Origin of the sequence: Arcicella gelida (assembly GCF_034931025.1) — a bacterium.
Taxonomy (GTDB): Bacteria; Bacteroidota; Bacteroidia; order Cytophagales; family Spirosomataceae; genus Arcicella; species Arcicella gelida.
The window spans coordinates 1-57,671 of the sequence record NZ_JAYGIL010000025.1 but is presented as its reverse complement, the minus strand read 5'-3'; the positions used below and the strand labels follow the sequence as shown (position 1 = coordinate 57,671).

Sequence of the window (57,671 nt, the reverse complement as noted above, 5' to 3'; positions counted from 1 at the left end):
ATAATAGTAACATTTTAACTTTTTAAAGTTTAATGCTAAATTATCGTAATTGGTTCTATATAACAAGCAATAATTTTAATTTCAGTTTTTCTGTAATATTTATTGAGTATATACTACTAATTCCAACTATAAAAAATGCTTTCTACATACGCTGGTGCTAAGTTGTAAGAAGCTTTTTTTCTAATTTATACTGAAAATTGCTATAATGACTAGCTAAATTGAAACTATAATTTAATTCTTTGAATGCTTGTAGTCACAAATTTAAGGATGATAAAAATTATCTTTTTCGGCTTAGCATTTCGGAAATAAGTATGACGCTACAATTTTATTTATCTTTGAAGGCTTATATCCTTAAAATAATTCAATATAAATTTATGAATATCAATTGTAGTGGTCAACTTGTTGATTTGTCTGTGCCCAAAATTATGGGTATTTTAAATATTACTCCCGACTCATTTTATGCGAATAGTCGTTATGATGATTTGTCGAAAGTATTGATTCAGGTTGAAAAAATGATTTCTGCGGGAGCTACTTTTTTGGATATTGGTGGACATTCAACCAGACCAGGCGCTAGACCAGTAGATGGAGATGAAGAATTATCAAGAGTAATTCCTGTAGTTGAAAGTATTCTAAAACGTTTTCCAGAAGCTTTAATTTCAATTGATACTTTTCGTTCGGAAGTGGCTTCAAAATGTGTTGAAGCTGGTGCTGTTATGGTGAATGACGTTTCAGGAGGATTATTAGACGATAAAATGTTTGAAACTGTAGCAAGTTTAAACGTACCTTATGTATTGATGCACAGTAGAGGAACACCTGAAACCATGCAGCAAATGACGGATTATGATGATTTAGTGATTGATGTTTTGGACGATTTGCAACAGAAAGTAGCTCAATTACGACAATTCGGTCAAAAAGATATTATTGTTGATTTAGGTTTTGGTTTTGCAAAAACAGCCGACCAAAATTATATTCTATTAAATCATTTAAGAGATTTTGAAGTAATGAATTGCCCAATGTTGGTGGGAGTATCCAGAAAATCTATGATTTGGAGAAAACTTAACATTACAGCCAATGAAGCACTTAATGCAACCACTGTTTTGAACACAATTGCTTTGATGAAAGGAGCGAACATTTTACGTGTTCATGATGTGGCAGAAGCGATTGAAGTGGTAAAATTGGTAGATTTTTTGACGGTAGGAGAGAAGTAGAAATAAAATTTATCTTGAGAGAATGATAAAATTGTTCACTCAAGATAAATTGAAAAATTAAGCGGTTACTAGCAATTGTGCTAATAAATAATCTGCAATTAAAACGGCTATGCAACTATTCGTAACAGCAGCTGTACTTGCTTGACCAACCTCTAAGGCACCACCACCAGTGAAATAACCTTTGAAAGCGGAAATAGAGACAATCAAAAAGGCAAAAACCACAGATTTGATTAAGGCAAAAGGAACGTTGAACGCATTAAATTCAAACTGAATACCTTGAATATATTCTTGTGGAGAAATTGCACCTGTCAACCAACCCGCTAAATAACCGCCATAAATAGAAAGAAATGCGGCTAAAGTAACTAACATTGGGAAAACTATGATTGAAGCAACAACTTTTGGGAGTACCAAATAAGAAGTAGAGTTGATTCCCATTACTTCTAATGCGTCAATTTGCTCTGTTATTCTCATTGTTCCTAGTTCACCAGCGATATTTGAACCTACTTTTCCTGCTAAAACAATTCCAGTAATGGTTGGTGCAAATTCAAGTATGGTTGAATCTCGAACGATTAAACTGATGATATAATGTGGAACAAATGGATTATCTAAATTGGCAGCAGTTTGTACACAAGTAACTGCACCCAAAAAGAACGAAACAATTGAAACAATTAATAATGAGCCAATCCCAATTTGTACGGCTTCATCAATGGTTAACCTTGTATATACTTTGAATTTTTCTCTGTTTGTGAAGAGTTTTCCTAAGAAAATAAAATATTTACCTATTATAGACATTCTTTGTTGAGGTTTTTCACGATTGAAATTACTTGGCTAAGAAAAATGTTTAAACCTTTTAACGATTAAATCATTTTTAAATTCAGACATAATAGACAAAGATAATGAACAAAACGATAGTAGTAACAGGTGGAACAAAAGGTATTGGCAGAGCCATCGTCAATAAGTTTGCCAAAGAAGGCTTTACAGTCATCACTTGTGCCAGAACCAACGAAGAACAATTTCCTGAAAATGTACTTTTTTTCAAAGCCGATTTATCTAAGAAAGCAGAAGTATTAGCTTTTGCTGATTTTGTAAAAGCTTCTGTTTCACAAGTAGATATACTTGTCAATAATACTGGTTTCTTTTTGCCCGGACAAATTCATAACGAAGCAGAAGGTACTTTAGAAGCCATGATTGAAACCAATTTATACAGTGCTTATCATCTTACAAGGGCTTTGGTCAATGAAATGATTGCTAGAAAAGCGGGCTATATTTTCAATATTTGTTCGGTAGCAAGTATCGTAGCTTATACAAATGGGGGTTCGTATTGTATCTCTAAATTTGCAATGTTGGGAATGAGCAAAGTATTAAGAGAAGAGTTGAAACCTCACGGTGTGCGTGTAACAAGTATCCTTCCGGGGGCAACTTTCACCAACTCTTGGGCTGGTGTAGAATTACCCACAGAAAGATTTATCGCTTCTGATGATATTGCAGAAGTAATCTGGACAGCTAATGCTTTGCCAGCTACTACTGTTTTAGAAGAAATTATAATGCGTCCGCAATTGGGGGATTTATAATTAATTTATGGTGCTGGAGTCATTTTTACCGTTGCATCAACATCAGAAATGCCTAATTGTGGAAAAGAAGCTTTGCTGTTGAAATCGAAGTTTTTGTCAGTAAGTTGAACCACAGTTAGGCTTCCAGCACTTAATCCCGCTACATTTACCCCTGTAATTTCAATCGTTGCTTCATTATTCGTGAATTTCCAAGTGCCATTGCTTGAAGTATTTCCATTGTTGTCAATCGCAGTAACTGTTCCATTCGCTTTAAAGCTTAATCTTACTTTTGATAAATCATAGCCATTATTAGCTTGGTCTCTTGAATAAACAACAACCAATCCTCCAGATGCCGAGGCTGATTGCACTTGCCAAACTGTATTTGTAAGATTTTCTGTTTTAGTTTTGGGCGTAACGGTAGCTTGGTCTTCTTTGCAGCTAAAGATTGAGAAAATAAGTAAGAATGATAATACTGTAAATTTTAAATGTGCCATTTGAAAATTGGTTTAATGAATAAATTGATAACCTATTAACGTAGGTTTGTCCGAAAAGATTTTATTTCCCCCCAAACCTCTTAAATAAAAAAAGCACTCCCGAAGAAGTGCTTTTTTATAATACTTTAATTTTGACTAGAAGAACTTAGCTCTGTTATCAACCACTTTCGCATTTTCTTTGATAGCTTCGTTGATATAGAATGATGTTCTTTGACCAGCCATCATTTTTGCTGTGTTTTTGTAAAGCGTTAAATCTGCAATAGCTGGTGCTGGAGTAGATTTAATAGTTTCCATGATGAAAACGCCACCTTCACCTTTGAAAGGCTTAGAGCGTTTTCCTACTTTCAAACCGAATGCTTTACCAATAGCTGTTGGGTCTGCACCTGCGCTAGTTAGTACACCTTGTGCTAAAGTAATATCAGTTGCTGTTTCAACCAAAGCTCCTGCTCCGTATTTCTGAGCGATTTGCTCTAAAGTACCTGAAATACCTGCTAATTTTTTCTCAATTTGTTCTGCTTTCAAATCTCCTTTAACTCTTGCAGTTAATTCTTCTCTGAAATCATCTACTTTCACTTTGTCTTTATCTGTACTTCCAGTTACTAAAGCTACGATATACTGGTTGTCATTTTGGAAAACATCTGAAACCGAACCTACTTTAGTATCTTCATTAAATGCCCAACGAACGATGTCACGTGCATTTTGTAAGTTATTGAAACTTGTTGCTCCTTCTGGAATTCTATCTCCACGAAGCATCAACAATGTTTTATCTTTTTTCAAACTTGCTTCAAAAGCTTCTTTCGTAGTATTTTCTGCTGCAAAAGCATCTGCTTTACGCAATACTTCATCCATTGTAGATTGACTTGGAGCAATCGTGCGGTTGATAGCGGCTAATTTATAACGAGTATTAGTTTTAGCTTCTGTTACTTTTACGATATGGTAACCAAAATCAGTTTCAACAATGCTTGGTAGTAAACCTGTTCCAGAGAAACCAAAGATAGCATTCTCAAAAGGTTTTACCATTGAACCATTATTTTTGAAATAGCCTAAATCTCCACCTTGTTGAGCCGTTCCGTCTGTACCAAATTGTTGAGCCATCGCTTCAAAGCTTGCTCCACCTTTGATTTGTGCTAAAATACCTTCTGCACGTTTACGAGCGGTTGCTTTTACTGAATCAGAAGCACCTTTTGGAGCATTGATTAAGATATGACTAGCACGAACTGTGAATAAAGAATCTTTTTGGATACCACCGTATTTATAGATTGAGTAAGTCAAACCATTTTTGAATGGGCCATAAATACCTCCAGGAGTCATGTTACCTAATTGACCTTTTACAGCTTCAGGAATTTCTGCTAAAGTTGAATAATAAGGAGTTTTAACATCCGAATTCATCATTGCAAAAGCTGAATCGTTTTTAGCAATCGCTAATTCTTTCGCCAAACGCTTTAAGTCGTTGTAGAAAGATGCTGTATCTAATTTCGAAGGAATCACTGGGAATGTTACGTACTGAATAGAACGTGTAGTTTGTCCTTGAAATAAATCTTTGTGCGAAGCTAAGTAATCTTCCAATTGCGAATCAGTTACTTTGATTGTAGAGTCAGCTACAGAATAGAATGGTACGTATAAATAACGTGCATCTACTTTTGAAGTTTGCGCAACATAGTCTTTTTGAGCTTCAACATTTGTTGTATATGTTGACATCTTCAAAAGGTTTTCATATTTCGTTCTCAAACGGTCTTGGCTCAATGATTTCTCAAAATTAACCCAAGCTTGTTGTTGTGCAGCAGGAAGTGTTTTGAAGTTTTTCAAAAACTGAATTACATAACCTTTGTCGAACTGTCCTGTTTGTGGATTTGTAAATTGCTGACGAACTGAAGGGTGAATATTTGTTCCTTGAACCATATCAACCAATTCAGCAGGAGATACCGTAAGTCCTAATGTTTCGTATTCTTTGCCATAAGCTAAATCCAAGATGTATTGATTCCAAACTTGATCACGAATCATGGCTACTTCTTGTTCTCCAGGACCACGACCAGACTGTTGTGTGTATTGTTGAGTAATCTCGTCAACTTTCTTTTGAAAATCTTGGTATTTAATCGTTTCTCCTCCGATTTCACCCACTGCGTCTTTTGCACCGCCGAAGAAACTCGAACGACCTTGAAAAATGTCTCCTCCGATAAGAAAGAGAATTAAACTGATGGCGATTGCCGCCGCCGCAATCCCCGACTTTTCTCTGATTTTGGTAATTAATGCCATTTTTAAATATTAAGTTATTGATTTTTCGCTATCTATCAGCTCCAAAGCATCAAAGACAAGGTTTTTGATAAAGAAATTACAATGTGATACTATCTTCTGATAGATTCTAGGGAACCCAAAAGAAACGCAAAATAATTACTTTATTGGCTAATATCAAAATATGAATGATGTTGTACTTTGTGCAATTATGTTTAATCGGCTGAGTGTTAGCCAAATATTAGACTATAATCTTTATGTTTTTTAATTTGAAGGCATACTTTTTTATGACCTAAGTGATTGATTTTCATTTGCTTTGTTGTTTATTACCTAATGGATTCTAGCAAAGAATTCCACGTCGATATTCCATTTTAGTTTATAATACTTTTAATAATTTTTGTTCAAATTTTGTTACTTATTTATCAACCTGTAGTCTATTGTTATAATATCTTCAAATTTTAACTTTGCTACCAGTCCTTTATTTTTCATTTTTTTATGAAAAAAATTGATTACATATTACTCTCTAGGCATTTTCATGGAGAAACTACCGATGCTGAAAATCAACAGATCTTTAGTTGGAGAGATAGTAGTTCCATCAATCGACGGACTTATGAAAGGCTATTCAAACTTTGCTTAAAAGAAAGTAAAATTGTTGTAAGCCAAGATAATTTAGAGGAAATGGGCAGTTGGGGTACAATTCTTTCTAAAATATTAGCTGAGAGCTAATGATAAAGTAGCGAGTTTTCTTTTCTGAGTAGCTCTATTTCTTTTTCAAGTAGCTCTATTTCCTTTTTGAGTAGTAACATTTCTTTTACAAGTAGCTATATTTTTTTTCTGAGTAGTATTATTTCTTTTTCAAGTATCTTTATTTCTTTTATGAGTAGTGATATTTCTTTTCCACGTAGCTACATTTCTTTTTTGAGTAATATTATTTCTTTTTCAAGTAGCTCTATTTCTTTTCTGAGTAGTGATATTTCTTTTTTACTCAGTCCTTAATCTTTTATTTCCTAATCACATTGAATGTTATCTTGCTCAATAGCTTATATTCAGGGCTGGTGCTACCAAAGATGGATTTTACATATTTTTTTACAAGAAGACTTCTTGCATGCAAGCCTATTTCTGCTTCATACAAAATGCTATCTCTTTTCAAGCGGGCATTACTTAATGCTACAAAACTGGAGGAAACCTTTTCATTCGCTGTCATTTGATTGGTCAATAATTCCTGAATAGTATTTACTTGTAGCGTTACTTCATTGGGGGCATAACTTGGTTCGTTGGCAAGGATACTAAGCAAGGCACGGAGATGTTCTACTTGATTCGTGTAGGAGAGTTGGATAGACGAAACTGTTTTTGTCTTTGGGTTTTGTGCATCCTCTTCAATGCCTTTCTTTTTTCCTTCACTTGCTTTTTTACCTTGTAATTTTCTGTTAAATCCTTTCACATCTTTTTTCGTTTCAGCAAGAGCATCGGAGTTATCAAAAGCATTAACGAGTCTAGTCGCTAAAGTTTTGTTGTTTTTGAAGAGGTCGAACCGTGCATTAATCGCAGCATTATAAGCAATATTATATTTGATGACGTCATCTAACGCCTTTTCAGCTTGTGCAAGCGTTTCTTCTAAAGTAGGAATTTGAATTGAGGTTTTGCTAGGCTGATATTGGGTACCAAAAGCTTTACAAACATTGATAAGGTCTAAAAAATTACGGACATTAATAGCATGTCCCGTTTCGGTTGTAGTTGACATGGTTTTTCTGTTGTTTTTAAGGGAGTTATGACTAGGTTTTTAACTTTTTAAAATTAAGATATTTTAGGCATTTTTCAATCACTAATAGCATGAATCAAAAAAGGCTGAAACAAAACACCATTAAGTATTTTGTTTCAGCCTCTTATTTTGAGTAAGTACTATGACTAAGCCGTTACCGAAATAACTTCTTCTAAAGCCTGTAAGAAAGTATCACATTCTTTTTGAGTAATAGCAAGGCTTGGTAATAAACGTAAAGTATGTTTGCCAGCATATCCACAGAAAATATGATGTTCAAAAAGTAAAGTATCTCTGATTTTATCAACGGGTTGTTCAAATTCAATACCAATCATTAAGCCACGTCCACGTAATTCTTTGATGCCTTCCAATTTGCTCAGTTTTTCAAATAAATACTCGCCCATTTTAGCGGCATTTTCTATCAAGGCTTCCTCTTTCATTACATCCAAAACCGCTACTGCCGCCGCACAAGCCAAGTGATTTCCACCGAAAGTTGTGCCTAACATTCCATGTTTAGCTTTGAATTTTGGAGCAATCAAGACAGCACCAATCGGGAAGCCATTGCCCATTCCTTTGGCTGTTGTAATCAAGTCTGGTTTGATGCCTGAGAATTGATGAGAGAAGAATTTTCCCGAACGACCATATCCGCATTGAACCGAATCCAAAATCAAGATTGCACCCGTTTTGTCACAAGCTTCACGAGCTGCTTTCAAAAATTCATCAGAAGCAACATTGATTCCACCTACTCCTTGAATACCTTCGATAATCACGGCACAAGTTTCTTCTGTTACATTAGCTGTAAGCGTTTCAACATCGTTGAATGGGAGGAAAGTAACGTGTTCATCGTAATTTACAGGGGCAACAATCGCTTTATTATCTGTAACAGCCACAGCACCAGCCGTTCTTCCATGGAATGCTTTAGAGAAAGCAATCACTTTTTTACGACCATTGAAAAAAGATGCTACTTTCAAGGCATTTTCGTTGGCTTCTGCTCCAGAATTACAAAGGAATAAATCGTACTCTTCGCAACCCGACAGTTTTCCTAATTTCTCTGCCAATTCACTTTGAATAGGAATATTAACAGAGTTTGAATAAAAGCCAATGTTTTGTAATTGCTCAGTCAATTGCTGAACATAATACGGATGTGAATGTCCGATTGAAATTACCGCATGACCACCATAAAAGTCAAGATATTCAACACCATTTTTATCCCATAAATAGCTACCTTTTGCTTTTACAGGCGTGATGTCGTAAAGAGGATATACATTAAAAAGATTCATTTCTTGTGTTATTAAGTCAATAGCTGTTAGTCATAAATTTCTTTTCGATGACCAATATTTAAGACAACTATTGTGATTATTTCATCATTTAATTTAAAATAAAGCGTGATATTTTATGAATTATGGTATATAAATAATTTTATTTCATTACTTATAATTAGGGCTTTACTAATGATTTAATCTTGTTCAAAACATTTCTTAAAATAACAATTTCTGTAGCGGCAAACCCTTGCGGTTGCCGTACTCAAAACGGCAACCGCAAGGGTTTGCCGCTACGTCATTTCCGTTTTAAAGACAAATCTAAACCTTCGTAAATTACTGACTCATAATTCATAACTATTACTTTTATAACTAATTCCTTCGCCTTTGTTGAATAGCTTCTCTTAAAGAGATTGTAGGTTCATTGTGATTAGCCTCAGCAGAAAGTCCATCAAGTAAGTCTTCAATACGCTCACGATGGATTTTCATGTCGATGAGGACGGCAGTTTTTACGCCTTTATCATTCGTTATATAATTTCCACCTTTCATTTGCTTTAAATTTATCTGTATAAAAATACTAAGAACTCATGATTATATAACTTATTTATTTACCCTTTTTCTACCAAACTTGTAGCCCAAAACACCATAAAATTCTCCGAACCAAATACTTTGCTGGGCATAATCACTGTCTCGTCCAGTGGTATGAACATGATTTAATCTTGTAAAACCACCTTTTAAATCTGTCTGTAAAAAGAACCTTCGTGAAAGGTCGAATCGTAAACCTGTTTTCAATGAAACGCCATAACCTGCAAAATTGAAATGATTATTCCGTCCAATGGTAAACAAATGTGAGTCTGTTCTTGGAATAATTGTTCCTGCACCTACACCTACTAGCCAATCAATACCTTGAATATTGTTTTTTGCTTTCCATAAACGGTCGTAACGGTCAAGTTCTAAATGCAAGTAATTGAAGCCGTCAGTATGTTCATAATGCAAAAAATCTTCTGGGCGAATCAATTTAGGAGTACGATTAAAATCACCAACATATTCTGGATTTACAGTAATTGCTGGGTCTGAAACCTGAGCTGAAATATGTCCAGATACTTCAAGCGTTTGGTTATCATCCATTACATATTTCATGTGGTCCGAACCAATTGAAATACTCCAATGGTCACTAAAAAAGTATCCATAACGAATATTATATTGAGGAACCGATAATCTGGTAATATCAAAATAAACGTCAGCACTAAAAGGAATTGGTAAATCTTTTGCCGTAGCATTATGGAGGGTAAAATCATAACCTTTACCTCTAAAAGTAATGTCCGAATTGGCATATTCCGAACGATTATATCCCCAAAAGAAATAATATTCTCCTTTTCTGCTGTATGGTTTTTTACTTAATGGTTTTATTTCTCGTGCAGTACTTGAAAAAGTAAATGAAATACTAATTAAAATAAAGGTTAGGATTTTATACATTGATGAATGAAGGATTATAAAAATGATGATAAAAAAATCGGTAGTTTAGAAGCCTACCGATTTTAAACCTAAACCAGTTTTTTCATCAAGACCAAACATCAAATTCATGTTTTGAACGGCTTGTCCAGAAGCTCCCTTTGTTAGGTTATCAATAATACTTGAAATCAATAAATTGCCATTGTGTACTTCTAATGAAACAAGGCATTTATTGGTGTTTACAACTTGTTTAACGTCCACAGGCTTATCGCTAACATGCGTAAAAGGATGTGCTTCGTAATATTTTTTATACAACTTTTTAGCATCTTCCAAAGTACCATCAAAGCTTGTATAAACATTCGCCATGATTCCACGAGTGAAATTTCCACGATATGGAATAAAATTAAAACTTTGGTCGAAATCACTTTGCAAAGTATTTACCACCATGCCAATTTCTTGTAAATGCTGATGCGTAAATGCTTTGTAAATAGAAATGTTATTATTTCTCCAAGAAAAATGACTGGTGGCTGATAAACTTTGTCCCGCTCCAGTTGAACCCGTAACTGCCGAAATATGAATATCGTCAGTTAAAATTCCAGCATTTGCCAATGGTAATAATGCTAATTCAATTGAAGTAGCAAAACATCCAGGGTTAGCAATGTGTTGAGCCGTTTTGATTTTCTCTCTTTGTAATTCTGCCAAACCATATACAAAACCTTCAGATTGGTCACGGTAATCAGTACTTAAATCAACGATTTTAATACTTTTAAAAGAAGGATTTGCTTCTAAGAATTTCTTTGATTCACCATGTCCCGAACAAAGGAAAGCAACATCAATATCTGTATGAAGGTCGTCTGAAAAGAGTAAATCAGTATCACCTAATAAATCAGTATGAGTACTGTAAACAGGTTTTCCTGCTTGCGATTTTGAATTAACAAAAACAATTTCTACTGCTGGGTGATGAATCAGGATTCTTAATAATTCTCCTCCTGTATATCCTGCACCGCCTATTATACCTACTTTTATCATATTATTTTTTATAGTAAGGAGTATTTTTAAAGTTTAACCACAGCATTTTTTCGATTACTTTTTCAGTAGATTTAAACATTGTTCCTACTAAAACTAGTGGAAACTCGCCAATCATTTCACCCGTATTTCCATCAGAAATTTTCATTTTAGAAAGTACTGAGTTATCTAATTTATTTTTATTTCCTACGCCAATAGCAATAGATAACAACTCTCTTCCTACTATTTCTTCATTATTTATGAATGTATTCAGTCTTATTTCCGCATCAATTATCCCATCAACTTTTAATGCTTTGCAAATAAAATCAGCAGGTAAATCTTTTAAATCTTGTAGCGTAATTTCGTTTTCAGCTAAAAGACTATTTGTTTCATCAAACGATTGTATTTCAACAGTAACTGACTCTTTTTTTAATTTTAAATAGTCATTAAATTTCTTTTGAAGTAAAAAGCCGTCTTCGTATTCTTTATTCCTAACATCACCGACTTTTAAACCCTCAGGTAATGTTTTGTAGATATAGTAAACTTTTAGAGGCAGCACAGCTATTTTTTTATGTTGCTTAACTAATGAATCAACATTAGTTTCTTGAGAGAAACTAGTTTTAGGAATCATTATAAGAAGGAAAATAAAAAGAAGGTGCTTGGGTAGATGGCTAGTCATACAGTATTATCTTTTTAGAGCTATTTCATTGGCAATCTATGCTTCAATAAGATGAATTATTGACGTGTAATTTTTAAATTTTTCATCTGCTGATATGATAGTTAAATCTTCATGAACAGCAATAGCGATTAACATTCTATCAAAAGGGTCTCTATGGTCTGGAAGCAGTGGAATGGTCTGATATTGAATTGAGTGATGTCGGTTCAAGTCAATTATTTTAATGTCTTTTTCAATCGTTTTCTCAATAGTGAATTCCAAAGAATCTGGAAGTATAAGTTTTCCAATTGAAATTTTGATACTCATTTCATAAAAACTAACAGCACTAACAAAGATGTCATTTGTTTCGTCTTCAATTAGTTGTTTGGATTTGGTTTTTAGAAGAGGGTTATCTTCTAAAAACCAAATCAATGTATGAGTGTCTAACAATAACTGCATTACATATAATCCTTTAAGTCTTCAAGTGATTCATTGAAATCATCAGACATCCACACTTTACCACTAAGCCCTCCTGCTTTACGTGTTTTTGGAGGAGTGCTTTTTGCAATCTCCTCCTCCAAAAATGTAACGATGACGTTCATCTTCTGTGTTGAAATGGGCTTTTCCGCTAAAGTGATTTGTCCATTTTCATACGTTCCTTTGATGGTTGTGAGCATATTATTTCTTGATTTAGGTTTAATAAATGATTAGACCTTCATTAAAATACTACAAAAAACAATTTTTACTAAGCGAATAATTTTTTCTGGAAAAAAGGCTCATAACTCATCACTCGAAATACACAACTCCTACAATCCAGCCTCAGTAACTTTTCTATGAATCATTGTTTGGTTAGAAACAATTTTAGAGAAGCCTCTTACGTCATCGCCTGTCCAAGTGTTGTTCATTTCGCCATAAGAACCAAAAATAGACGACATTAAATCAAATTTAGATTCAATACCCAATAATTGATAACGATATGGTGCTAAATGAATCTGTACTGTTCCAGAAACATTAGATTGAGTATCAGCCAAGAAAGTTTCAAAATTACGCATTACAGGCTCAAGAAATTGTCCTTCGTGAAGCATCGTTCCGTAAGTTTCTCCTAAAGTTTGTTTCCAATACAATTGTTGTTTTGTAAGGGTATGTTTTTCTAATAAATGGTGAGCTTTGATAATTAATAATGGAGCTGCCGCCTCAAAGCCAACTCTTCCTTTAATACCGATAATGGTATCACCAACATGAATATCACGACCCACACCATAAGGAGCAGCAATTTCAGTCAGCTTACGGATGGCTTGAACAGGTGTTAATGTTTCATCATTGATACCGACTAATTCACCTTTTTCAAAATGTAATTTCACAGTTTCTTCGCCAGTAGCAGTTACTTGAGTTGGCCAAGCAGACTCTGGTAAATAACCATAAGAAGTAAGCGTTTCACGTCCACCGACAGAAGTACCCCACAATCCTTTGTTGATAGAATATGCAGATTTTGTCCAGTCACGAACAACGCCTTTTTCTTTTAAGTATTCAATTTCAGCTTCACGAGATAATTTCATATCACGAATAGGAGTGATTACTTTACAGTCTGGCACCATGATTTGGAAAACCACATCAAAACGCACTTGGTCGTTTCCTGCACCAGTACTTCCGTGAGCAATCGCTTTTGCACCGATTTTATTGGCATATTCAGCCACAGCCGTTGCTTGGAAAACTCTTTCAGCCGATACAGAAAGTGGATAAGTATTGTTTTTCAATACGTTTCCATATACCATGTAGCGGATACAATCATTGTAATATTTTTCTACAACATCTAAAGTTACATGGCTTGCCACTCCAAGTCCATAAGCTTTAGTTTCAATGTCTTTTAGCTCCTCAGCACTAAATCCACCTGTATCAACAAGGGCAGAATGTACTTCATATCCACAATCGTCTGCTAAATATTTTACACAAAAAGAGGTATCAAGCCCTCCACTAAATGCTAGAATTACTTTTGGTTTACTCATTTTTTGCTCTAAGCAATACGCTTTAAGGCGATATGCTAAATTTTGATTTATTTAAAAGTCTATAAGATATCATTATCATTGGAGACAGAGACAACGACAAAAGAGGTTGAGTTAAAGAGAGACCTAAGGATTGAATTTATTTAAATACAGACTTTAATAAATGTCTATCTGACCAAAACTCTTTGCGTTCGCTCAAACTTTCATTCTCAAAGAGGAAACCTTTATACATATCCCATAATTTACCTCTATGTATTATGCCATTAAAATCTGGCAGGTAATCATCATCATAGAATGGAGTACCACTTTCAAAACCACTAAAATTATAAAAAGTAGCCTCATGGTAGTTGGTCGAATGAGTATTAAATGGTTTAAGTTCCAGAATAATATGACCAATTTTCTTAAAACAATCTTCAAATTCATTACTAAAAATGTTATTTGAATGAATCATTTTCCAATAATTTTGCTCATTTGAAATATAATATTTAAAATCCATAATGATTTCTTGAAACAATTCTTTATCAACTATATTATTGATTGCATTTTGTAAATATTCAAAAAATTTATTGTCAGGAAATTTTATTAATCGGCACAATATTTTTTTTACACCATCTTTAATTGCTGTTTCTTCATCATTGTAAATATGTTTTTTAAAATACTCATGGCAAGTAAAATCCCAATTATCATCAATCATTTCGTAGAAAAGTAAATTCCCCCAAAACTCTTTATTAAGCATATTTATATAAAATATATCGTCTTCTTTTTCAATTATTGATACTAATGGATATTCAAAAGCTCTAACAATCTCATTTGCTTGCTCAATTGTAGAATTATAGTCCCATAGATATAAATCTATGATAGACTTTTCATTAGAAATTTTAAAAACCTCCCGAAATTTATTTTTTATGCTTTTTTCAAGTCCTTCATGAGTAAAATTAAAAGAATCAAAATATTTTAAATTATCATAATATATAGATTTATATGTTAATTCATTTACTAATTTATTCGCTGAATCAAATTCATTCTGAAAACCATGAATATTGCCATATCCTCCATAAACTATATATCCATCTCCAACATGAGACCAGAGCGTTTTTCTAATAAGAAATTTTGGACGAATCTTAACTTCTTCAGATTGTTCAATATCTGAATCAAATTTAATTATTTTGATATGGTGGTTCTCTTCTTTCTTTATCTCTAAATCAAGGTCACTTAATTCCTCAATACATTCTGGTTGAAAGGTTGACGCTTTTCTTTCTTCATTTTGAATTAAGGATTGTATTTCTTTATCTTTTTCAATTTTCTCATATTCTACCAATTTAGAATGAGATAATTTTGTAAATATTGATTTTAGAAAATTCAGCATATTTTATTTGACTTAGTTGGTTTCACGAGTTATCCATCAATCACAAGCAAGATATGAGTTAGTAATCACTTAATTTCCTGTCTTATCTATTATTTTCTAAATCCCAAACTGGCACGAGAAAGAAAGCTTAGTCAATTTCCCACAATTTATAAGGAATAACAATTTTTAAAACTTTGATGTTACCATAATCTTTTTGGTTGTTTATGATAAATAAGAAATGGTTTTACCGTTCCATTCTCCACGCATTTTAGCAATATGACTATCCAAATCGCCACCTTGTTTTTTACTAAGCATTCCTCTGTATTTTTTTTTGAGAGTTTCGCTTTGGTTGGTAAAGTAGTTTGTTCTTCTACTTCATCAAAAGCATAAATTATAATTTCAATTTTTTTCCCAATGTAATTATTCTGAATTGTCAAATTATAACTGATTAAATGGAACTGCTGAAGTCTTTATCATATTGAGTATGATTTTAAAATTGTATATCTACTAATAAAGATAATAAAACTACTTCTAATGCAGGGCGAATAGCGGTTAATCTCTATTAGCAATCAACTTATTAGCTCTTCTCTCAGCCATTTTCAAAAACATTTTTTCTTTAATGTTTTTAAGGCGTTCTAATACTTTTACATCTTTCAAGAAATTCCATTTTTCATGAGTTTCCTCTTGAACATTTTCAATATTAGCTTCGTCTCCCTCTTTTTCTCTTTCAGCTTTTTTGCGTTCCCATTCTGGGTCGAAAATCATTCCTGTACACAAACAGTGCTTACGGTCGGTACGAGTAAGTACGTCGTAGTTTACGCACGACTGACAGCCTTTCCAGAAAGCATCGTTTACAGGTAATTCACTAAAAGTTGTGGGTTCGTATCCCAACTCAGAGTTGATTTTCATTACTGCCAACGACGTAGTAATACCAATGATTTTGGCATCAGGGTAACGAGTTCTTGATAATTCAAAAGCTCTGGCTTTTACGGCTTTCGCAATACCATATTTTCTCCATTCTGGTTTTACGATTAATCCAGAATTAGCTACAAATTTTCCGTGTTCCCAAGTTTCAACATAGCAAAAACCAATAAAATTGCCTTCTGAATCAGTAGCAATAATGGCTTTCCCTTCGTTGATTTTATCACGAAGATATTCTGGCGAACGCTTTGCAATACCCGTTCCACGAGCCTTTGCAGATTCTTCCATTTCATGGCAAATTGCTTCAGCAAGATGCAAGTGTTCAGTTGTAGCAACCTGAACTGTATAATTGTTGGTTAAAACCTCAGAAGCTGATAATTTTTCCACTTTAAGATTTAGCTTGGAAATTGTTTTTAGTTAGAAAAACAAGGTGATAATAAGCCCTGACTCAAGAATTGAAAGCCTAAGAATTATCGAAAAAAACAAAAAAAGATTGTTGAAAAGCTTTGCCACATGGGCAAATATAAATATGTTAGGGCATCAGACCCTACGGAAGAACGTACGCCTAAAAATAGGCATAGGAGAATAAGAATATGATATGAATTTTACTTCGTAAACCATTTTTGGTTGATGAATTATCCGAGTTGAAAGTGAGTGAAAACGAATAATCGTGCAAAGTTTACCAAAACAAAGTTTAAGATGCAATATATTTTTTCAATTTTATAAAAACTTAACAAAAAAAAACTAAAATATTGCCGTTTAAAGCTTTTTGAGAGGTTTTCTACGGATATTTTATTTGATGATATTTACCAGTATTTTATGTTGAGTTATGAGTGTAAATAATCAAACTGATTTGGATATTTAAGTTTAATTAATTAAAATTGGTTAACGATTATGATATTTTAGCTTAATTTCCCAAATCAATATCATAAAGTCAATTGTTGTATTTGTTTGAGTGCTTAATTACTCTTGTTTGTATTGGAATATTTTTCTGCAAAGAGTAATAGTTCAAAATCTTTAAATAGAAAAATAAGGAAAATGTCTATTTCCCCAAAAATAAATACCAGTAAATTAACAGCCGATGATTTGATTTATGGCTATATGAATGGAATTTTTCCGATGGCTGATACGGATGGTACTTTATATTGGTATTCTCCAGACCCTAGAGCAATCATTCCCATTGATACTTATAAACCACCAAAATCTTTAAAACCAGTATTGAATAAAAAGCAATTTGAAATTAGAATTAATACTGATTTTGAAGGAGTAATGCGTAATTGTGCTTTGCCAAGAAAAGGAGATGATGAAACTTGGATTTCTGAAGAAATCATTGAAGCTTATTGTGATTTAAACAAAATGGGCTTGGCATATTCTGTTGAGACGTATATCGAAAACCGTTTAATAGGAGGCTTGTATGGTGTTTCGATTGGTGGTGCTTTCTTCGGTGAATCAATGTTTTATAAAGAACCTGATGGGTCTAAAATTGCTTTTCATTATTTGATGGAAATTCTGAAAAGCCAGGGGTTTATGTTGTTGGATACTCAGTTTATCAACGATAATGTCAGACGTTTCGGCGCCATTGAAATTTCAAGAGCGGATTATGTGAAGTCATTGAAGAAAGCCTTGGAAATACGCTGTCATTTTGCCGAAGCTGATTTGAAACACTTATTTAAAGCCTAAACCTATAGATTAATTCGGTTACTCAATTGTTAAAGATTGAGAATGTTGTAATTTTGTCGCTGTATTACCTCAGTTTTGAAATTACTCATTTAGCATAAGCGAGTTCGCTTACATTTAAAAATGTCCAAACCAATTATTGTCATTAAATTCGGAACGGCTTCAATTACACATAAGTCTGGAGAATTGAACGAAGAAATTTTACAAGAAATCGCTCGCCAAGTTGCTGTTTTAAATAATGATTTTCAAGTTGTTATGGTTTCTTCTGGAGCTGTAGGAGCTGGTAAAAGTTTCATCAAAAATTATAAAGGAACCATTGCAGAACGCAAAGCCGCTGCTGCGATTGGCAATCCCTTGCTGTTAGCAAAATATACTCAGTACTTCTCTAAATACGGTATCACTGTAGCACAAAGCTTGTGCGAAAGACATCACTTTGCCAATAGAAATCAATTTTTACAGTTAAAAGAAACCTATCAAGAACTTTGGGATAATGGCATCATTCCCATTGCCAATGAAAACGACGTTGTAAGTAATTTAGAATTAAAGTTTTCGGATAATGACGAATTGGCTACTTTAATTGCCACAGGTTTTGGTGCTGACACTTTATTGTTATGTACTTCGGTAGGTGGTTTGTTGGATGCTGAGAAAAATATTATTCCATTTATTCCGAAAGTGGATGCTTCGGTTTTAGGTTTGGCAAATGACGATAAGTCTTCTTTAGGTTTGGGCGGAATGATTTCTAAACTTACTTATACTCGTTTGGCAACAAGAATGGGAACAAGAGTTGTTATTTTTGGCATGAAGCCAGAAGATGGTATGTTGAAAGCGATAGAAAATAAAAATGGAACAAGTTTTGCCGCTCAGAAAGTAGCTTTAAATGCTCGTCAAAAATGGTTAGCTTCTGGAAGTTTAATTGCTGGAAAAGTACAAGTAGATGCTGGTGCAGGTTTAGCACTTGAAAACCGAAAAAGTCTTTTAGCAGTAGGTATCAAAAAAGTAATTGGTGTTTTTGAAAAAGCAGAAGTATTTGAAATTTTAGATGAAAAGAAAAACGTCATTGCAATTGCTCGTGCCAGAGAATCTTCTGAAGTAATTATTGACAATCTAAAAACACAGAATTTTTTAGTTGCCAATGCCGATGATATTGTAATGCTGTAAATTCCTCAAAAAATATTGACTCAAAAAGAAAGCCACCCCGAATATCGGAGTGGCTTTGCTATGAAACCTCTTTAAACTTCTCAATTAAGATTATATAAAATGCCCATCTGAGCCTTTTGTCGAATTGAATATTTTCAAGATGCAACTTGATACTTTTGAATATTTTCCCTTTTTCCCCTCGGTCAAGCAATACTAAATGCCTTTCTCTTTTACTTAATCATCAGAAAGTCTTTTTACAATGATATTTGTCGTGCATCAGCAGAAACTTCTCTTTGTTATTTCTTAAAATTATCTCCCTTTCTTGACAAAATTTTGAGAATGAGACGAAAGGGTAAAAAAAAAAGACGAAAATCTTAATTGTTGGTTTTTACAACTAGATTTACTGATTCCTGCATTTTTTTTCTTTAAACCTTAAAATATTAAACCTTAGCTCTTTAGCTTAAAAAAACACAGTTTTTAAACCATATTATTGTTTTTTTACAAAAAACATCTTCTAATAATACCCTTTTTTAGAAAAAGACCTCTCTTTTTTTAAAAGTACTCTTCTGTTGAATCACTTTTGTGAAATTGTACTTTTTTGATTGATTTTTGTTTTAAACCTCTTTTTATGATAATCGTATTTTTTACTAAAATGTTGATTTTTGACTTTTTATTGGAGAAATAAGTCTTTGAAAAAAATAAGTATAAATACTTGTAAATGTTATACTAAATCGTAAAATTTAACCATTAATTAAGTAAAACGGTCAAAATTAACAGTGTAAATACTTACAGATATGATATTAGAAGAGCAAGTTCAACAGGTTACAGATAACCTATATATTACTAATAATGAAGTAGAAATCCTAGATTCTTTAGTTGATTCAAAAAACATGTTTTATGATTTTTCTAAGAATAAAGTCGTTTCGTTTATCAAAGAAATGGACTTCAACTTAATACTCTACAATTCAAGCGAACGTGATCGTGGTTTTACAATGTATGTTGTGAAAAACTTCTGTGAACACGAAGAAGAGTTGGTATTGTTACGTAATGTATTTAATAACATTATTAGTGCAGGAGTAAACCAATATATGATGAGAATCGCTAAGAGTAAAGTTGAGGATATTTTCTACATGGCTAATACTTTCAGAGCTTTGTTTAAAAAACCAAAGTCTGACGAAGATTACGATGTAAAACTTCCTTCTTTACCTTCGTCATTTACTTATTAGTTTAAGTTTAGTTTTAGGGGAACTGTTAATAAAAAAGCGATTGAGGGAATTCCTTCAATCGCTTTTTGTTTTTATTCACTTTACTTTTCTTCTATTTGATCTAAAATCCATAGAAGTTGATCTACATCTATGTTGCCATCAATTTGAATATCTGCTTGCTGATAAAATGGTAAACGATAAGCACAACGTTCTTGTAAATTTTTCAACAGTGCTTCTTCAGAAGTATTTCTATTAATTAATGGCCGATGATTAATATCAGACTTCTGAATTCTCTTTAATAAATCTTCAGGCTGAACGTTCAAGAAAATACTTGTGCCGTTTGCTTTGATGTAATTTATATTATCAAAAAAACAAGGAACGCCTCCGCCTGTGGCAATGACTAATTTTTGGTCAACAGGGATTTCTTTGAGTACTTTACTTTCTACTTGTCTGAAATAATCTTCGCCTTTATACTTAAATATTTCTTGGACGGTCATTAATTCTTGTTTTTCTATCAATTCGTCCATGTCGATAAACTTATAACCTATGCGTTTAGCGAGATGTCTGCCCAAAGTACTTTTTCCTGACGAGGGCATTCCTATTAGAAAAATGTTTTTCATGCTTGATTAGCCTTCTTTTTACTTTAAAGATTCTAAAATTTCGTTTTTATCTGGCGTGCTGCTATGCGCCCACTTGCCTTTTACAATACCATTATCTAATAACCAAATACTTGGATTGGCTCTGGCAATCGTTTTTAATACTTTGGTATCTGAACTATAACTTGGAATTGCCAATTGATATTCATGTCTGAAATTATTTACTTCTTCTTCGTTGGAAGCACTCAATAACCATACTTTTACTTCTGAACCTTCAAGGCTTTTAGCTAAAGTTCTGATTTCTTCAAGATGTGCAGTATTCGCTTTTTTAATGACTGGAATTACTATCATCAGTTTTTTGCCTACAAAACTTTCTGCTTTATAATCGGTAGAATCACCCTCTTTCCAAATGTTGTAATCAGTTATTTTAGCCTTTGCTTCATCCTGATTCAGCGTTATCATTTCTTTAAAATGATAAGTAGTATCGGTTGGCATTTGGTCTAATTCCAATGTTTCGCCTCCTTTTTCATAAATATATTTGAAACGTAATGGGGCAGAAGGCTTCATGTTTTTTGGAATATCTTCACCAACTGCATAAGGAAGCCCATCGTAAGGAGGTAAGTATTTTACTGCATAAACACCCAAAGCAATTGAGAAAACTACTGAAGCTCCCACAAATACGCCTGTCTTTTTATCCGCAAATACTTTACGTTGCCATAAAATGATTAAGATAAAAAAGAGTAAAACCATGTCTTTGATAAAAGATGTCCAAGGTTTTAACTTGATGGTTTCTCCAAAACATCCGCAATCAGTTACTTTGTTGTAGTAAGCCGAATAAAATGTTAGGAAACCAAAGAAAATTACGGTTGCCAATAGTATCCAAGATGCCGTTTTGAGTTTATATTGCACCAACAAACATACTCCAAGTACTAATTCTAAAGCACAAAGGAAAATAGAAACCAATAAAGCATAAGGAATCCAAAATTCCCAGAAACCTGCCATGAATGGGAAATCTGTGGCAAATACATCGAAGTATTCTTCTAATTTAATTTGTGTTCCAACGGGGTCATTCAACTTGATGAGTCCCGAAAAGATAAAGATTAAACCGACAAATAGCCTAGAGAAATGTGCAATTAACTTCATTGTATAGTTGTGATTTAGTGAGTTAGTGAATTGTGAATTGTTTTATCAATAAATGAATTTAATCACTCAATCACAATTCAGCATTCACAATTGTTTATGCTCCGAACTTCAAATGAATCATACAGAATATTGCATAATTCATCATGTCTTGATAATTTGCCTCAACGCCTTCCGACACTAAGGTAACGCCTTGATTATCTTCGATTTGTTTAGTTCTAAATATTTTCATCAAGATTAAATCCGTCATCGAACTTACTCGCATATCTCGCCAAGCTTCGCCATAATCATGGTTTTTATCTTTTTGTAAAGCCAAAGTTTTCTCTACTTGGGCATCATATAAATCACTGATTTCTGCTTCTGTAAATTCCATTTTGGTAGAAGTACCTAATTCTTGTTGAATCAAAGCAATGATACAGTAATTGATAATTCCGATGAATTCTCCTTCTATTCCATCTTCAATTTTCTGTATTCCTTTTTCCTGAATAGAACGTATTCTTTGTGCTTTGATAAATATTTGGTCGGTTAAACTTGGTAAACGTAAAATACGCCAAGATGTACCGTAATCTTTATTTTTCTTTTGAAATAAGGCTTTGCAAATCGAAATAATCTCTCTGTATTGCGTTTCAGTTTGGGTCATTGTATGGTTTAAATTTATGCTAATCTTACAAAATTATTGCTTTTCGATGGTATATGGTATTATTATAAAAATAATCCTGCAAAGTTATGCTCAACTTTGCAGGATTATTTCGGAGTCAATACCTCTTTACGCTAATACATAAGTACTTAGTGCTTTGTAAACGTCGTTTATATTTTCACCTTTTCTGAAATCTCTTTGGATAGGTTCTGGTGCGCCTTTTATCCAAATCAATATTTCAGCATCAAGGTCTAATAAACTCGCACTACGTTTGGTAAAATAGTTAATTGAATGATATGGAATGGTCATAAAGTCGATTTTTGAGCCTGTCAATCCTTGTTTATCCACCAAAATCAAGCGTTTGTTGGTAAACACAAACATATCTCTGATAAGCTTGAAGGACTTTACAATTACTTCTCCTTCTATTAAAATTGGTTCAAATTCATGTGCAATTTTATCAGCCGATACCTCTGATGAATTACCCATTATAGCATTTAGAATTCCCATGTTTAGGTTTATTTATTGGTTTAAAAGAAATCACACTCTAATTTAACGAAGATTGAAGACTAAATTGACATTTTATCCTGTAAAATATCAGAACGACAATCGCTTTACTAACCCTTATTCCTCATGATTTGGGGAATGTTCACCGACACAGTTCAGTGAACATTCCCTTTTCGAGCTTAATTTGAGGGCTTCACACGTTTAACGGACATACTTTCAAAGTTCTTTGAATGCTTCACAAGTTTATCTTCCATAGTTTCAAAATTCTTTGAGTGCTTCACAAGTTTATCTTCCATAGTTTCAAAATTCTTTGAGTGCTTCACAAGTTTATTTCCCATAGTTTCAAAACTCTTTGATAGCTTCACAAGTTTATCTCCAATAGTTTCAAAGTTCTTTGAGTGCTTCACAAGTTTAACTCCCATAGTTTCAAAGTTCTTTGAGTGCCTCACAAGTTTATTTCCCATAGTTTCAAAGTTCTTTGAGTGTTTCACAAGTTTATCTTCCATAGTTTCAAAATTAATTGCGGGCTTAACAAAGTTATTTGCCGTCTTTGCTCCATCATTAGATGGCTTCACAGAGATACTTCCAACTCTTGCTTCTTCATTAGTAGGCTTCACAGAGTTACTTCCCGTCTTTGCTTTATTATTAGTGGTCTTCACAAAAATATTTCCCGCTCTTGCTTCATTATTAGCTAGCTTCTCAGAATTACTTCCCGTATTTGCTCCATCATTAGCAGGCTTCACAGAATTACTTCCCACTCTTGCTTCATCATTAGCTGGCTTCACAAAGTTATTTCCCGTCTTTGCTTCTTTATTAGCGGCTTTGCAGGATGCTCTTTGTGCTTTGTAATCTTTGATTGATTCTCTTTGGGTGGTGTTGGTATGATATTAGAGGGGAATTTTACTTTATAAAGTGTTGTTGAGCTATTTGGACGGTGATTTGTTGAAGAGATACAGAAAATATATAGTGTATCGCAACGAATTTTGTAAATTCGGGAAAGATTTGAATCTATGATTGAGATAAAAGACATTAGAAAAGCCTTTAATGGGCGAGATATTCTACTCGGTATCAATGGCGAATTTAAGCCTGGCGATACTTCATTAATCATTGGTGGAAGTGGTACAGGTAAAAGTGTATTGCTAAAATGTATGATTGGGATTGTAAAACCTGAACATGGACAAGTGTTGTATGATGGACGTGATTTTCATAATTCTGATGAGGAAGTAAGAAAGACTATTCGTCGTGAGATGGGTGTTTTGTTCCAAGGTGGTGCTTTATTTGACTCTAAGACGGTGTTGGATAACGTGAAGTTTCCACTAGATATGCTTACCAACATGAGTGAGGAGGAAAAAATAGAAAGAGCTCAGTTTTGCCTGAAACGTGTAGAATTAGAGAATGCTGGTGCAAGGATGCCTTCGGAGGTTTCGGGAGGGATGAAAAAAAGAGTGGGTATTGCAAGAGCAATTGTGATGAATCCGAAATACTTATTCTGTGATGAACCTAACTCTGGACTAGACCCGCTGACTTCTGTTAAAATTGATGAATTGATTAAGGAAATTACGGATGAATTTAATATTACGACCATCGTAATTACCCATGATATGAACTCGGTTATCGGTATTGGTGAGAAGATTATGTTCCTTTACAAAGGGCTAAAGGTTTGGGAAGGCGACAATAAGAACATTCGTACTTCAGCTGTGCCAGAATTAAATGAGTTTATCTTTGCTAATAAACTTTTGCAGGAGATGCGTTAATATCTGAGACTTTAGGACTTGAAGACGTAAGACTAAAAGACACAAGAGACAAGATTTTTGAAATAAAAAATTCAAAAAGTTATTGGTAGCGGTAACCCTTGCGGTTACCGTTTTGATTTATTTTCCAAACAAAAACGGTAACCGTGAAGGTTACCGCTACAATTATCTTTGTATTAGATAGACCAAAAGTCTTGTGTCTTTCATCTAGCGTCTTTTAGTCTTCAAGTCCTAAAGTCTCAAAAAAATCAATTCAAAAGGGCTTTTGCTTCTGCTATTGTTGCTTTGTATTCTGCTAATTTGGATGCTTTTTTGGCATATTCTTTTACTTTACTGGGCTGTCCCGCACGTTTTGCGATGCGTGCCAAAGCTAAATAAGCCAATCCGTGATAATCTTTAGTGAAACGCTCGTCGTAAGGCATTTTTACTCCTTTTAGTAAATAGGCTTCCGCTAGTTTATCGTCCTTTTTATCTTTCTCGGCAATTAATCCTTTAAAAATTGTTCCCGCACACTGAAACATCACCCCTTTTTGTTTTAAAATTTTATTAGCAATGTCATCCGCATCATCATATTTACCTAAGGCAGTCAAGAAATCCATTCTTTGCATTTGAAAAAGTAAATTATCAGGATATTTTTCTGCAAGTATTGTATTGTATTGTAATGCTTTTGCAGGGTTTGCTTCATATTTCATATAGACATAGCCCGCATAAAAAGCCGCTTCTGTTTTTACAAAAATGGTTTTTCTGGTTGCTAAATCTAATTGTTGTAAACCTAGTTTTTTGTTGCCATCGGCAAACATCCAAATCACTGATTTAATCACTGGATGCGTTTCTGGATATTCTATTCTGTAATAATTATAAATACCCGACGAATACAAAAACTCTGGTTGTTTTTCTGTTAACGCTAAGCCTTTCTTTAAATGCGAATAGGCTTTTTTAGCAACACCAACGGCTTTCATAAATTCTTGGTTGTCGGCATCATAAGCGGCTAAATAACCTAAAGTAGCTAGTTCAAAGAAATTGGCTTCAATGTCTTCTTCGTTCTTATCTAACATCGCCTCCGCTAAAGCTCTACTTTGATTCAGATAAGCTAAGTATGTTTTTTGCTGACCGGGAAAATCTTTCAGCGGAAAATACTGTAATTCCGTTTGAATCGCCATTAAAGTATGAAACACAGGATGTTGTGGATGCCTAACTTTTATTTTACTAAAAATCTCTGCCGATTCTTTAAAATCATACGAATACATTTTATCCAAACCTTGAGAAATTAATTGGCGAGTGGTGGCATCATTTAATATTTGGGCTTTACTTTGAAGAAAAAAGCCCAATGTAAGCGTTATTAAAACAAATATTTTTTTCATATTGGAAGTTTAAATAAATAAAGCGAATTGAATTTTAAGCATTTCACACACAATAGAAGTCCTAAATACTTACTTTTGTCCTGATAATTTTTAATTTTTCGTTAATATAGACGATTATTTGTTACCTAACATTGATACATGATTTCATACGATTATTTTATACTAGACAACGGACTTAAAGTCTATGTTCACCAAGATTATTCCACCCCTATTGCTGCTGTCAATATTATATATAATGTTGGCTCTCGTGATGAAGAAGAACACAAAACAGGTTTTGCACATTTGTTTGAACATCTGATGTTTGGCGGTTCTAAAAACATTCCTTCTTACGATACTCCACTACAAAAAGTAGGTGGTGAAAACAATGCTTTTACTTCTCCAGACATTACCAACTACTATATTACACTTCCAGCGGTAAATATTGAAACGGCGTTTTGGTTAGAATCAGATAGAATGTTATCATTATCATTCGACCAAAAGGTTTTGGACGTACAACAAAAAGTTGTGATTGAAGAGTTCAAGCAAAGGTATTTAAATCAACCTTATGGTGATGTTTGGTTGAAACTTCGTCCGCTTGCCTACCAAGTTCATCCCTATAAATGGGCAACGATTGGGAAAGAAATTGCACATATCGAGAATGCAGTAATGGATGACGTTCGTAGCTTTTTCTATAAACACTATCTTCCAAACAATGCGATCTTAGTAGTAGCTGGGCCAATCAGTGTGGAAGAAGTAAAACAATTAGCCAAGAAATGGTTTGAACCTATTCCAGCAGGTAAGCTAAGTCCCAGAAATTTACCACAAGAACCGATTCAAACTGCTTCAAGATTTTTAGAAGTAGAAGCAAAAGTGCCTTTGGATGCACTCTATAAAGTATATCATACGCAAGGACGACATGATGTAGGCTTTAATGCGTTAGATTTAGCAAGCGATATTTTGGGAAGAAGTAAATCTTCAAGATTATACGAGAAATTGGTAAAAGAACAACCCATTTTTAATTCAATCAATGCTTATGTTACTTCTTCGTTAGATCCCGGTTTGATGATTGTTCAAGGAAATCTGAACAAAGGAATCAGTATTGAAGAAGGCGATGCGGCGATACAAGAAGTATTAAATGATTTCTTAAAAAATCCAGTTTCAGAAGAAGAATTGACAAAAGTAAAAAATCAGGCAGAATCTACTTTAGTATTTTCAGAAGTTGAATTATTGAACCGTGCGATGAATTTGGCTTTTGCCGCCAACGCTGGCGATGTTGAATATGCGAATTTGGAGTCTGGTAAAATCCAAGCCGTAACAGTTGATGATATTAGTGAACAAGCCAACGGTATTTTAACCAAAGAAAACTGTTCGACAATGTATTATCGTGCTAACTAATGCGATTTTGGATGTGTGATTTTGGATTTCGGTTGCTAGCTTTATGACACTAACTTAGCAAATTATTTTCTCAAAAGCCGAAAACCATTACACAGATAGTAAAAAACAAATACACAAATAGCCTGATGAAAAAAATCATAATCTTCTTTTTTTGTATTTCATTCATTTCATGTAAAAAGGACTTGCGTTTATTTGACCAAGACCCAAAAACGTTTTTGACACAATACGGCAAAGAAAACCCTGAGACGAAAGTAAAAGTACATACCGTTGGCGGAGATTTTGTTATCAAGCTTCATACTGAAACACCTTTACATCGTGCTAATTTTATCAGAAATGTAAAAGCGGGCTATTATGTGAGTAGAATGTTTTATCGTAATATTTACCGCATGGGCATACAAGGCGGCGGTGAATATATGGATCAATTAGATTATTTAGTTCCTCCAGAATATCGTCCAGAATTTACGCATAAACGTGGGGCTGTTGCAATGGCTCGTTATGATGAAGGGAATCCAGATAGAGCTTCTTCACCAACAGAATTTTATATCATCACCAACGAAGCCGAAGCTCGCCAACTAAATGGACTGTATGTTGTTTTTGGAGAAGTAATTGAAGGCATGGAAGTTGTTGACGCCATTCAAGCAGGTAAAGAATATAACGAACGCCCAGCCATTCCTGTATTTTTTAGAATTGATGTGTTGGAGGAATAGGTATAGGATTTCGGATGTCAGCTTTTGGATTTCGGATGTCAGCTTTTGGATTTCGGATATTTTTAAATTTGGATAATAAATGTTCAATATCCCAAATCTGATGACCGATAGCCGACGACCGAAATCCAAAATCAAAAAATACTTTTCTCCACCATTCTCATAATAGAATCACTATCATTTAATTCTGCTACTTCTGAAAGGGGAATCCATTTTAAATCAGTAGATTCTGAAGAAACAATCAATGCTTCGTTCATATCAGCTTCCAACAAAAACCTAACATCAAAGTGCAAATGCACTGGAATTCCTTTTCTTTCTGGAATTAAATGAATATCAATGTCAAAAATATCAGGACTTAATACTTTTATATTTTTCAAGCCTGTTTCTTCTTTTGCTTCTTTCAAGGCAACATTTAATACATCTGAGTCGCCATCACAATGTCCCCCTGTCTGAAACCATTGATTCAACTTTTTATGATGTGTCAATAAAGTATATTGACGAGATTTATCCAATATCCAAGCCGAACCCGTAACATGTCCAACCAATAAAGAACGCTCAAAACAAGTAGAATTTGCTTTTACGAAAGAGATAATTTCTTCCTGAAATTTAGAATCCGTTGCGTTATAAGGCTGATACTTTTCCAGTAATTGAAGTAATTGATTTCTGTGCATAGCGTTGATAGATTATGGTAATGTTTCAGAGTTCAAAGGTCTAAAAAATATCTTTTAAAAAAAGCCATTGAGCGAAAAATTAAATACAAGGATTTTTACTTCCTTACTTTTATGTCAAAATCTCAATTCACAATATTTTAAACACTCAACAATGAAAAAATTATTTTTAGGCATCTGCCTTGCTCTTTCAATTTCAGCTACGGCACAAGTTCGCTTACCACAACCAAGTCCTGCGGCATCGGTTGCACAAACTGTTGGCACAACCGACATCAGCATTAAGTATTCTCGTCCAAGTATAAAAGGTCGTGAAATTTTTGGTGGCGTTGTAGCCTTCGATAAAGTGTGGCGTACAGGTGCAAACGCTGCTACACAAATTACTTTATCAAATGAAATTAGTTTAGGCGGACAAAAAGTAGCGGCAGGAACATATTCAGTTTTCTCGATTCCAACTAAAGGCGACTGGACTTTGATTTTGAACAAAGATATTACTGCAACGGAACAAAGTTATTCACCAGAAAAAGACGCTTTATGTACTTCAGTGAAAGCAGTTTCAAATGCTAAAACAGAATCTTTCACAATTGATTTCAGTGATGTTACTGATAGCACAGCCAATTTGAATATCTATTGGGCAGATAAAAAAGCAATTGCTCCTATCGCTATCGAAACTTCAAAAATGACTGAAAGTGCTATCAATAAAGCAATTGCTGACAATTCAAATGTTATGCGTACAGCGGCTGAATTCTTTTTAGGAAAAGGAAAATTAAACCAAGCGTTGACTGCCGTAAATTCATCTATCGCTGGCGGAGAAACTTTCCGTAACCTTTGGGTAAAAGCACAAATTTTAGCGAAGACAAGTAATTATGCAGAAGCTTTTCCATTAGCACAAAAAGCTTTGGCTTTGGGAAGTACAGATACTTCTGGTTCATTTTCTTTCTTTAAAGATGTAATTGAAAAAGGCATTGCAGATTACAGAGCAAAATTACCAGTAGCGGCTCCAGTAACTTCAAAGAAGAAAAAAGCGTTGTAGTTTTCAGTATCACGACTTTCCAAGTCGTACATCAGATAGACAGCTTTCCATGAAGAAAATCAATAGCAATTATCTCCTTGCGGTTTTCTTCGGTTTTTGAATCTAAAATGTATCAAAAAGATAGGTTCGAGATACTTCAAGTATCTCAAACCTATCTTTTTCACGTAAAATACCGCAAAAAAGTATCTCTATCCTATCTAAATCACGCAATTTCCCGCAAAAAAGACTCGTCAGACATTCTCAAAGTATCAACAACCTATCTCCGAGATAGGAAAAGCTATCTTTTTCAGTGGTACGGCTTTCCAAGCCGTAAAAACGAAGGAGTATTAAAGTCAGAGATTTTACAAAGTGTTTCTTAATAATTCAATCATACAGTTTGTTCTACTTGATAGGTTTTGGCTTTTCACTCACGATTGCTAAATTGTAAGAGTTAAACCTCAACACTATGCCAAAGTACCTCTTTTACAAGATGATAGGTATCATCACCTTATATTTTTCATTTTATATATCATTTTACTCAGGTTTAGGAGAACTAACGGAGTTAGATGTTTTAGAGTTCATCAAAAAAGATTGTAATCAAATTAAAGATGCAAGACATTACGATTTTCAAACAATCACCTTTTTTACATTTTTAATTACGCTATACTTGATTAGAATAATCATTGTCATTTCTATATTTTTAAGGTTAAATCACTCTATTAAAATAGCCTTTATCTTGATTACTATACTTAATTTTATGGCTAACAATCTATTATGGTCTTTAAGAATGGATATCTTTCGTGCTCTAGGAAAAATTTATCTTCCATTTATTTTATTAATTTTCGTATGGATAGTTTTATCATTTAAGTTTACAAAAGATGAATAAACTCACGGCTTGGAAAGCCGTGTTACTTTTTCAAGTAGGCAATCAATACTTTTCTAATATCGTTACGAATATCGTTTGTGTCTTTATCATCTGGTTCAATAATGCCTTTTACTCCTGGGTTTTGAGCTGTCAGGTAGCCAAAATTAGTTTCTTTTCCTTCAATCAAAAACTTCGGCATCATTACTTGATATTCTTTATTTACGTCCAAAGCTTTGCCATCAATTAACCATTGTTTCGTTCCAGCATCTTGACTGATTTTATCCCATTGCAAATAACCGCCATTACCTTTGTTCTGTAAACCTGTCTCTAGAATTTTAGCCAATAAACTTCCTTGTAGTTTTACTTCTACAATTTTACCACCAAAAGGCAACACACGCATAATATCCAATTGCGTAATTGCACCTACTAATTGGTCATCAATTCTTACAGAACCACTATTAAAAATCGAGCAATCAACGGGTTGAGTAGCGGCGGCAGTCATTGCTTTAGCAATTAAATCGCCCAAGTTTGTATGGCTATTTCGCATGGTACTTTCTCTGCCATCCAAAGGCGTATTTACCGTAGTTACCACATCATTTTTATTCAAACCAGCTTTAATCATTGCCGCATCCAGAATATCCTCCCATTTTTTCACCACTACAGCTACTTCGGCATCATCTTTAATTTGTTCATTGATGGCACGTAATTCACTCTTCATCGTCAGAGCTTTCGTTTTTGTATCAAAAGCCAAACGGTGAATATAAGCCGTTTTTGCATTAGCATCGGCTTTGGCAATCACTACGTTTCCTTCTTTGAAAAGCATATTGTCGTGGTCGTGTCCGCCCATTAAAAGCTTTACTTCTGGCAACATTTTCGCCAATTTAGCATCATCTACTTTGTTGAGATGCGTAATAGCAACTACAAAATCGCACTGAGGTTTTAGGCTTTCATAAGCCTTTTTTGAAGCTTCAAAGAAATCATCATAATGCACAAAGTCTTTTTGGTTAGACGGTACAACTACCGAAAACATTCCCATTTTTACTTCTTTGCCCGCTGTATTTTTAAAAGTAAGAATCGTTGTTTTTAGAAAAGGAATACTTTTTCCATCAACGTTTTTGGCAAAAGGCGAAAGCGTTCCTTTGTTGTTTTGTAAAGCATTGCTTGCTAACCATTGGAATTTAGATTCATCAATTCTTCTTTGTAAATCGGCTTCATCAATATCAAATTCATGATTACCCAAACCTACCCAATCAAAACCCACGGCATTCATCGCTTCCACCATTTGGCGACCTTTGATACTTTTACCTTCATATTTGAAGGTCGCAATCAAAGAAGGATTCAGAAAGTCTCCAGAAAGTAGCGTAAGAGTATTAGGGTTTTCCTGCAATAATTCCTTTCTGACCGTAGCCACACGAGCCATACCACCTACTTTTCCACCTTCCAAAGGTGAAATTTCATAGACATCATTCAAATGCAAAAAAGTAATATTGACAACATTCTCAGAAGATTGTTGAGAAGTACTTTGAGAGGTTTTGCAGGAAGTAAAAATACTGGTAGCAAGTACGAGTAGGAGTAATATTTTTTTCATGGTTTGATAGATTATGGAAATGAAATCAAATATTTACACAAGATAGTAAACATTATAAAAACGAGCGTTTGAAATTCATTGCAGCTTAAGCAATAGCCTCAAAATATATAGTAGCAACTAATCAAAAAATGTAGCGGTAACGCTTGCCGTTACCGTTTGCAAGAAGTAATGAAACAATAAACGGTAACCGTAAAGGTTACCGCTACTGTAAATTTTTCTTTTAGATAGAATGAGCTATTTGATTATATTAAACGAAATGAAATTTTATAATCACAATTCACTAATTCACAACTCTTCGATTAAACAAACTAATCACCCAAGCAAACGCAATTACCAGCACACAGCCAATTACATTTAGCCAAAGAAAAGCCGTTAAATCTATCCACCAAGCGTAAATTACAAATACTTCTGCCAACAATGCCGCCCAGAAAACAGCGTCGCCTTTGATAGATTTAAAGTAAAAGGCCACTAAAAAAACGCCCAAAATAGTGCCATAAAACCATGAACCTAAAATGTTTACGGCTTCAATCAAACTACCAATGTTTGCTGTGAATTGTGCCACGATAATACAAACAATTCCCCAGCCCAAAGTCACTAATTTTGAAGCGTTTACATAGTGTTTTTCGGTGTCTTCTTTGTGAATCATTCTTTGATAAATGTCCACAATCGTACAAGAAGTGAGCGAACTAAATGCCGAAGCCATCGCACCCATCGAAGCCAATAATATCACAGCAATTAACAAACCGACCATACCTTGTGGCAAATACTTGGTTACGAATGATAGAAAAATATAATTGGTATCGTTGGTATTGGCATCTGGATTTGTTTTCAGCATCAAATCCTTCACTTCACTTCTTAATTCATTCGCTTTTTTATCGGCAGCTAAAGCTTTTGCTTTCAAAACTTCAAGCTTTTGAGCATTGAGTGCTTTTGTCTTTGAAGTACTGGCATTTTCATCTGTTTTAAGAACGGCATAAAGTTCTTCTACGGCTTTTTTCTTTTCTGTAAAAACCTCAGTATTTTTCTTGACTAATGCCTTATAAGCTGTCGTTTGTTCTACTTTTCCCAATTCAGTTTTATTGAAAAAAAGTGGTGCTTCATGGAATTGATAAAACACGAAAACTAAAGAACCCACGAGTAAAATCAAAAATTGCATCGGAATTTTAAAGATGCCATTCATCAATAAGCCCAAACGGCTTTCTCCAACAGATTCGCCTGATAAGTACCGACTTACTTGCGATTGGTCAGTGCCGAAGTAGGATAATTGTAAGAAAAAACCGCCAATCAAACCCGACCAAACGTTATAGCGATTGTTTAAATCAAATTTCCAATCTATCACATTAAGTTTGTCCATTTTGCCCGCTACTTTCAAAGTATCCACAAAACCCATTTCAGTCGGTAATAGATGAACGACCATATAACCAGCCAAAAACATTCCAATCATCACCACCAACATTTGTTGCATTTGTGTATAGGAAATCGTTTTTGAACCGCCGTACATACAATAAATGGTTACAACGATTCCCGTAGCGATGTTGGTCCAATATAAATTCCAGCCTAAAATAGTTGAAAGAATAATTGAAGGAGCCGCAATGGTTACACCAGTAGATAAAGCTCGTGGAATCAAGAAAAGGAAAGAAGCCATTACTCTGGTTTTTAGGTCGAAACGACCTTCCAGAAATTCATAAGCCGTAAAGACTTTTAACTTTTTGAAAATGGGAATAAAAGTGATAGAAAGTACAATCATCGCCAAAGGCAAACCGAAGTAAAATTGTACAAAACGCATTCCGTCGATGTAAGCTTGTCCAGGAGCAGATAAAAAAGTAATGGCACTTGCCTGCGTTGCCATCACCGAAAGAGTGACATGGTACCATGGCATTTGGCGACTGGCTAATAAATATTCTTCAATATTTTTTTCTTGAAATCGACCTTTCCAGAGTCCAAAACCAACAATTGTTCCTAAGGTTAAAATCAGTACTAGCCAATCAATATTTCCCATGTTAAATTTTAAATATAAGCTTTTGAAAGAGGATAAAAAAAGTGATGAATTATGAGTTATGAATTTTGAGAATTTTGTCCTCTCTGTTTAAAATACTGGTTTATGGAGATGCCATTCGTACACCATCACCGTTTTTATATCAATTCATATCATGCTTTGATAATTCCGTTCTATCTAAAACGGCAAATTAAGTCCACAATTTCTACTTAGTTGAAGTATTCGCTAAAGAGATAAAATAGGATAATCATCAGCACCAAATTACCGACAACTATCCAGTATAGTTGTTTCCATGATTTGATGAAAGGCGGCAAAGATGTGTCTTTTTCTTCCATGATTCTTATAATTGAGTTCGTTTTGGTTTCCTAGTACTAATGTTAAAGCCTGTTCAAAGGTCTTAATAGTTTCATTTGAAGCTTGAGGATTAAATTTAAGGACAAACAAAGGATATTGCAATTGAAGATGAAAAGAATCATCAAAAAGACAGATTAAAAGTCTATCATTCATTCTTTCATTTTCCTCTATTAAAGTAATACATTAAGTATCGTAAGAATTATCCTAAAAATAATTCTTACATAATTAGCAGTAGCTTTTTTTATTAAATCACTAATAATCAACAGATTAATTTATTGTATTTTTTATTCAGGAAAATATTTCAGTTTTTTTCTAATATTTCTCCCAAAAAGCTTGCAAATAAAAAATCGGCTTCCTAATTTTGCACCTCCAAAACGCAAGCGGGCGTGGTGGAATTGGTAGACATACCAGACTTAGGATCTGGCGCCGTGAGGCATGGGGGTTCGAGTCCCTCCGCCCGTACTCATTCAAAGCCCTCTCAACCGATACGGTTTTGAGGGCTTTTTTGATTTCTGATTGTTGATTTCGGAATGCGGATTTACGAAAATCAGACAACTGAAATTTATTAACATTAAAATCAGAAATCCGCATTCCAAAATCCGAATTCATAAAGATGAACATTTCTCTCGAAAAAAGTACCCCAGTTAACGCCCGTTTGGTCGTATCTATTTCTGAGGCTGATTATAAGCCACAAGTCGATAAAAACCTTAAAGACTACCGTAAGCGTGCCAACATCAAAGGATTCCGTCCAGGAATGGTACCTATGCAAATGGTACAAAAAATGTTTGGTAAATCTATTTTAATCGACGAAATCAATTCTGTTTTAGGTAAAGCTGTTCCTAACTATATCAAAGAAAACAATTTGAGTTTAGTTGGTGACCCAATGCCATTGAATGAATTTGAAAATCCAATTGATTGGGATACTCAAACTGAATTTAGTTTTTCTTACGATTTAGGTTTAGCTGGAGAATTCACAGTTGATTTCGAGAAAATTCCAACAATCAGTACTTATGAAATCGAAGCAACTGAAAAGGAAGTAGAAGAAACTATCGAGAATTTGAAACAAAATTCTGGAGAGCAAATCCACCCAGATTCAGTTGAAGATGGTGATATGCTTTTTGGTGTTTTCACACAAGGAGAATGGACTGAAAAATCTGCAATTCCTTTCAAAGCAATCAAAGACGAAGCAAAAGCTACTTTTATCGGTGCTACCAAAGGCGATACAATTACATTTGACCTTCAAGCTACTTTCGTTGATGAAAAATCAATTGAATTGGCTACAGGTAATAAAACTGGTTTAACTGGTGAAGTTACTTTCACGATTGAAGATATTACTCGTAACGCTCCTGCTGAATTGAATCAAGCATTTTTTGATAAAGTTTTAGGCGAAGGTAAAGTAAGTTCTGAAGAAGAATTCCGTAAAGAAATTTTGGAAATCATCAAATCAAACTACAAGCGTGAGGCTGAATATTTATTAAGAATTGATGCTGAGAAAGCTTTATTAGAAAATATTGCGATCGAATTGCCAGAAGAATTCTTACATAAATGGTTAATCCAAGTAAATGAAGGAAAATTCACACCAGAGCAAATTGATGCTGATTTTGAAAACGTTAAGAAAGACATTCGTCTAAACTTAATCAAAAACGAAGTTGCTACTCAAAACGAAATCAAAGTTGAATATCCAGAAGTTCTTGAAAGAACGAAAGAAATGATTCGTGGTCAATTCGGAATGTATGCACCTGCTGATAACAGCATGGACGAAATGATTGAGCGTATCGCTAACGGTTATTTAACTGATAAAAATAAGCAAGATAACTTCATGAAAATGTTCAATGAAGTATATGCAGCTAAAGTTTCTGATGTAATTGTTTCTAAAGTGAAAACTGAAAGCAAAAACATCACTGTAGATGAGTTCAAACAAGTAGTTGGAGCTTAGTGAATGATGAGTTAAGAATTGTGAGTGATGAGTCTTGAACCAGAATAATCAACCACAATTCAACAAAAAATCCCGTAAGGTCAACCTCTGCGGGATTTTTTGTTTTATCAACTTTAGCTACTCTATTTTTTTTCTATTAGCTGGAGAATTAATTCGCCAGCTAATAGAAAAATCCAAAAAAATTAAACACTTTCATCGTAAAAACTCCATTCTCATAAACTTTCAACTCATAAACTCCTAAAACCCTATTTTCTCTCGTTGTTGTTGGCTTTGAATCAGTCTGTAGGCTTCAATCAAAACACGTTCTTCAAACTTACTTCGCCAGTAATCTGATTCCTTCTTGAGTTTTTCTATTTCAAGCTTTAATTGCTCTGTTTCAATTGCTGTATTTGGCATTACTTTCGGAGTAATTACTTCTTCTCCAAAAAGCTCCAACACATTTATATCCAACAAATTGGCTATTTTAGTAGCTCTGCTGATAGTGAGTTCAGTTTTACTTCTTTCAATATCGCCAAAAGCGGTTGTTGAGATTTGCAAAAGCTCTGCCATGTTCTCCTGAGAGTATCCTTTTAGCAGACGGGCTTGTCGTATTTTTTCTCCAATTTTCATAATTATCATCTTTTCTGATAAATTCTCTGTAAAACTGACAAGAATTATTTCATAGTTTTTGCATCTTTGCTGTCGAAGATTTTTTGAATAACACCAAAAATAAACTGATAAGTTTCAAAATTATTGCTAGAACTATTTGAGGTTTTTGAAAGTTATTAAGAAAGCATTCAAGCAAATTCCAGCTTACAGAATTGCTAAAATGGTTTATTTGATTTAATTTACCAACCGACATATTTTCAATTTTATAAAATAACGTTATGTTTCCAAAAGAATTAAGTTCAGAAGAATTCAGAAAATACGCCGTACACCACAGAGGTTTGAACGGTTTGGCAGTTGACCAGTACATGAATCAGGCAAATAATATCGGAGGTACTAGTCGTCCATTCATTGAAGATATGACTCAGTACATCATCGAAGAACGCCCAATGCGTTTTGCACAGATTGATGTTTTTTCACGTTTAATCATGGATAGAATTATCTTCATGGGAGTACCTGTAGATGATTATATGGCGAATATCATTGTAGCTCAGATGTTATTTATGGAATCTACGGATGCTAAGAAAGACATCATGATGTACATCAACTCTCCGGGTGGTTCTGTTTATGCAGGTTTAGGTATTTATGATACAATGCACTATATCCGTCCAGACGTTTCTACGATTTGCACTTCGTTGGCGGCTTCGATGGGTGCAGTATTATTGGCTGGCGGTACAGCAGGTAAACGTTCTGCATTGCCACACGCACGTATTATGATTCACCAGCCTTCAGGTGGAGCGCAAGGACAATCTCGTGATATTGAAATTACCGCTCGTGAAATCGTAAAAATTCGTAAAGAATTGTACGAAATCTTGGCACATCACTCTGGAAAATCATTCGAAGAAATCGAAAGAGATTCAGACCGTGACTATTGGATGCGTGCAGAAGAAGCAAAAGAATACGGTTTAATTGATGAAGTATTGACAAGAGTATAAAATCTTGAACAAAGAAGTAAGATTAAATTAGCGTATCCCCAAAAATGCTTATTACTTCCACAGAAGTAGTAAGCATTTTTTGTTTTTAAATCAGTAATTTTACTTCGGAAATAATGAAGGCACAATTTTGTGTGTAAAGATATGAGACAACAGCAAGCCCATTGCGTCCTTTGTGGACGAAAACAAAATGAAGTACCTTTATTGATGGAAGGTATGGATGGACACGTGTGTAACGAATGTGTAACGCAAGCTTACCAAGTAGTTCAACAAGAATTGAATCCTGAGAAAAACAGAAAAAATAAAAATAGTAAAGCACCAGCACCAAAGTTTAATTTGGTGAAACCAATAGAAATGAAAAAGTATATTGATCAATATGTGATTGGTCAGTACGAAGCAAAAAAACATCTTTGCGTTGCCGTTTATAATCACTACAAACGCTTGATGCAACACGATATTAAAATAAGTCAAGACGATATTCAGATTGAAAAATCAAATATTATCATGGTTGGCGAAACAGGTACAGGAAAAACATATATGGCAAAAACCATTGCAAAAATGTTAGAAGTACCTTTTTGTATTGCTGATGCTACCGTAATTACAGAAGCTGGATATGTAGGTGAAGATGTTGAAAGTATATTAACACGTTTACTGCAAGCTGCCGATTATGATGTAGAAAAAGCTGAAATGGGCATTGTATTTATTGATGAAATTGATAAAATTGCTCGTAAATCTGATAATCCATCTATCACTCGTGATGTTTCGGGCGAAGGTGTTCAGCAAGCTTTATTGAAATTATTAGAAGGTGCGGTAGTGAATTGTCCGCCTCAAGGAGGCAGAAAACACCCAGACCAAAAAATGATTGCGGTAAATACCGAAAATATTCTCTTTATTTGTGGTGGTGCATTTGATGGTATCAAACGTCATATTTCGAAACGTTTAAATACTCGTCCGATTGGTTTTAGTTCTGATGATACTTTCTTGGATATGTTTGAGGAAGAAAATGTCATGAAATTCGTTACTTCTCAAGATTTAAAATCATTTGGTTTAATTCCAGAATTATTAGGTCGTTTGCCTGTGGTTACTTATTTGGATCCTTTAGACCACGAAACATTACTTTCGATCTTAACAGAACCTAAAAATGCTATCACTAAACAATACCATAAATTATTTAAAATGGAAGGTATTGATTTAGAATTTGAAAAGCCAGCCTTAGAATACATCGTAAGCCAAGCGATGGAATATAAACTAGGAGCAAGAGGTTTGCGTTCAATCTGCGAATCAATCATTACAGATGCCATGTTTGAACTTCCTTCGCAAGAAGATATAAAAGAATTTAAAATTTCACTTGAGTATGCTCGTCAAAAATTTGAGCGAACCGTTTTTCATCAAATGAAAAAAGCAGCTTAAACAACTACTCCCAGAAAAAGCCCAAAATAATGATTTGGGCTTTTTCTTTTGCAATTAATTAATTCTTTCAGCGTTTCTTAACAAAACTAAAACCTAGTATTATGCAAACAATTAGACTAACTTTCGCCAGCATCTTTGCTGTATTTGTAGCTGTTTCTTGTACTTCACAGAAGGCTGTAATTTCCCAAAATCAAGCTGAAAAAGCTAACATTGAAATTGCCAAAATTGAACCTCAACGCAATACTTCAATGATTGAGGCGGCTCCCAAAAAACAAAGCCCAACAATGTATGCTTCTACTGCTGAAGTAATTCAGGTTGAAGAAGCAAGTCAAGAACAAATCAGCGAAGTAAAAAAAGAAAAAATTAATGCTCTTTTAGAGAAAGTCATTGCTCAAAAAAACGAGAACAAAACAGTAACCAGCACGCATAAAGCTAATTTTGTGGAGAAACTAATCATCAAAAAGTTAGAAAAGAAGATGAAAAAGTCAGCACAACCTGTTGATTTTCATAGCTGGAATTCATTCTTGAAACTTGGCGTAATACTTTTAGGGATTGGTATTGTATTGGCCATCGTTGGCTTAGGAACTGTTGGTGGACTTGCTGCCTTTATTGGTATCTTATTTACCATTTTAGGTATTTTACAAGAAGTATAAAACTTGTATATCTGCCATTCCTCATAATTTCTTTGTCGAATAAAGTTTTTTTTACCAAATTCGGTCTTTCTTGAAACTATTTATTCACGACCTTATGTCTTTTTTCGACAAGTTGAAATATGTTTTCCGTGGCAACAAACCTACCATTGAAAATACAAATATAGAGATACCAATCGCAGAAGAGGTATCTTCAAACGAAACGTTGGTGACAGTTACTCAGCCTGCACCAACGTTTTCACATCCTATCAATGACCAACCCGATTGGCTTATCAACGAAGATATTCTTCGAGACGAAGGCGTTATTTTCGGGCTTTCGGGTTCTAATCCCGACGAAAAGGTTTCTATCATTCGTCATTACTTCTCGCAACAAACTGCCGAAACCGATAAAGTGATTGCTCAACACCAAGAAGAAATTGGTGAGCTTAATTACTGGATTAACGAAAAAGAAAGCTTGGTAAAAGAAGTTGAACAGCAAATTCAAGCACTCAAAAATCAAGAATTTACTGAGCAACATCATTTATTGAGAACCGTTGTGGGCTTAACACTTGCTACGGGCATTGCAGTTGGTAATTATTATCTTATCAGAGAATCTTTACAAGGGCAATTTCAAGAAACTGCTTTTATTGCATTAGGAGTATTTCTAGCAGGGATGTTCAACCTTTTTGGTAGAATTTCTTTCTTGCACGACGAAAGTAAAGAAAGTACTTGGAAAAGATTATTAGAAGAAGTAGGTATGCCTTTGGCGGCTTCGTTCTTTGTTTTTGCACAAATCTATGCTTCAAAACCTCCTCTTCAAGCTTGGGCTTTATTCGCTTTTATCTTCTTTTTATTTATGTTTTCTGGAAAATTATTCTTGGGAAATCTTACGATTTTCAAAGATGATTTTAGCATTTTTCAAAAGCGAAACCAATTGTATAAAGACAAAATCAAGAAAGTAGCAGAATGGGAAGCAGACATCGAAAAGCATAAAGCTGAAATCGAAAAGTATCGCCAGAAAAAACAAGATATTTTACCTGAACTCACCAAATTGAGTACTATCAATCTAAAGCTAAAAGCCCAAAGAGATATGCTGATTAAAGTATTTGAAAGTGAATATCATTTGGCACAGAACTATCGAAATAAATTGAATAACAATCAAGTGAAAACAATTTTAGGAGAAGAAGAATAACATGGAAAATACTGAACACAACAATAATCGTATGCTAGCAAATACTCCTGCTACACATACCGAAAATTACGATTTTCAACATGGCTATCATGGTGGTTTGGAATCGGTGGATAGAAATACTTATGAAGGTTATCTTTCTTCTCAAGTAAATTTCGAATGGCTTTCTCGTCAACTAAATGAGAAAAAGCAAGAACTAAGCGATTTAGAAAAAGTAATCGAACATGTTAAAACTCGCTCTAAAGAAGCTTTTGATGCACTACAAGCAAGAATTTTAAATGTAAATTTAGCTGGCAAAAACAGAGACCGTCTTGAAAATCAGTTAAACGAAAATCAAGAAACGGCGAACACTTTATACGAAAAAAGAAAAGCTGTAGCACATAAATACTCTTTATTTGCAGGAATTATTTACTTTTTGGCTGGAGTATCTTTTGTGGCTGGCGATTTAATTATCTCGCACGAAATCGTTGCGTATGCCCTTAACATTCGTAATAATTTTGAAGCTTGGTCATTTGCGGTTGGCTTGGCAATGCTTTCTATTTTATTAAAACCAGCTTACGAACGTTTGATTGAATCGCCTTATAACGATGCAAATTCAGAACGCTCTAAAAAAGTATATGTTTGGTTTAAAAGTATTACGGTAGTTTTTGCCGTTGCAACGCTCTTTATTTTGGGTTGGTTTAGGTACGAAGCCTACAAGACTGATAAAATGAAAGAGGGCGTAAACAAATCTATCAAACAATTACAAAACCAAAGCTTCGACCCGCTAAACCCAACGGCTCCTCTACCCGCTAATGTTACTCGACAAATTGATGAAAAATTAAGAGTATTCGACCAACTGAATGAAAAATTGGTGAATAGTCCTTGGGCATTAACGTCATTTGTGTTATCAGGTATTTTGTTTGCTTTGGCTGGTGCTATTTGTTTGGGTATTGCCTTTCCTGTTTTACAATGTTATTGGTCGAAATGGTTGCAGATTGACCCACGTTTGAAACGTTTGAAGAAAGAAAAATTAAAATTGGTTACACAATTGCAAGAAGTAGAAAAAGACTTGGCAGAGCAAATTGTTCAAAAGAATATCTTTGAAAACGATTTACAATTATTACCAAGCTTTGAATCTTTGGAAATTCAGAAGAAAAATCTTTTGGAGGAAATCAAAGAGATTGAACGTGAAACTCGTTTGGCAGAAACTGATTCTAGGATTGGTGCTTATAACGATGGCTTTGGAAAAGGTTCAATGGTGAGAGACGTTATCAATACCGATGAAGTAAATCAATTTGTAAGAGACCAATATTTCGATACGGCAACACTGGCTAGTAAAGCAAAAGCTTCTTCGGCTGGTGGCGACAAAGCGATATTCTCGAAAAGACCAAACCTTCGTCCTCATCAACAATTACGCAAATTGATTTCTGAGGATTTTCAAGAGGAATAGCGTTTTTTAATTTGAAGATTTGAGAATGGAGTTATTTTCCTATTAGGAGGTGAATTAATTCAGCTCCTAATAGGAATCTATTTGATAATGAATTTAATTCAAAACTCACAATTCACTCAATCACTAACTCGCTAATTCACTAACTCACAACTCAAAATTCACTCAATAAATATGACCATAAAGATAGCTCACACTGAAGCAGAAGTTCGCAAATGTTGGTATGTAATAAGTTTACTTCGTCCACATCTTACGGAAGAAGTATTTGTAGAAACAGTACTCCAAATGTTTAGTGAGGGTTATCAATTAGCATACATTGAAAAAGACGATGAAGTAGTTTCTGCCATTGGTTTTAGGTATTTGCAAATGCTTTATAATGGCAAACAAATTTATATCGACGACCTCACAACTTCTGATAAAGTAAGAGGCGAAGGCTATGGAACTGCTTTGTTAGATTATGTAATAGATTTAGCCAAAGCTAACAACTACGATTGTGTTACCCTAGATTCTGGTCCAACCCGCCATACCGCCCATCGTTTATACCTCAACAAAGGCTTCCAGATTAGTAGCCACCATTTTGTAAAGAAGTTATCTTAACATTTAATAAAAATCTAAACCCAAAGACTTTAACAAGTTATCTCTAATGAAGCCCTTAAACCTAATCTCCACAATTGTATTAATAATCAATACATTTAGTCTATTCGGACAAAAAAACGAAATCAAACAACCTTCTTCATTTTTTCCTAAAGAAAAAGCACAAGTTTTAGTGGTAGGTACTTTTCATTTTGATTATCCTAATTTAGACATCAATAAAGTAAATGATACCGATAAAATTGATGTACTAAAGGAACCCAAAAAATCTGAAGTTACAGAATTGGTAAATTATATTAAACAATTCAAACCTACAAAAATTGCTATTGAAGCCGCACCAAAATGGAATGCTACAGAAAAACTCAGAAAATATAAAGCGGGAAATTCAAGAAATGAAAGAGACGAACGCTACCAAATAGCGTTGAGAGTAGCTAATGAAATGAAAATAGATACTATCTATGGTATTGATGCTGATTCTTTTGATGAAGATTTAGTAAAATTAGATTCAGTATATTTTCAAAAGTTATTCAAGGATTTTGATTTCCAAAATGACGATAAGTTCAATGCAATGTATATGAAATGGTTTGATTATCAAGAAAAACTACCTGCAACTACCAACCTATTGAAATACATTAAAAATATCAATACCAGCGAATCTCATAAATTAGGCTATGGTGCATATTTGGTAGGAGATTTTAAATTAGACAATCAAAGAGGTGCAGATATTTTATCTATCTGGTGGTATAATAGAAACTTACGAATTTTCAGAAAACTGCAACAAATAACTGAAAGTAGTAAAGATAGAATATTAGTAATTTTTGGGAATGGTCATGCTGCTGTTTTAAGACAATTATTGGAATCTTCGCCAGAATATCAGTTTATTGAGTTTGATAGTTTGAAGTAAATGAAAGTGCTAAAATATGCTTATATGAAATGATTAAACCCAACAAAAAAGTAAATAAATGGCAAGACTATATTCATAAATTGATAAAATATGTTAGCAACCATCACTACTTATTACTTTTTTCTTACCAACTTTTATACATTCATTACTATTAAAAGTAGCGATTACTTTCATCATTCTCATTTTAATAGTAACGATATTCATCTTCATGAAGTAAATACAAAGTCTAAAAAGCTATTTTCTATTGGTAAAAACCATAGTGATAGTTTAGATTTTAGTTTTACTTCAGAAAGACAATGTATTCGTATTTGGACTAAAGATTTCAAAAACTTTAAAGGAACATTAACAAATTTTACTACTAAAATATCTGACTCCAATCAAGAAGGTAATTACAAGGAGAATAAACCTAAACGTCATAAAGAATATAAGAATACAGTAAAGATTGACACCGAAATAGCCAAACAGATTTACGTGATGTTCAATAATGCAGGCATCTTCTCTATGCGTGATGGAAAAGATATAAAAGGTTGGCGTATTGGTACTGATGGTGTTATTTATTCAATAAAATATTCTACCCTTAATAAAGAATCAACAAAACAATACTGGACTCCAGAAGTCTATGTCGGAAAAATCAAAGAAGCAGATAAGATTGTTCATTTGCTTGAGCAACTTGAGTCAACTTTGAATATGAAAGATTCATTTGATAAATTCTTTAATACATTACCTAATGGATGTTATAATGTAGGTAGTATCCTTGTTTGGTGTAAAGAGGAGAATAAAAAAGAATAAAAGATTCATTATTCCATAAAGCCATTAAAAATAAGACAATGGATAATAGATTTGTCATTAGCCTCTTTTCTTTATATCATGTACACCTGTAGCGGTAAACCCTTGCGGTTACCGTTTGATGAAAGTTTTCAGATTAGTAGTCACCATTTTGTGAAGAAGTTGTAAAATACTTTTGAAGGAGGCATTTTATAGGCTTCTACCCTTCTTTATTGTCAGGAATAACTAAATTTGTCTATATTTATTAGTACAACCAGTTCGACAATGGAAATTTTTGGCACAAATAATCATAAAATTATTCACGGAGATGCTTTGACAGCTTTGCAAACGCAAGTAGCAGATAATTCTGTTGACTTGATTTTTGCTGACCCTCCTTATAATATTGGCAAAAACTTTAGTGGACATATTGAAAAATGGGCAAGTGAAGAAGCATATTTAGATTGGTGCTATCAATGGATTGACCTTTGTTTAAAAAAGCTCAAGCCCAATGGTAGTTTTTATGTAATGACGGCTACACAGTTTATGCCTTTTTTTGATATTTACTTACGTAAGAAACTAGATATTTTATCAAGAGTCATTTGGAGTTATGATAGTTCTGGAGTACAAGCCAAAAAGTATTTTGGGTCAATGTATGAACCTATTCTTTTTTGTGTGAAAGATAAAAATAGCTATACTTTCAACGCCAATGATATTTTGGTAGAAGCTAAAACAGGAGCAAAAAGAAAGCTAATTGACTACCGTAAAGCTATTCCAACGGTTTATAATTCAGAGAAAGTTCCTGGCAATGTTTGGGAATTCTCAAGGGTTCGTTATCGAATGGATGAATACGAAAATCATCCTACACAAAAACCTATCGCACTACTCGAACGTATCATCAAAGCAAGTTCAAACGAAAATGATTTAGTTTTAGACCCCTTCTCTGGCACTTTTACTACTTGTGCTGTAGCTAAAGCATTAAACAGAAAATGTATTGGTATTGAATTACAAGAAGAATATATCAAAATAGGTTTAAGAAGACTTCAATTAGCAAAAGAGTATAAGGGTGAAAAACTTGAAAAAGAAGTAAGAACATTTGAAACAGAAAGATTAACAAATAACTACAACTTAACACTCTTTGAAGAACCCAATGGAACACCTATTCACGACTAATATTAAGACAATCCTCAATCATAAATTCGGGGAAAATGCTAATGATATTTTCAACAATAGTCATCTGATTCAATACATTAATTTAAAAACTCGTTCGGCTAATAAGGGTTCAAAGGCTCGCTCTAGTTTTGCTAACCTCTATGCTATTTACGTGATTCTGGAAGATTACATTTCCAAAAACTTCGAATCAACAAATACTTATTCTGAATACGAAGGAGCTGAATTCAGTAAGCTATTCACACGTCAAAGAGAGCTACCTTTTGGCAGTAAACTTCAAAACCATGCACTCAATAATCGCATGAATGCTGAATTTCAAAAGTATTTTCCCAATGATGAAATCATTCCCATTTTAAGAAATCATGAAACCAATAGATATTGGATTAATGAAAATCTACTTAAAGTAAAAGTAGGTATCGAAACATATAATTTAGCCTCCGTTATTCTTGAAATTATTGATGAATACATCAAAACCAAACAAGATTCTTTTCAACGTTTTGTAGATGTTTGTGAAGAATTACAGGCAATAGAAAATTCAAACCCTGAAGAAGTAATTGATTTCATTAATAACTTATTAGCTCCAAATGTTGATGCAAGGCTTTTTGAAATTGTAAGCTATTCCATTTTAAAATATTATTATCAAGACCAAACAATATTCTGGGGTTTTGAAATAGATAAACTCACAAAAGAAAATCTAAAGCTTTATAAAACTGGAAGAACGAATGCGAATGACGGTGGAATTGACTTTGTAATGCGTCCACTAGGTCGTTTTTTTCAAGTCACTGAAACACTTGATTTTAAAAAGTACTTTCTTGATATAGATAAAATACAGAAGTTCCCGATAAGCTTTGTCATTAAATCTGATGAATCTGTTGATGTTATCTCAACTAAAATAGAAGAGAACGCACACAAAATATATTTAGTAAAAGCAATTATTGATAAGTATATGAATTGTATTGAAGAAATAATCAATATCCCAATACTTAAACAACGCTTTATAAATACGATTGAAATGGGCTATCTTAATAATGTATTGAACGAAGTTATTACCCAAAGTAAAGTAGAATTTAATTACAGTGAAATAACATCGACAAAAGAATCTGAGTAATAAAATAATGTTGTTTTTGATGCTATTTTCACAAAGCACATTCTACCACAACCAATAAACCAAACCAAAACCCTCTACAGTCATGTCAACTACCTCAGAATCAGGGCAAGCTAAGAACCTTGCTAATTTCGAAACCCTTATTTCTTATTGTATTAATTTTGAAGAGCGTTATAATCCTTCTCGTGAGGATTTGAAAATTGCTAATTTACAGGCTTTACTGACTAAAACGAAGGCGGCTTTGGCTGAACATTCGCTTAAAGTGGTGGCTCAAAATCATGCGATTAGTCAACGACAAGAGGCTTTTGCGTCGTTAAAGTCATTATCAACTAAATTGGTTAATGCTTTCAGAATATCAGGCGTGGATGACCTAACTGTGGCGAGAGCAAAAGCTATCAACCGCAAAATTCAAGGTAAAAAAGCTTTATCTACCCTTAAAAGAATGAAAAAAGAAACGCCTGAAGAACCTATCGTAACTATCTCTACTTCGCAACAGAGTTATAATTACTTGGTTGAACATTTAGATGCGCTTGTACGTCTCCTTGCAGCTCATCCAGAGTATCATCCCAATGAAATTCCTTTACAGATTCCTACCTTGAAAGCGTACATCAATCAATTAAGGGCTTGCAACTTAGCTGTAATGAACACCCACGTAGAATATTCGGGCAGTCGCTCGACAAAAAACACCTTGCTATATCATGATAAAACGGGCTTATTGGATATTGCTTTGGACGTAAAAGCCTATATCAAGGTCATCTTTGGTGTGAAGAGCTACGAATACGGATTAATTAAGGGCATCTCTTTCAAAAGAAGGGACATCTAAGGTAAAACTGAGTATCGCAAGAAAACTATCGTCTACATCATTATCAATATTAGCTAGTGATATTAGATTTATTCATCCATCATTTAGACTTAGAGCTTGGGCATTTAGGTATATGCTTATGGATTTAAGATTTAGAGTTTAGGCATTTAGATATTTTATTGTGGATTTTAGATTTAGAACTTGGGCATTTAGATATTTTGTTGTGGATTTTAGATTTAGACATTAGGCTTTTTGATATATGACTGTGTCTTTGAGATATTTTAGTGTGGCTTTGAGGTTTAGAAATTAGGCTTTGAGATTTATCCTTCCGTCAATCATAAATCAAGGGAAATAGACGTTAGTAATCCGATTGTCGTTCAGATATTTTACAGGATAAAATATCAATTTACTGTTCAATCTTTGCTGTTGCTCGTGTCGCACGAGCAACAAGCTAGAATTTATTTTATACACGGCTTGGAATGCCGTGCTACTATTTTATTTCTTTTACTTCACTCAGTACCGAAACGCCATTTTCATTGAAAGTTTCAATGGCACAGAAGTATTTTTGTCCGACCGTCAAAGCTCTTAATTCTAAACTGTTCGGTGCATCCGCCCAAATCTGATACGTTTGGTATAATTTATCTGGAGCAATGCCCCACAAAATATTATAACCTACTGCATTCGGCGATTTCTCCCAAGTAATATCAGCATTACGAGTATCTGATTGGCGTTTTACGTTTAATTGCTTCGGAGTTTGTGGAGCTTTACCCATTCCATTTCCAAAAATACGAATATCACTCACCGCCAAATTTGGCATCGGCACATGAATGTTTTCGTACTTGATGTAACGAGCTTTTACTGCTTGAGGCAATTCTACATAAGCATTGGGACGGTCACGTTTGGGTTCATTGCTATTATCATAAATCAATTGCCAAGTTTTGTTATCATTTGAAGCATAAAATTTGAATTGAGCAAATACACGTTCTTCGTTACTATCAAAAATATCAGATTTATAATCGGTGAAATTTACTTGTAAAGCTTTTACCTCTTGTATATTTTGCAAATCAACCGTTAGCCATTCGCCTGCTTTGTTGGTATTGGCAACCCAGAAAGAACGAAGATTTTCGTCGGTGACTTTATTCGCCACTAAAGTATCTCGTACAGAGGAAGCCGTGCAAGGTTTTTTGTATGAAAGTAGCATCCAACCTGTAAATAATTCATCTTTTTGTGTCCATTTTTTAGTTGGTAAAAAATGTGGAAAATCCCCAAAACGAGTATTGGCAAACATCTGATTATCGGCATCAAAACCTGTCGGAAACATGGCTACTCTTCTTTCAAAATTCCAATTGACAGCAATCCAAGGCGTGCCAGTATTCCAATAATTCCCATAATTATCTTGAAAGGTATTCCCATGACCAGCACCAGTCAAAAATCCGTCTGGTTTATATGAAATAGGATTATATGGAGCGTACGTAAAAGGTCCGAGTGGATTATCGCCAAGGTAAGTACCGTTGGCATAAACATTATATTCTGTGCCGGGAGCACCATATTGAAGGAAATACTTACCATTGTGTTTGGTCATCCAAGCACCTTCCGTAAAGGGTTTGATGGTATCTCGGTGGTCACGACCAAAGCGTTCCCAACCATGATTTTTGGGGTCGAGATAGATTAAACCTTTATATGTAGAAGCATAAGTAAGGTTTCGTTTTTTGTCTAATTCTGCTCCAAAAATCGGATACACATTCGATGAACCCCAATACATGTACCATTTATCTAATTCTTCGTCATAAAACAAAGCAGGGTCCCAAGGTCCAATGTACTGAGGCAAACGAGGTAACCAACGATTGTAAAATTGTAATTTACCTTTTTCGGGTTCAGTACTGAATAAAATCGGACGTTGTTCAAAAGTAGATTGAAACAAGTATAAAGTATCCCGAACCGACAAAGCCGCAGGAGCACACATATCTTCCATCGGCCACATACTTGGCTTTACATAATCCCAATTGATTAAATCTTTTGAATGCCAATAACCGCCAGAAATAGTGACAAAAAGGTAATATTCATTTTTGTGATTAATAATCACAGGGTCTGCACCCGAGCGGTAGGAAATCTTTTCATTTAATTGCTCAAAATTGTAACGATAACCAATATCGACGGGATTACAATAAGTTTTTTGATTAGGGTTTTGGGCGAAAGCTAAAGAGGAAAAAGCACAGCAAAGCAGTACAAGTAAAATCTTTTTCATATATGTTTTTGATTGAATTTGGAAAGAAGTTAAAGAAGAGCAAGAATAAATTTATCCTTGTTTGTTATGTGAGATTTTATCTGTAAAAGAAAAGGTGAACTACCATTTAGTAATTCACCTTTTCTTTTAGATTTCCTCCAAAAACTCTTCGATACAAGCATACACATAATCTAAATCTTCTTCGCTAATACAATATGGCGTTAGCAAGTAAATTACATTTCCGAGCGGTCGCATCAAAATTCCTTTTTCCAGAAAGAAATTATAAGCTATATCTCGCATATTGCTAAAATATGAAGTGCCTTCTGCTACTTTAATTTCAATCGCCAGAATCGTACCTTTCAATCGAATATCTTCAATTTTATGTTGGTAGGATATGGCTATTTTCTGGCTAAAATTTTTGTGTAAAGTATTGATTTGTTGAATTTGTGCTTGCGTTTCATCACTCAATAATAAATCTAAACTTGCCAAACCAGCCGTACAAGCCAATGGGTTGGCAGTAAATGAATGACTATGAAAAAGCGTTTTACGTCTATCATCTGAAAGAAATGCTTCATAAATTTCTTGTGTACAAGAAGTAACACCCAAAGCCATTGCCCCACCTGTAAGTCCTTTTGAAAGACAGAAAATATCTGGTTTTACCGTTAAGTAATCGGTCGCAAACATTTTACCTGTACGATAAAAGCCCGTCATGATTTCGTCGGCGATGGTCAAGATTCCGTTTCTTTTCGCTATCGTTAGTAATTTTTCCAAGATTTCGGGTTCATACATCACCATTCCGCCCGCACCTTGAATTAAAGGCTCAAAGATAAAAGCAGCTATTTCATCTGCCTGATTCATCAGTGCATTCATGGCTTGTAACGCTTCTGTTTCTTGACCTTTCAGCGGAATTGGTAAATAAATTACTTCAAAAAGAAATGGGTTGAAAGGTGCTGTAAAAGCACTTTTTGCCCCAACTGCCATCGTACCGAAAGTATCGCCATGATAACCATTTTCAAGCGCAATGATTTTGGTTTTCTTCGTAATTCCTTGATTGTGGAAATACTGAAAAGCCATTTTCATCGCCACTTCTACGGAAGTAGAACCATTATCAGAATAAAAAATTCTTTGTTGATTATCTGGTAAAAGTTCTAATAATCGCTCTGCCAAACGAACAGCAGGTTCATGGGTGAATCCTGCAAAAATTACTTGTTCTAATTTCAGAAATTGTTCGGCTACTTTTTGGGCAATGTATGGATGAGAATGTCCATGTAAATTCACCCACCACGAAGCAATGGCATCAATGTATCTTTTGCCATTTTCATCAAAAAGATAAACGCCTTCAGCACGCACAATTGGAATAGAAAAAGGAGCAGTTTGATGTTGCGTAAAAGGATGCCAAAGTACTTTTGCATCTCTTTCACTCAAATTACTGATAACGGGATTTTGTATGTTTTCAACTGGATATTCCAGATGTTCATCAATGACAAAGTGTTTTTCTGAAGTGTTCTGCATATTTTTTTACGGTTTCTTGAGCAATATTTGATTCTTGAGCTACTTTTCCTAGCAATTTTACTTGCGTGTAATTCAAGATATATTCCTCAGAAGATGGATTATTTTCACCATTGAAAATAATTCCTTTGATGTCAATATTGTTACTTTTTAGTATTGCTATTGAAAGCAAAGTATGATTGATACTTCCTAAATAATTTTTAGAAACTAAAATAACTGGAAGCGCTAATTGCTTAATCAAATCAAGATTGGTTGATTTTTCATTTAAAGGAACCATCAAACCGCCTGCTAATTCTACAATTAAGTTATTGTCTGTAACTGGTAATTCAAATTTAGATAATTCAATTTCAACGCCATCTATCGCCGCCGCTGCGTGAGGAGAAAGTGGTTCGTTTAAGCGATAAGCTTCTGGATGAAAAACCGTTTTTGAATTAGTGATTAAATGTTGTACAGTATTGGTATCGGTGAAATCTAAAGCACCAGATTGAATAGGTTTCCAATAATCTGCTTCGAGACTTTCTGTTAAAATACTTGAAATAAAAGTTTTACCGATTTCGGTTCCGATTCCTGCAATGATATATTGTTGTTTCATGAATAAATACTTCAATTTATAATTTGTTCAATACTTCAAAAATCTGTAAAATCTCTGTTTCTGTATTAAAATCATGCAGACAGATTCTTAAACGTTCTTTGCCTTTTGGCACAGTTGGCGAAACGATTGGACGAATGTCCAAGCCTTTTGCTTGTAAAGTACTCGCTATGGCTCTACAGTTTTCATTTCCAGGAATAACGATACACTGAATAGCAGAAGTACTTTCGATTAAATCAATCGCTGGATTTAAGCTTGCTTGTTTTTGAAAGAATTGAATGAGATGATGTAAATTTTGATTAGAAAAACTGGCAGATTGCATCAAATCATAAGCACATTTTACGCTAATATGGCTATGAATTGGTGCGGCAGTGGTATAAATAAAAGCACGAGCGAAATTGATGAGATAATCTCTCAATGAATTACTTCCTAAAACAATCGCTCCGTGACAGCCCAAGGCTTTGCCAAAAGTAATTACTCTGGCAAAAACTTTATCTTCTAAATTCAATTCATTGACTAAGCCTTCGCCATGTTTTCCGAAAACGCCTGTAGCGTGTGCTTCATCGACAATCAGATTGGCACCAAATTGTGAACAAAGATTACTGATTTCGACAAGAGGAGCGAGGTCGCCATCCATCGAATAAACAGATTCAATGGCTACAAATACTTGAATGTTTTTTAAAGCAAGATTACTTGTTTTGTCTTCTTCAATTTTAGTCAATTTTTTAGCTAAATCTTCAACATCGTTATGTTTGAATTTATAGCGAGTAGCGTAGCTCAATCTTGCACCATCAATCATACTAGCGTGAATCAGTTCGTCGGTAATCAATACATCATTTTTTTGTGGAATCGACGAGAGTAGGCCTACGTTTGCATCATAACCTGAATTGAAAATTAATCCTGCTGTCGCTTTGTGGAAATGAGCAATTTGTTTTTCTAAATTTTCTACAAATGAAGTATTCCCCGCCAATAATCTTGAACCAGTCGCACCAGTTGGAAAATTTCCATCAATAGTTTGCTGATGAATGGCAGTTTTGAGTTTTTCTGATTGTGCAAAACCCAAATAATCATTCGAACAAAAATCGATTAAATTTTCTGTAGTACGAAGTGAGCGAAAAAGAGATTGAGTTTTTCTTTCTTCAAGAATGCTTTCAATACGTGTTGCTAAAGTATTCACTAAGCGATTTGTTTGTTTCTGCAAAGATAGTTACAAAAGTTTTAAGCCTTCATTCTTTTGGTATTTGATATAATTTTGAAATTTTTTTAAGAATTTTTAAGAAAACACTTGACATCATAGCATTTTTTGCTGTAACTTCGCAGTTAATAGGTGTAGAACTATTTACTAAGATTGCCCAGATGGTTTCCGTCTGGGCAACTTTTTTGTCTAAGGTTTTGAAAAAATAAAGGATAACAATAAAAAAGCCATGATAAATTCAATTATCATGGCTTTTTTGATTTTTTACTCGTTTGAGTATTGAAATATATCAAGTCAAACTTTCAAGTATTTTTAACGTTTTTAGAAAAAAATCGAGAAAAAACCTTGAAATTAATTCTTCGCACCTTGTACAGCACCAGCTTTTTGTTGTTGTTGCATTGGGTTTGGCTGTGGCTGACGCTGTGCTTTGAATACTTGGAAACGACTTGGTTGTTCTGGCTCTCTTGGGAAAACGTTGTCTTCTGTTTCGATGTCAGCAATTTCCAAGAATGGGTCTAATGTCCATTTCGCTACTTTTTTATCCGTAGGAATTACTTTTTTGATTTCCTTGTCATTCAAACGCCAGATTTCAGCAGGGTATCTAAATACTTCGCTTGTTCCGTCTTCGTAATTTGCTTTTACAATCACTGGCATTGGTAAACCTCCTTTATTTTTCACGTTCAATACGTAGAAGTTTTTGTTTGAATTCACCAATTTCTTTTCATCATCTGAAAGTGAAGCCATTGTTTGTTCAAATTTCTTTTTATCAGCTTCAGAAGTAGCAAAACGGTCGTAAGAATTATAGAAATCTCTCATGTCAGGATTTTCTTCAACCACGGTTTTAGGAATATCCGTTTTGTTACGAATGTTACTCATCGTTTGACGTTTTGCTTCTGCCTCTTTTTTAGCTGCTTCATTTTTAGCCAAAGGGTCAACATTATCAATGCCAAACCATTCTACGGTTTCAAGCGTTTGGTTTACTGGTTCAACACCATAGAACCAACCTTTCCAGAACCAGTCTAAGTCAACACCAGAAGCATCTTCCATAGTACGGAAGAAATCCGCAGGATAAGGCTGCTTAAATGCCCAACGACGAGCATACTCTTTGAAAGCATGGTCGAATAATTCACGTCCCATTACTGTTTCACGCAAAATATTCAAGGCTGTTGCTGGTTTTGCATAAGCATTCGGACCAAAAGCCATGATATTTTCTGAATTAGTCATAATTGGTACTTGTTGTGTTGGGTCAGTTTTCATGTAAGGAACAATGTACTGAGCTTCGCCACGACGAGAAGGGAAATCTCTATCCCACTCTTGTTCTGCTAAATACTGACAGAAAGTATTTAAACCTTCGTCCATCCATGACCATTGACGCTCGTCAGAGTTGATAATCATCGGGAAGAAGTTATGACCTACTTCGTGAATGATTACGCCAATCATTCCTGCTTTTACTTGTTCAGAATAAGTGCCATCAGCTTCTGGGCGACCGCCATTGAATGAAATCATTGGATACTCCATACCGCCACCCGAAGTAGAGTGACAAGAATAAGCCACTGGATAAGGATATGCTACGGTATGCTTTGAATACGAACGAAGTGTATGAGCTACCACCATCGTAGAATATTGTCCCCAAAGTGGATTTCCTTCTTTTGGATATAAAGACATCGCCCAAACCTTTTTGCCTTCAACGTCAACTTGCATGGCATCCCAAATAAACTTACGAGAACTTGCAAAAGCAAAGTCACGAACATTATCTGCTTTGAAAATCCAGGTTTTCTTGCCTGTTGGTTTGCCTTTTTCAGCCTTTTCTGCTTCTTCTTGCGAAACAATTAACACTGGACGAGTAGCAGTTTTTGCTTTTTCCAAACGTTTTAATTGTTCAGCCGAAAGTACTTGTGCAGGGTTTTGTAATTCACCAGAAGCACCTACTACGTGGTCGTTTGGTACGGTTAAAGCCACTTTATAGTTTCCGAAAGTAAGGGTAAATTCACCTTGCCCTAAAAACTGTTTGTGTTGCCAGCCGTAAACGTCGTTGTAAACTGCCATGCGTGGAAACCAGTGAGCGATGAAGTAATTTACGTTGCCATCTTTAGAAAAGAACTCATAACCCGAACGACCATAATATTCTGTAATTAAATAATTCCAGTCGATAGAGAATGATACCGAAGCACCAGATTTCAATGGTGTTGGCAAATCAATTCTCATCATGGTATGGTTAATTGTATGCTTCAAAGGATTTCCTTTCGCATCTTTCACTGATAAAATATTGTAACCGTACTTTTTAGTATCAGTCAAATCTTTGAATTGTTGAAAAGACGCTTGTCCTGAAATTCCTCCAGTTCTTGTATTTGCCCCAATAGCATCTTTCTGAAATAAATTTTGGTCTAATTGTAACCATAAATAAGGCAATTCATCAGGCGATTGGTTGAAGTACGTAATGGTTTCAGTCCCAGTAATTTTGCGTTCTACATCATCCAATTCCGCTTTGATATCATAATCAGCACGTTGTTGCCAATATTCTTTTCCGGGGCTGCCAGAAGCAGTACGATAAGAGTTTGGAGTTGGCAAAATTGTTTCTAGTTGTTCAAAACGTTTGTTGCCATTGTAAGGATTGGTGGTGGGTGCTTGCTGAGCTGTTGCCATTTGGGAACAAGTAGCAACCAACAAACCAGTAATGAGCTTTAAGCTACCTCTCATGTTGATTTTTAGATTGAAGTGAATAGATTTACTGTACGAATTTAGTGAAAAAACTTACAAATCGCCATTTTTATAGGCTTGGAAATAAGCAAGGATAACATCCTGTTCTTTTTTTGGTAATTTATTAATGATAAGTTTTTGGAAATTATCTACACTTTCCATAACAAACCATCTCAAGAGCGTTAACGGTTTTGTTAGTACTACTTTGTCTTTATCTAAGTCTTCAAAAAGCTCCTTGATTTCCGACTTGAATGTATGTTTTGGGACATCGGGTTTTGAATACTTTCCTAATAATATCTTTTTGATGCGATTACTAATGTAGTCATTGATATAATCTAATCTATTCAATAAAAGAGGTTGACGATTAAGATTACAGATTCTGATAGTTTCAAATCCTCTTCCATTTATTCCATCAAGCCCTATCATTGAAATACCTTTTCCACTAGTCTCAATTTCAAAAGCTAAGAACTCTTTAGGTTCATCAATTTCTGGATGAAGTAAAAAAGGAGCTTCATGCTGGTTTAAATAATTAGCTTTTACTTTCGCAGAGTCTAATTTTTGATTTATCTTGCAATCTTCAAACGTGAAATGTTTATTCTTTACAGGAAATTGGTCTGCTTTACCTCCTCCAATTTTGTTGCATTCATGACAAGTGGGTAATAGGTTTGTCCATTCGTAACATAACCAATAATATCCTCCATGGTTTGTCTTTAACACTCTACCTTTGGGGCGATAATGTTCAATATAAATTGACGTTCGTTCTTCACAATAAGCACACTTCCCTTGATAGATTTCATCCAATTTTTCCACCACAGCATCGCCTTTACTTCCGTCTGCTCTAAGATACTTTCCTCTATAAATGTCTGATGTAATAAGTTTTTTATTTTTTGTACTGATAATGTTTTGTAAACTATCAATAGCCTCTTGACTTACTAATGGTGCAGGTATGTCTTCTAAGTCTTTAACTACTTTCCGCATTGTTATTTCACTTTTAATAGGTCTAACAATTCTTGTTTATTTTCTTCGGTCAAAAATTCATCTATCTGTTTATCTAACTGGTCGTGAAATAATACTTCTTTATAAGTATCCTCCGTCCTAATCATCTTATCATTACTTTTACTGTCAGGAATTAAGTCTTGAAAACCGAAAATCGGTGAGCTTAATATGGTATTTGGCGTAAGTACACTAAAATCTATATCTAATAATTCTGCTTTGATGCCTTCTTCTTTTGTTCTGGAAACATTGATAATAACTGAATTTGGGGGTGCTCCCAACAAAGGAATTGGGCTATGAGTAGAAACAATAAACTGAATTTTTGGAAATAATTCTGTCAATTTTTCTACAAATCGCTTTTGGTATTTAGGATGAAGATGTAATTCAAATTCATCAATTAGTGGGGTGGTCTATTTTTGGTTTACACTTTTTGCGAGGTTTTATTGTTTAATGTTTACACTTTTCGGCATTTTTCTCAAACCATTGCGTTTCAAAATCAAGTGGGAATTCATATTTTAAA

General features: G+C 34.2%; 54 protein-coding genes and 1 tRNA gene. 24 read left to right on the top strand and 31 right to left on the bottom strand.

Annotated elements, in window-relative coordinates; all coding sequences use genetic code 11:
- Nucleotides 1-374 precede the first annotated feature (374 nt).
- Entirely contained in the window at nt 375-1,208 is an 834-nt protein-coding gene (gene folP, locus VB776_RS17840) for a dihydropteroate synthase (protein WP_323698233.1), read from the top strand.
- A gap of 57 nt (nt 1,209-1,265) precedes the next feature.
- On the opposite strand, the gene VB776_RS17835 is transcribed toward folP, so the two are convergent.
- Nucleotides 1,266-2,000 (bottom strand): MlaE family ABC transporter permease, encoded by a 735-nt coding sequence (locus tag VB776_RS17835; protein WP_323698232.1) that lies wholly within the window; start codon nt 1,998-2,000, stop codon nt 1,266-1,268.
- A gap of 104 nt (nt 2,001-2,104) precedes the next feature.
- Between VB776_RS17835 and VB776_RS17830 the strand changes: the two genes are divergently transcribed.
- Complete coding sequence (locus VB776_RS17830) at nt 2,105-2,779, top strand: SDR family oxidoreductase (protein ID WP_323698231.1); 675 nt, start codon at nt 2,105-2,107, stop codon at nt 2,777-2,779.
- 5 nt (nt 2,780-2,784) lie between these two features.
- On the opposite strand, the gene VB776_RS17825 is transcribed toward VB776_RS17830, so the two are convergent.
- Together VB776_RS17825 and VB776_RS17820 are read right to left on the bottom strand one after the other, a co-directional pair.
- Nucleotides 2,785-3,252 carry a lipocalin family protein gene (locus VB776_RS17825; RefSeq protein WP_323698230.1) on the bottom strand — a complete coding sequence of 156 codons (468 nt, stop codon included), beginning with the start codon at nt 3,250-3,252 and terminating at the stop codon, nt 2,785-2,787.
- Between the two features lie 135 nt (nt 3,253-3,387).
- Entirely contained in the window at nt 3,388-5,505 is a 2,118-nt protein-coding gene (locus VB776_RS17820) for a peptidylprolyl isomerase (protein WP_323698229.1), read from the bottom strand.
- Nucleotides 5,506-5,976: 471 nt separating this feature from the next.
- On the opposite strand from VB776_RS17820, the gene VB776_RS17815 reads away from it, so the two are divergent.
- Nucleotides 5,977-6,207, top strand: a complete 231-nt coding sequence (locus VB776_RS17815; protein ID WP_323698228.1) for a hypothetical protein — start codon at nt 5,977-5,979, stop codon at nt 6,205-6,207.
- 274 nt (nt 6,208-6,481) lie between these two features.
- On the opposite strand, the gene VB776_RS17810 is transcribed toward VB776_RS17815, so the two are convergent.
- The 11 genes from VB776_RS17810 to VB776_RS17760 all read right to left on the bottom strand — a co-directional run bounded on the left by VB776_RS17810 (nt 6,482) and on the right by VB776_RS17760 (nt 16,261).
- Nucleotides 6,482-7,222 carry a hypothetical protein gene (locus tag VB776_RS17810; RefSeq protein WP_323698227.1) on the bottom strand — a complete coding sequence of 247 codons (741 nt, stop codon included), beginning with the start codon at nt 7,220-7,222 and terminating at the stop codon, nt 6,482-6,484.
- A gap of 164 nt (nt 7,223-7,386) precedes the next feature.
- On the bottom strand, nt 7,387-8,517 hold the full coding sequence (locus VB776_RS17805) for an aspartate aminotransferase family protein (RefSeq protein ID WP_323698226.1): 1,131 nt from the start codon (nt 8,515-8,517) through the stop codon (nt 7,387-7,389).
- Nucleotides 8,518-8,868: 351 nt separating this feature from the next.
- On the bottom strand, nt 8,869-9,045 hold the full coding sequence (locus tag VB776_RS17800; protein WP_323698225.1) for a hypothetical protein: 177 nt from the start codon (nt 9,043-9,045) through the stop codon (nt 8,869-8,871).
- Between the two features lie 51 nt (nt 9,046-9,096).
- Nucleotides 9,097-9,972: a hypothetical protein gene (locus VB776_RS17795; RefSeq protein WP_323698224.1), complete on the bottom strand. Its 876-nt coding sequence runs from the start codon at nt 9,970-9,972 to the stop codon at nt 9,097-9,099.
- A gap of 45 nt (nt 9,973-10,017) precedes the next feature.
- The gene (gene argC / locus VB776_RS17790) at nt 10,018-10,977 is read right to left on the bottom strand and encodes an N-acetyl-gamma-glutamyl-phosphate reductase (RefSeq protein WP_323698223.1); all 960 of its coding nucleotides are present in this window, start codon (nt 10,975-10,977) and stop codon (nt 10,018-10,020) included.
- Nucleotide 10,978: 1 nt separating this feature from the next.
- On the bottom strand, nt 10,979-11,584 hold the full coding sequence (locus VB776_RS17785) for a hypothetical protein (RefSeq protein WP_323698222.1): 606 nt from the start codon (nt 11,582-11,584) through the stop codon (nt 10,979-10,981).
- Nucleotides 11,585-11,668: 84 nt separating this feature from the next.
- Entirely contained in the window at nt 11,669-12,067 is a 399-nt protein-coding gene (locus VB776_RS17780; protein ID WP_323698221.1) for a type II toxin-antitoxin system VapC family toxin, read from the bottom strand.
- On the bottom strand, nt 12,067-12,285 hold the full coding sequence (locus VB776_RS17775; protein WP_323698220.1) for a DUF2281 domain-containing protein: 219 nt from the start codon (nt 12,283-12,285) through the stop codon (nt 12,067-12,069). Before VB776_RS17775 ends, VB776_RS17780 begins: the two co-directional genes overlap by 1 nt.
- Nucleotides 12,286-12,414: 129 nt before the next feature.
- Entirely contained in the window at nt 12,415-13,611 is a 1,197-nt protein-coding gene (gene argG / locus VB776_RS17770) for an argininosuccinate synthase (RefSeq protein ID WP_323698219.1), read from the bottom strand.
- A 136-nt stretch (nt 13,612-13,747) separates the two neighbouring features.
- On the bottom strand, nt 13,748-14,974 hold the full coding sequence (locus VB776_RS17765; protein ID WP_323698218.1) for a hypothetical protein: 1,227 nt from the start codon (nt 14,972-14,974) through the stop codon (nt 13,748-13,750).
- Nucleotides 14,975-15,505: 531 nt separating this feature from the next.
- The gene (locus VB776_RS17760; RefSeq protein ID WP_323698217.1) at nt 15,506-16,261 is read right to left on the bottom strand and encodes a GNAT family N-acetyltransferase; all 756 of its coding nucleotides are present in this window, start codon (nt 16,259-16,261) and stop codon (nt 15,506-15,508) included.
- Between the two features lie 651 nt (nt 16,262-16,912).
- Here VB776_RS17760 and aat point away from each other — a divergent pair.
- The 3 genes from aat to VB776_RS17745 all read left to right on the top strand — a co-directional run bounded on the left by aat (nt 16,913) and on the right by VB776_RS17745 (nt 19,914).
- Nucleotides 16,913-17,554, top strand: coding sequence for a leucyl/phenylalanyl-tRNA--protein transferase (gene aat, locus VB776_RS17755; protein ID WP_323698216.1), 642 nt, complete (start codon nt 16,913-16,915; stop codon nt 17,552-17,554).
- 120 nt (nt 17,555-17,674) lie between these two features.
- Nucleotides 17,675-18,709, top strand: coding sequence for a glutamate 5-kinase (gene proB, locus VB776_RS17750; RefSeq protein WP_323698215.1), 1,035 nt, complete (start codon nt 17,675-17,677; stop codon nt 18,707-18,709).
- A gap of 773 nt (nt 18,710-19,482) precedes the next feature.
- Nucleotides 19,483-19,914, top strand: a complete 432-nt coding sequence (locus tag VB776_RS17745) for a hypothetical protein (RefSeq protein WP_323698214.1) — start codon at nt 19,483-19,485, stop codon at nt 19,912-19,914.
- An 80-nt stretch (nt 19,915-19,994) separates the two neighbouring features.
- Here VB776_RS17745 and VB776_RS17740 read toward each other — a convergent pair whose 3' ends face one another.
- From VB776_RS17740 to VB776_RS17720, 5 genes are all read right to left on the bottom strand, one after another.
- Entirely contained in the window at nt 19,995-20,513 is a 519-nt protein-coding gene (locus VB776_RS17740; RefSeq protein ID WP_323698213.1) for a shikimate kinase, read from the bottom strand.
- A gap of 18 nt (nt 20,514-20,531) precedes the next feature.
- On the bottom strand, nt 20,532-21,632 hold the full coding sequence (locus tag VB776_RS17735) for a BT_3928 family protein (protein WP_323698212.1): 1,101 nt from the start codon (nt 21,630-21,632) through the stop codon (nt 20,532-20,534).
- Nucleotides 21,633-21,726: 94 nt separating this feature from the next.
- The gene (locus VB776_RS17730) at nt 21,727-22,269 is read right to left on the bottom strand and encodes a DUF1599 domain-containing protein (protein WP_323698211.1); all 543 of its coding nucleotides are present in this window, start codon (nt 22,267-22,269) and stop codon (nt 21,727-21,729) included.
- 126 nt (nt 22,270-22,395) lie between these two features.
- Entirely contained in the window at nt 22,396-22,773 is a 378-nt protein-coding gene (locus tag VB776_RS17725; protein ID WP_323254846.1) for a PH domain-containing protein, read from the bottom strand.
- Nucleotides 22,774-22,949: 176 nt separating this feature from the next.
- Nucleotides 22,950-23,555, bottom strand: a complete 606-nt coding sequence (locus tag VB776_RS17720; protein WP_323698210.1) for a hypothetical protein — start codon at nt 23,553-23,555, stop codon at nt 22,950-22,952.
- A gap of 225 nt (nt 23,556-23,780) precedes the next feature.
- On the opposite strand from VB776_RS17720, the gene VB776_RS17715 reads away from it, so the two are divergent.
- Nucleotides 23,781-24,524, top strand: a complete 744-nt coding sequence (locus VB776_RS17715) for an ABC transporter ATP-binding protein (protein WP_323698209.1) — start codon at nt 23,781-23,783, stop codon at nt 24,522-24,524.
- Between the two features lie 245 nt (nt 24,525-24,769).
- On the opposite strand, the gene VB776_RS17710 is transcribed toward VB776_RS17715, so the two are convergent.
- Nucleotides 24,770-25,882 (bottom strand): hypothetical protein, encoded by a 1,113-nt coding sequence (locus VB776_RS17710; RefSeq protein WP_323698208.1) that lies wholly within the window; start codon nt 25,880-25,882, stop codon nt 24,770-24,772.
- Between the two features lie 138 nt (nt 25,883-26,020).
- Between VB776_RS17710 and VB776_RS17705 the strand changes: the two genes are divergently transcribed.
- Entirely contained in the window at nt 26,021-27,256 is a 1,236-nt protein-coding gene (locus VB776_RS17705; RefSeq protein WP_323698207.1) for a M16 family metallopeptidase, read from the top strand.
- Nucleotides 27,257-27,381: 125 nt separating this feature from the next.
- Nucleotides 27,382-27,963 (top strand): peptidylprolyl isomerase, encoded by a 582-nt coding sequence (locus VB776_RS17700; protein ID WP_323698206.1) that lies wholly within the window; start codon nt 27,382-27,384, stop codon nt 27,961-27,963.
- Between the two features lie 131 nt (nt 27,964-28,094).
- Here VB776_RS17700 and VB776_RS17695 read toward each other — a convergent pair whose 3' ends face one another.
- A complete protein-coding gene (locus tag VB776_RS17695) occupies nt 28,095-28,631 on the bottom strand; it encodes an NUDIX hydrolase (protein WP_323698205.1) in 537 nt (178 codons plus the stop codon).
- 151 nt (nt 28,632-28,782) lie between these two features.
- Between VB776_RS17695 and VB776_RS17690 the strand changes: the two genes are divergently transcribed.
- Nucleotides 28,783-29,658 (top strand): DUF2911 domain-containing protein, encoded by an 876-nt coding sequence (locus tag VB776_RS17690; protein WP_323698204.1) that lies wholly within the window; start codon nt 28,783-28,785, stop codon nt 29,656-29,658.
- 469 nt (nt 29,659-30,127) lie between these two features.
- Nucleotides 30,128-30,523: a hypothetical protein gene (locus VB776_RS17685; protein ID WP_323698203.1), complete on the top strand. Its 396-nt coding sequence runs from the start codon at nt 30,128-30,130 to the stop codon at nt 30,521-30,523.
- A gap of 22 nt (nt 30,524-30,545) precedes the next feature.
- Here VB776_RS17685 and VB776_RS17680 read toward each other — a convergent pair whose 3' ends face one another.
- A complete protein-coding gene (locus VB776_RS17680) occupies nt 30,546-32,090 on the bottom strand; it encodes a bifunctional metallophosphatase/5'-nucleotidase (protein ID WP_323698202.1) in 1,545 nt (514 codons plus the stop codon).
- A gap of 280 nt (nt 32,091-32,370) precedes the next feature.
- Nucleotides 32,371-34,089 (bottom strand): sodium:solute symporter, encoded by a 1,719-nt coding sequence (locus tag VB776_RS17675; RefSeq protein ID WP_323698201.1) that lies wholly within the window; start codon nt 34,087-34,089, stop codon nt 32,371-32,373.
- 731 nt (nt 34,090-34,820) lie between these two features.
- Between VB776_RS17675 and VB776_RS17670 the strand changes: the two genes are divergently transcribed.
- Both VB776_RS17670 and tig read left to right on the top strand, forming a co-directional pair.
- Nucleotides 34,821-34,902 (top strand) — tRNA-Leu (locus VB776_RS17670).
- A 151-nt stretch (nt 34,903-35,053) separates the two neighbouring features.
- Nucleotides 35,054-36,376: a trigger factor gene (tig, locus tag VB776_RS17665; RefSeq protein ID WP_323698200.1), complete on the top strand. Its 1,323-nt coding sequence runs from the start codon at nt 35,054-35,056 to the stop codon at nt 36,374-36,376.
- A gap of 237 nt (nt 36,377-36,613) precedes the next feature.
- Here the strand turns inward: tig and VB776_RS17660 are convergent, their stop codons facing one another.
- Nucleotides 36,614-36,985 (bottom strand): helix-turn-helix domain-containing protein, encoded by a 372-nt coding sequence (locus VB776_RS17660; RefSeq protein ID WP_323698199.1) that lies wholly within the window; start codon nt 36,983-36,985, stop codon nt 36,614-36,616.
- A 257-nt stretch (nt 36,986-37,242) separates the two neighbouring features.
- Here VB776_RS17660 and VB776_RS17655 point away from each other — a divergent pair, with 257 nt between their 5' ends.
- The 11 genes from VB776_RS17655 to VB776_RS17605 all read left to right on the top strand — a co-directional run bounded on the left by VB776_RS17655 (nt 37,243) and on the right by VB776_RS17605 (nt 47,965).
- Nucleotides 37,243-37,956: an ATP-dependent Clp protease proteolytic subunit gene (locus VB776_RS17655; protein WP_262887504.1), complete on the top strand. Its 714-nt coding sequence runs from the start codon at nt 37,243-37,245 to the stop codon at nt 37,954-37,956.
- 141 nt (nt 37,957-38,097) lie between these two features.
- Complete coding sequence (gene clpX, locus VB776_RS17650; protein ID WP_323698198.1) at nt 38,098-39,363, top strand: ATP-dependent Clp protease ATP-binding subunit ClpX; 1,266 nt, start codon at nt 38,098-38,100, stop codon at nt 39,361-39,363.
- A gap of 101 nt (nt 39,364-39,464) precedes the next feature.
- Nucleotides 39,465-40,016: a hypothetical protein gene (locus tag VB776_RS17645; RefSeq protein WP_323698197.1), complete on the top strand. Its 552-nt coding sequence runs from the start codon at nt 39,465-39,467 to the stop codon at nt 40,014-40,016.
- Between the two features lie 94 nt (nt 40,017-40,110).
- Nucleotides 40,111-41,184, top strand: a complete 1,074-nt coding sequence (locus tag VB776_RS17640; protein WP_323698196.1) for a hypothetical protein — start codon at nt 40,111-40,113, stop codon at nt 41,182-41,184.
- A 1-nt stretch (nt 41,185) separates the two neighbouring features.
- Entirely contained in the window at nt 41,186-42,613 is a 1,428-nt protein-coding gene (locus VB776_RS17635) for a hypothetical protein (protein ID WP_323698195.1), read from the top strand.
- Between the two features lie 171 nt (nt 42,614-42,784).
- Entirely contained in the window at nt 42,785-43,207 is a 423-nt protein-coding gene (locus VB776_RS17630; RefSeq protein WP_323698194.1) for a GNAT family N-acetyltransferase, read from the top strand.
- A 46-nt stretch (nt 43,208-43,253) separates the two neighbouring features.
- A complete protein-coding gene (locus VB776_RS17625; protein ID WP_323698193.1) occupies nt 43,254-44,105 on the top strand; it encodes a DUF5694 domain-containing protein in 852 nt (283 codons plus the stop codon).
- A gap of 90 nt (nt 44,106-44,195) precedes the next feature.
- On the top strand, nt 44,196-44,894 hold the full coding sequence (locus tag VB776_RS17620) for a hypothetical protein (protein WP_323698192.1): 699 nt from the start codon (nt 44,196-44,198) through the stop codon (nt 44,892-44,894).
- 261 nt (nt 44,895-45,155) lie between these two features.
- Nucleotides 45,156-46,040: an adenine-specific DNA-methyltransferase gene (gene yhdJ / locus VB776_RS17615; protein WP_323698191.1), complete on the top strand. Its 885-nt coding sequence runs from the start codon at nt 45,156-45,158 to the stop codon at nt 46,038-46,040.
- Nucleotides 46,018-47,145 carry a hypothetical protein gene (locus VB776_RS17610; protein ID WP_323698190.1) on the top strand — a complete coding sequence of 376 codons (1,128 nt, stop codon included), beginning with the start codon at nt 46,018-46,020 and terminating at the stop codon, nt 47,143-47,145. The genes yhdJ and VB776_RS17610 overlap by 23 nt, the downstream gene beginning before the upstream one ends.
- 82 nt (nt 47,146-47,227) lie before the next feature.
- On the top strand, nt 47,228-47,965 hold the full coding sequence (locus VB776_RS17605) for a hypothetical protein (RefSeq protein WP_323698189.1): 738 nt from the start codon (nt 47,228-47,230) through the stop codon (nt 47,963-47,965).
- Nucleotides 47,966-48,434: 469 nt separating this feature from the next.
- Here the strand turns inward: VB776_RS17605 and VB776_RS17600 are convergent, their stop codons facing one another.
- The 7 genes from VB776_RS17600 to VB776_RS17570 all read right to left on the bottom strand — a co-directional run bounded on the left by VB776_RS17600 (nt 48,435) and on the right by VB776_RS17570 (nt 57,549).
- Nucleotides 48,435-50,189, bottom strand: coding sequence for a family 43 glycosylhydrolase (locus VB776_RS17600; RefSeq protein WP_323698188.1), 1,755 nt, complete (start codon nt 50,187-50,189; stop codon nt 48,435-48,437).
- A gap of 126 nt (nt 50,190-50,315) precedes the next feature.
- The gene (gene bioA / locus VB776_RS17595; RefSeq protein WP_323698187.1) at nt 50,316-51,680 is read right to left on the bottom strand and encodes an adenosylmethionine--8-amino-7-oxononanoate transaminase; all 1,365 of its coding nucleotides are present in this window, start codon (nt 51,678-51,680) and stop codon (nt 50,316-50,318) included.
- A complete protein-coding gene (gene bioD / locus VB776_RS17590) occupies nt 51,646-52,269 on the bottom strand; it encodes a dethiobiotin synthase (protein WP_323698186.1) in 624 nt (207 codons plus the stop codon). The genes bioA and bioD overlap by 35 nt, the downstream gene beginning before the upstream one ends.
- 16 nt (nt 52,270-52,285) lie before the next feature.
- On the bottom strand, nt 52,286-53,467 hold the full coding sequence (locus tag VB776_RS17585; protein ID WP_323698185.1) for an aminotransferase class I/II-fold pyridoxal phosphate-dependent enzyme: 1,182 nt from the start codon (nt 53,465-53,467) through the stop codon (nt 52,286-52,288).
- 345 nt (nt 53,468-53,812) lie between these two features.
- The gene (locus VB776_RS17580; RefSeq protein ID WP_407653845.1) at nt 53,813-56,158 is read right to left on the bottom strand and encodes a M1 family metallopeptidase; all 2,346 of its coding nucleotides are present in this window, start codon (nt 56,156-56,158) and stop codon (nt 53,813-53,815) included.
- Nucleotides 56,159-56,212: 54 nt separating this feature from the next.
- Nucleotides 56,213-57,136 carry an HNH endonuclease family protein gene (locus VB776_RS17575; RefSeq protein ID WP_323698184.1) on the bottom strand — a complete coding sequence of 308 codons (924 nt, stop codon included), beginning with the start codon at nt 57,134-57,136 and terminating at the stop codon, nt 56,213-56,215.
- Nucleotides 57,137-57,138: 2 nt separating this feature from the next.
- Nucleotides 57,139-57,549, bottom strand: a complete 411-nt coding sequence (locus VB776_RS17570; protein WP_323698258.1) for an AAA family ATPase — start codon at nt 57,547-57,549, stop codon at nt 57,139-57,141.
- Nucleotides 57,550-57,671: the final 122 nt, after the last annotated feature.

Coding starts and splice junctions, on each gene's coding strand:
- clpX (WP_323698198.1), top strand. CDS start 38,098: ATGAGACAACAGCAAGCCCATTGCGTCCTTTGTGGACGAAAACAAAAT.
- VB776_RS17675 (WP_323698201.1), bottom strand. CDS start 34,089: ATGGGAAATATTGATTGGCTAGTACTGATTTTAACCTTAGGAACAATT.
- VB776_RS17805 (WP_323698226.1), bottom strand. CDS start 8,517: ATGAATCTTTTTAATGTATATCCTCTTTACGACATCACGCCTGTAAAA.
- VB776_RS17635 (WP_323698195.1), top strand. CDS start 41,186: ATGGAAAATACTGAACACAACAATAATCGTATGCTAGCAAATACTCCT.
- VB776_RS17810 (WP_323698227.1), bottom strand. CDS start 7,222: ATGTCAACTACAACCGAAACGGGACATGCTATTAATGTCCGTAATTTT.
- yhdJ (WP_323698191.1), top strand. CDS start 45,156: ATGGAAATTTTTGGCACAAATAATCATAAAATTATTCACGGAGATGCT.
- VB776_RS17775 (WP_323698220.1), bottom strand. CDS start 12,285: ATGCTCACAACCATCAAAGGAACGTATGAAAATGGACAAATCACTTTA.
- VB776_RS17780 (WP_323698221.1), bottom strand. CDS start 12,067: ATGCAGTTATTGTTAGACACTCATACATTGATTTGGTTTTTAGAAGAT.
- VB776_RS17830 (WP_323698231.1), top strand. CDS start 2,105: ATGAACAAAACGATAGTAGTAACAGGTGGAACAAAAGGTATTGGCAGA.
- bioA (WP_323698187.1), bottom strand. CDS start 51,680: ATGCAGAACACTTCAGAAAAACACTTTGTCATTGATGAACATCTGGAA.
- VB776_RS17655 (WP_262887504.1), top strand. CDS start 37,243: ATGTTTCCAAAAGAATTAAGTTCAGAAGAATTCAGAAAATACGCCGTA.
- VB776_RS17745 (WP_323698214.1), top strand. CDS start 19,483: ATGATATTAGAAGAGCAAGTTCAACAGGTTACAGATAACCTATATATT.
- VB776_RS17700 (WP_323698206.1), top strand. CDS start 27,382: ATGAAAAAAATCATAATCTTCTTTTTTTGTATTTCATTCATTTCATGT.
- VB776_RS17715 (WP_323698209.1), top strand. CDS start 23,781: ATGATTGAGATAAAAGACATTAGAAAAGCCTTTAATGGGCGAGATATT.
- VB776_RS17645 (WP_323698197.1), top strand. CDS start 39,465: ATGCAAACAATTAGACTAACTTTCGCCAGCATCTTTGCTGTATTTGTA.
- VB776_RS17575 (WP_323698184.1), bottom strand. CDS start 57,136: ATGCGGAAAGTAGTTAAAGACTTAGAAGACATACCTGCACCATTAGTA.
- VB776_RS17730 (WP_323698211.1), bottom strand. CDS start 22,269: ATGACCCAAACTGAAACGCAATACAGAGAGATTATTTCGATTTGCAAA.
- VB776_RS17685 (WP_323698203.1), top strand. CDS start 30,128: ATGATAGGTATCATCACCTTATATTTTTCATTTTATATATCATTTTAC.
- bioD (WP_323698186.1), bottom strand. CDS start 52,269: ATGAAACAACAATATATCATTGCAGGAATCGGAACCGAAATCGGTAAA.
- proB (WP_323698215.1), top strand. CDS start 17,675: ATGTCCAAACCAATTATTGTCATTAAATTCGGAACGGCTTCAATTACA.
- VB776_RS17835 (WP_323698232.1), bottom strand. CDS start 2,000: ATGTCTATAATAGGTAAATATTTTATTTTCTTAGGAAAACTCTTCACA.
- VB776_RS17630 (WP_323698194.1), top strand. CDS start 42,785: ATGACCATAAAGATAGCTCACACTGAAGCAGAAGTTCGCAAATGTTGG.
- folP (WP_323698233.1), top strand. CDS start 375: ATGAATATCAATTGTAGTGGTCAACTTGTTGATTTGTCTGTGCCCAAA.
- tig (WP_323698200.1), top strand. CDS start 35,054: ATGAACATTTCTCTCGAAAAAAGTACCCCAGTTAACGCCCGTTTGGTC.
- VB776_RS17725 (WP_323254846.1), bottom strand. CDS start 22,773: ATGGGAATTCTAAATGCTATAATGGGTAATTCATCAGAGGTATCGGCT.
- argG (WP_323698219.1), bottom strand. CDS start 13,611: ATGAGTAAACCAAAAGTAATTCTAGCATTTAGTGGAGGGCTTGATACC.
- VB776_RS17815 (WP_323698228.1), top strand. CDS start 5,977: ATGAAAAAAATTGATTACATATTACTCTCTAGGCATTTTCATGGAGAA.
- VB776_RS17610 (WP_323698190.1), top strand. CDS start 46,018: ATGGAACACCTATTCACGACTAATATTAAGACAATCCTCAATCATAAA.
- VB776_RS17690 (WP_323698204.1), top strand. CDS start 28,783: ATGAAAAAATTATTTTTAGGCATCTGCCTTGCTCTTTCAATTTCAGCT.
- VB776_RS17705 (WP_323698207.1), top strand. CDS start 26,021: ATGATTTCATACGATTATTTTATACTAGACAACGGACTTAAAGTCTAT.
- VB776_RS17660 (WP_323698199.1), bottom strand. CDS start 36,985: ATGAAAATTGGAGAAAAAATACGACAAGCCCGTCTGCTAAAAGGATAC.
- VB776_RS17795 (WP_323698224.1), bottom strand. CDS start 9,972: ATGTATAAAATCCTAACCTTTATTTTAATTAGTATTTCATTTACTTTT.
- VB776_RS17625 (WP_323698193.1), top strand. CDS start 43,254: ATGAAGCCCTTAAACCTAATCTCCACAATTGTATTAATAATCAATACA.
- argC (WP_323698223.1), bottom strand. CDS start 10,977: ATGATAAAAGTAGGTATAATAGGCGGTGCAGGATATACAGGAGGAGAA.
- VB776_RS17710 (WP_323698208.1), bottom strand. CDS start 25,882: ATGAAAAAAATATTTGTTTTAATAACGCTTACATTGGGCTTTTTTCTT.
- VB776_RS17740 (WP_323698213.1), bottom strand. CDS start 20,513: ATGAAAAACATTTTTCTAATAGGAATGCCCTCGTCAGGAAAAAGTACT.
- VB776_RS17765 (WP_323698218.1), bottom strand. CDS start 14,974: ATGCTGAATTTTCTAAAATCAATATTTACAAAATTATCTCATTCTAAA.
- VB776_RS17580 (WP_407653845.1), bottom strand. CDS start 56,158: ATGAGAGGTAGCTTAAAGCTCATTACTGGTTTGTTGGTTGCTACTTGT.
- VB776_RS17640 (WP_323698196.1), top strand. CDS start 40,111: ATGTCTTTTTTCGACAAGTTGAAATATGTTTTCCGTGGCAACAAACCT.
- VB776_RS17735 (WP_323698212.1), bottom strand. CDS start 21,632: ATGAAGTTAATTGCACATTTCTCTAGGCTATTTGTCGGTTTAATCTTT.
- aat (WP_323698216.1), top strand. CDS start 16,913: ATGTCTATTTCCCCAAAAATAAATACCAGTAAATTAACAGCCGATGAT.
- VB776_RS17680 (WP_323698202.1), bottom strand. CDS start 32,090: ATGAAAAAAATATTACTCCTACTCGTACTTGCTACCAGTATTTTTACT.
- VB776_RS17785 (WP_323698222.1), bottom strand. CDS start 11,584: ATGATTCCTAAAACTAGTTTCTCTCAAGAAACTAATGTTGATTCATTA.
- VB776_RS17605 (WP_323698189.1), top strand. CDS start 47,228: ATGTCAACTACCTCAGAATCAGGGCAAGCTAAGAACCTTGCTAATTTC.
- VB776_RS17800 (WP_323698225.1), bottom strand. CDS start 9,045: ATGAAAGGTGGAAATTATATAACGAATGATAAAGGCGTAAAAACTGCC.
- VB776_RS17820 (WP_323698229.1), bottom strand. CDS start 5,505: ATGGCATTAATTACCAAAATCAGAGAAAAGTCGGGGATTGCGGCGGCG.
- VB776_RS17695 (WP_323698205.1), bottom strand. CDS start 28,631: ATGCACAGAAATCAATTACTTCAATTACTGGAAAAGTATCAGCCTTAT.
- VB776_RS17600 (WP_323698188.1), bottom strand. CDS start 50,189: ATGAAAAAGATTTTACTTGTACTGCTTTGCTGTGCTTTTTCCTCTTTA.
- VB776_RS17620 (WP_323698192.1), top strand. CDS start 44,196: ATGTTAGCAACCATCACTACTTATTACTTTTTTCTTACCAACTTTTAT.
- VB776_RS17825 (WP_323698230.1), bottom strand. CDS start 3,252: ATGGCACATTTAAAATTTACAGTATTATCATTCTTACTTATTTTCTCA.